44 protein-coding genes and 2 pseudogenes (2 of these 46 cut by a window edge) are annotated in these 57671 nt (G+C 58.4%); 32 read left to right on the plus strand and 14 right to left on the minus strand.

The genetic code is table 11. The features are described 5' to 3' along the window. Together G9C82_RS19775 and G9C82_RS19780 are read left to right on the plus strand one after the other, a co-directional pair. A protein-coding gene (locus G9C82_RS19775; protein ID WP_127015126.1) for a UPF0175 family protein crosses the window boundary here: on the plus strand, positions 1-275 show its 3' portion. Its footprint begins 52 nt before the window's first position; 275 of the gene's 327 nt are visible here — the last part of the coding sequence; its start codon lies off the left edge, out of view; it ends in the stop codon at positions 273-275. Beyond that, positions 272-778: a twitching motility protein PilT gene (locus G9C82_RS19780; RefSeq protein WP_127015127.1), complete on the plus strand. Its 507-nt coding sequence runs from the start codon at positions 272-274 to the stop codon at positions 776-778. Before G9C82_RS19775 ends, G9C82_RS19780 begins: the two co-directional genes overlap by 4 nt. 2 nt (positions 779-780) lie before the next feature. Here the strand turns inward: G9C82_RS19780 and G9C82_RS19785 are convergent, their stop codons facing one another. Continuing rightward, positions 781-1092 carry a hypothetical protein gene (locus tag G9C82_RS19785; protein WP_241244170.1) on the minus strand — a complete coding sequence of 104 codons (312 nt, stop codon included), beginning with the start codon at positions 1090-1092 and terminating at the stop codon, positions 781-783. A 235-nt stretch (positions 1093-1327) separates the two neighbouring features. Here G9C82_RS19785 and G9C82_RS19790 point away from each other — a divergent pair, with 235 nt between their 5' ends. From G9C82_RS19790 to G9C82_RS19805, 4 genes are all read left to right on the plus strand, one after another. After that, positions 1328-2200 carry a ParA family protein gene (locus G9C82_RS19790; protein ID WP_127015128.1) on the plus strand — a complete coding sequence of 291 codons (873 nt, stop codon included), beginning with the start codon at positions 1328-1330 and terminating at the stop codon, positions 2198-2200. Beyond that, positions 2197-2592 (plus strand): hypothetical protein, encoded by a 396-nt coding sequence (locus tag G9C82_RS19795; RefSeq protein WP_004965280.1) that lies wholly within the window; start codon positions 2197-2199, stop codon positions 2590-2592. Before G9C82_RS19790 ends, G9C82_RS19795 begins: the two co-directional genes overlap by 4 nt. A gap of 185 nt (positions 2593-2777) precedes the next feature. Next, a complete protein-coding gene (locus G9C82_RS19800) occupies positions 2778-4088 on the plus strand; it encodes a site-specific integrase (protein WP_127015129.1) in 1311 nt (436 codons plus the stop codon). 331 nt (positions 4089-4419) lie between these two features. After that, positions 4420-5811 carry an ATP-binding protein gene (locus G9C82_RS19805; protein WP_127015130.1) on the plus strand — a complete coding sequence of 464 codons (1392 nt, stop codon included), beginning with the start codon at positions 4420-4422 and terminating at the stop codon, positions 5809-5811. A 222-nt stretch (positions 5812-6033) separates the two neighbouring features. On the opposite strand, the gene G9C82_RS19810 is transcribed toward G9C82_RS19805, so the two are convergent. Beyond that, entirely contained in the window at positions 6034-6597 is a 564-nt protein-coding gene (locus tag G9C82_RS19810; protein ID WP_127015131.1) for an HTH domain-containing protein, read from the minus strand. A gap of 148 nt (positions 6598-6745) precedes the next feature. Here G9C82_RS19810 and G9C82_RS19815 point away from each other — a divergent pair, with 148 nt between their 5' ends. The 3 genes from G9C82_RS19815 (at position 6746) to G9C82_RS19825 (ending at position 8413) form a co-directional block, all read left to right on the plus strand. Beyond that, positions 6746-7012: a hypothetical protein gene (locus G9C82_RS19815; RefSeq protein ID WP_127015132.1), complete on the plus strand. Its 267-nt coding sequence runs from the start codon at positions 6746-6748 to the stop codon at positions 7010-7012. Positions 7013-7303: 291 nt separating this feature from the next. Continuing rightward, a complete protein-coding gene (locus G9C82_RS19820; protein ID WP_127015133.1) occupies positions 7304-8032 on the plus strand; it encodes a rhomboid family intramembrane serine protease in 729 nt (242 codons plus the stop codon). 234 nt (positions 8033-8266) lie between these two features. After that, the gene (locus G9C82_RS19825) at positions 8267-8413 is read left to right on the plus strand and encodes a hypothetical protein (RefSeq protein WP_164734798.1); all 147 of its coding nucleotides are present in this window, start codon (positions 8267-8269) and stop codon (positions 8411-8413) included. A gap of 26 nt (positions 8414-8439) precedes the next feature. Here G9C82_RS19825 and G9C82_RS19830 read toward each other — a convergent pair. Beyond that, positions 8440-9234: pseudogene (locus tag G9C82_RS19830) on the minus strand (hypothetical protein); the annotation flags it as partial. Positions 9235-9671: 437 nt separating this feature from the next. Between G9C82_RS19830 and G9C82_RS19835 the strand changes: the two are divergent. The 13 genes and pseudogenes from G9C82_RS19835 (at position 9672) to G9C82_RS19895 (ending at position 30532) form a co-directional block, all read left to right on the plus strand. Next, positions 9672-10538, plus strand: a complete 867-nt coding sequence (locus tag G9C82_RS19835) for a hypothetical protein (RefSeq protein ID WP_127015134.1) — start codon at positions 9672-9674, stop codon at positions 10536-10538. 627 nt (positions 10539-11165) lie between these two features. Beyond that, positions 11166-12908 (plus strand): hypothetical protein, encoded by a 1743-nt coding sequence (locus G9C82_RS19840; protein ID WP_127015135.1) that lies wholly within the window; start codon positions 11166-11168, stop codon positions 12906-12908. Further along, positions 12905-16378, plus strand: a complete 3474-nt coding sequence (locus tag G9C82_RS19845; RefSeq protein WP_127015136.1) for a UvrD-helicase domain-containing protein — start codon at positions 12905-12907, stop codon at positions 16376-16378. The genes G9C82_RS19840 and G9C82_RS19845 overlap by 4 nt, the downstream gene beginning before the upstream one ends. A gap of 22 nt (positions 16379-16400) precedes the next feature. After that, positions 16401-16676: pseudogene (locus G9C82_RS21070) on the plus strand (hypothetical protein); the annotation flags it as partial. A 138-nt stretch (positions 16677-16814) separates the two neighbouring features. Then, on the plus strand, positions 16815-17003 hold the full coding sequence (locus G9C82_RS19855) for a hypothetical protein (RefSeq protein ID WP_127015137.1): 189 nt from the start codon (positions 16815-16817) through the stop codon (positions 17001-17003). A 645-nt stretch (positions 17004-17648) separates the two neighbouring features. Continuing rightward, the gene (locus tag G9C82_RS19860) at positions 17649-22925 is read left to right on the plus strand and encodes a hypothetical protein (RefSeq protein WP_127015138.1); all 5277 of its coding nucleotides are present in this window, start codon (positions 17649-17651) and stop codon (positions 22923-22925) included. Then, positions 22925-23809, plus strand: coding sequence for a hypothetical protein (locus G9C82_RS19865; RefSeq protein WP_127015139.1), 885 nt, complete (start codon positions 22925-22927; stop codon positions 23807-23809). Before G9C82_RS19860 ends, G9C82_RS19865 begins: the two co-directional genes overlap by 1 nt. Positions 23810-23811: 2 nt before the next feature. Then, a complete protein-coding gene (locus tag G9C82_RS19870; RefSeq protein WP_127015140.1) occupies positions 23812-25368 on the plus strand; it encodes a primase-associated protein in 1557 nt (518 codons plus the stop codon). 1881 nt (positions 25369-27249) lie between these two features. After that, a complete protein-coding gene (locus G9C82_RS19875; protein WP_164734797.1) occupies positions 27250-27426 on the plus strand; it encodes a hypothetical protein in 177 nt (58 codons plus the stop codon). An 85-nt stretch (positions 27427-27511) separates the two neighbouring features. Then, positions 27512-27736, plus strand: coding sequence for a hypothetical protein (locus tag G9C82_RS19880; RefSeq protein WP_127015142.1), 225 nt, complete (start codon positions 27512-27514; stop codon positions 27734-27736). 306 nt (positions 27737-28042) lie between these two features. Continuing rightward, positions 28043-28363 carry a hypothetical protein gene (locus G9C82_RS20795; protein ID WP_241244171.1) on the plus strand — a complete coding sequence of 107 codons (321 nt, stop codon included), beginning with the start codon at positions 28043-28045 and terminating at the stop codon, positions 28361-28363. Positions 28364-28830: 467 nt separating this feature from the next. Then, on the plus strand, positions 28831-29634 hold the full coding sequence (locus G9C82_RS19890; RefSeq protein WP_127015143.1) for an aldo/keto reductase: 804 nt from the start codon (positions 28831-28833) through the stop codon (positions 29632-29634). Between the two features lie 82 nt (positions 29635-29716). Further along, positions 29717-30532, plus strand: coding sequence for a sugar phosphate isomerase/epimerase (locus G9C82_RS19895; protein ID WP_127015144.1), 816 nt, complete (start codon positions 29717-29719; stop codon positions 30530-30532). A 237-nt stretch (positions 30533-30769) separates the two neighbouring features. Here the strand turns inward: G9C82_RS19895 and G9C82_RS19900 are convergent, their stop codons facing one another. Next, entirely contained in the window at positions 30770-31966 is a 1197-nt protein-coding gene (locus G9C82_RS19900) for an IS4 family transposase (protein ID WP_127015145.1), read from the minus strand. 278 nt (positions 31967-32244) lie between these two features. Between G9C82_RS19900 and G9C82_RS19905 the strand changes: the two genes are divergently transcribed. Beyond that, positions 32245-33327, plus strand: a complete 1083-nt coding sequence (locus tag G9C82_RS19905) for a Gfo/Idh/MocA family protein (RefSeq protein ID WP_127015146.1) — start codon at positions 32245-32247, stop codon at positions 33325-33327. A 107-nt stretch (positions 33328-33434) separates the two neighbouring features. Continuing rightward, positions 33435-34502 (plus strand): glucose 1-dehydrogenase, encoded by a 1068-nt coding sequence (locus G9C82_RS19910; RefSeq protein WP_127015147.1) that lies wholly within the window; start codon positions 33435-33437, stop codon positions 34500-34502. A 256-nt stretch (positions 34503-34758) separates the two neighbouring features. Here G9C82_RS19910 and G9C82_RS19915 read toward each other — a convergent pair whose 3' ends face one another. From G9C82_RS19915 to G9C82_RS19930, 4 genes are all read right to left on the minus strand, one after another. Beyond that, entirely contained in the window at positions 34759-35898 is a 1140-nt protein-coding gene (locus G9C82_RS19915) for an ABC transporter ATP-binding protein (protein WP_127015148.1), read from the minus strand. Positions 35899-35983: 85 nt separating this feature from the next. Beyond that, positions 35984-36901, minus strand: a complete 918-nt coding sequence (locus tag G9C82_RS19920) for a carbohydrate ABC transporter permease (RefSeq protein ID WP_127015149.1) — start codon at positions 36899-36901, stop codon at positions 35984-35986. Next, positions 36898-37842 (minus strand): carbohydrate ABC transporter permease, encoded by a 945-nt coding sequence (locus tag G9C82_RS19925; protein WP_127015150.1) that lies wholly within the window; start codon positions 37840-37842, stop codon positions 36898-36900. Before G9C82_RS19925 ends, G9C82_RS19920 begins: the two co-directional genes overlap by 4 nt. 93 nt (positions 37843-37935) lie before the next feature. Then, positions 37936-39378, minus strand: a complete 1443-nt coding sequence (locus G9C82_RS19930) for an extracellular solute-binding protein (RefSeq protein ID WP_206508223.1) — start codon at positions 39376-39378, stop codon at positions 37936-37938. 374 nt (positions 39379-39752) lie between these two features. On the opposite strand from G9C82_RS19930, the gene G9C82_RS19935 reads away from it, so the two are divergent. Then, positions 39753-40760 (plus strand): C-terminal binding protein, encoded by a 1008-nt coding sequence (locus tag G9C82_RS19935; RefSeq protein ID WP_164734799.1) that lies wholly within the window; start codon positions 39753-39755, stop codon positions 40758-40760. Between the two features lie 96 nt (positions 40761-40856). Here the strand turns inward: G9C82_RS19935 and G9C82_RS19940 are convergent, their stop codons facing one another. Together G9C82_RS19940 and G9C82_RS19945 are read right to left on the minus strand one after the other, a co-directional pair. Then, positions 40857-42665, minus strand: a complete 1809-nt coding sequence (locus G9C82_RS19940) for a thiamine pyrophosphate-binding protein (RefSeq protein WP_127015152.1) — start codon at positions 42663-42665, stop codon at positions 40857-40859. A gap of 165 nt (positions 42666-42830) precedes the next feature. Then, positions 42831-44066: a mandelate racemase/muconate lactonizing enzyme family protein gene (locus tag G9C82_RS19945; RefSeq protein ID WP_127015168.1), complete on the minus strand. Its 1236-nt coding sequence runs from the start codon at positions 44064-44066 to the stop codon at positions 42831-42833. 349 nt (positions 44067-44415) lie between these two features. On the opposite strand from G9C82_RS19945, the gene G9C82_RS19950 reads away from it, so the two are divergent. Then, positions 44416-45210 carry an HpcH/HpaI aldolase/citrate lyase family protein gene (locus G9C82_RS19950; RefSeq protein ID WP_127015153.1) on the plus strand — a complete coding sequence of 265 codons (795 nt, stop codon included), beginning with the start codon at positions 44416-44418 and terminating at the stop codon, positions 45208-45210. 188 nt (positions 45211-45398) lie between these two features. Here the strand turns inward: G9C82_RS19950 and G9C82_RS19955 are convergent, their stop codons facing one another. Continuing rightward, positions 45399-46904, minus strand: coding sequence for a CoA-acylating methylmalonate-semialdehyde dehydrogenase (locus G9C82_RS19955; RefSeq protein ID WP_127015154.1), 1506 nt, complete (start codon positions 46902-46904; stop codon positions 45399-45401). 91 nt (positions 46905-46995) lie between these two features. Here G9C82_RS19955 and G9C82_RS19960 point away from each other — a divergent pair, with 91 nt between their 5' ends. Continuing rightward, the gene (locus tag G9C82_RS19960) at positions 46996-47781 is read left to right on the plus strand and encodes an SDR family NAD(P)-dependent oxidoreductase (protein ID WP_127015155.1); all 786 of its coding nucleotides are present in this window, start codon (positions 46996-46998) and stop codon (positions 47779-47781) included. 74 nt (positions 47782-47855) lie between these two features. After that, entirely contained in the window at positions 47856-49010 is a 1155-nt protein-coding gene (iolM, locus tag G9C82_RS19965) for a scyllo-inosose 3-dehydrogenase (protein ID WP_127015156.1), read from the plus strand. A gap of 179 nt (positions 49011-49189) precedes the next feature. Here the strand turns inward: iolM and G9C82_RS19970 are convergent, their stop codons facing one another. Together G9C82_RS19970 and G9C82_RS19975 are read right to left on the minus strand one after the other, a co-directional pair. After that, positions 49190-50929, minus strand: coding sequence for a thiamine pyrophosphate-binding protein (locus G9C82_RS19970; protein WP_127015157.1), 1740 nt, complete (start codon positions 50927-50929; stop codon positions 49190-49192). 59 nt (positions 50930-50988) lie between these two features. Next, positions 50989-51966, minus strand: coding sequence for a TIGR03557 family F420-dependent LLM class oxidoreductase (locus G9C82_RS19975; protein ID WP_127015158.1), 978 nt, complete (start codon positions 51964-51966; stop codon positions 50989-50991). Positions 51967-52220: 254 nt separating this feature from the next. Between G9C82_RS19975 and G9C82_RS19980 the strand changes: the two genes are divergently transcribed. From G9C82_RS19980 to G9C82_RS19990, 3 genes are all read left to right on the plus strand, one after another. After that, complete coding sequence (locus G9C82_RS19980) at positions 52221-52985, plus strand: IclR family transcriptional regulator (protein WP_127015159.1); 765 nt, start codon at positions 52221-52223, stop codon at positions 52983-52985. Between the two features lie 729 nt (positions 52986-53714). Next, positions 53715-54866, plus strand: coding sequence for a mandelate racemase/muconate lactonizing enzyme family protein (locus G9C82_RS19985; RefSeq protein WP_127015160.1), 1152 nt, complete (start codon positions 53715-53717; stop codon positions 54864-54866). A gap of 338 nt (positions 54867-55204) precedes the next feature. Continuing rightward, positions 55205-56443, plus strand: coding sequence for a hypothetical protein (locus tag G9C82_RS19990; RefSeq protein ID WP_127015161.1), 1239 nt, complete (start codon positions 55205-55207; stop codon positions 56441-56443). Between the two features lie 194 nt (positions 56444-56637). Here G9C82_RS19990 and G9C82_RS19995 read toward each other — a convergent pair whose 3' ends face one another. Further along, positions 56638-57111 (minus strand): SHOCT domain-containing protein, encoded by a 474-nt coding sequence (locus tag G9C82_RS19995; RefSeq protein ID WP_127015162.1) that lies wholly within the window; start codon positions 57109-57111, stop codon positions 56638-56640. Between the two features lie 406 nt (positions 57112-57517). Between G9C82_RS19995 and G9C82_RS20000 the strand changes: the two genes are divergently transcribed. Then, positions 57518-57671: the 5' portion of a hypothetical protein gene (locus G9C82_RS20000; RefSeq protein WP_127015163.1), read on the plus strand. The gene runs 56 nt beyond the window's last position; the window shows 154 of its 210 coding nt (coding positions 1-154); it begins with the start codon at positions 57518-57520; its stop codon lies off the right edge, out of view.

The raw sequence follows: 57671 nt of genomic DNA on the forward strand, positions 1-57671 counted from the left end.
GGGCGGTCAAAGCGGGCATCTTCGAAAATAAGAGCGACGCAATCCGCCATGTACTCCGTGAATACTTCGAAGAACACGAGAATGCACGGGTTGCGGCTGCTGTCTCATTGTATGAAGAGGAGCGAATTACGCTCGGGACTGCTGCTCGGCTTGCTGGGTTTAACCGCTTCGAGATGCGAGACATCCTTCTCGAGGAGGGCGTTGAACTTCGATTTGGACCGGAGGACATGGACGCCGCACGCGATGAAATAGACGTGGCTCGGAATCTCGAATGACAGGTGCGCCTGCTAACGCGACCGTTCTCAATACAACTGTGTTATCGAACTTCGCCCAGGTGGATCATATCGAACTAATAGTGGATCTGCCACGACTCGTCACGGTTCCTGCTGTCCAGATGGAACTCACCGAAGGAGTTGAAACACATCGCTATCTCGAACACGCAGTAACTGCGCTTGAAGAAAATATTCCTGTCGTTGAGCCATCAGCGGAGGCACACCAAATCGAGCAGTCTCTCTTGGAAACGCTTGACCCGGGTGAGGCTCAAGAACTGGCAGTTGCAGATGACGTTGCTGGAACGGTGATCACCGATGATGGTGATGCACGTGCGACTGCGAATCAACGGGGCATCGAACTAACTGGCTCGATTGGGTTGCTTGTCCGTTCTGTTGAGGCTGATCGCATTACAGCAACGACCGCAGACACGTATCTTAAACGCTGGATCGACGAGGCTGGGTTTCACTCACCCGCTAGGGATCTCGATGGGTTCCTCGACGAATAGCGTCAGGATGAACGACTGATATCCTGTTCACGCTTAGTGCAGATCTGGACGGTGGCTGGGTTCGGGTTGCGGTGGTTATTCTCTCGATCATCTATAGTCTTCACTGTCAGTGTGCCCTTCGAGCGCGGAATCTCGGCCTGTTCGTAGGGTACCTCGATCTTCTCATCCCACTCCCCCGCGTCGTCGGCCCATTCTTCGGGCGTGTCGACGGCGACCGCGTCGTCGTGGACCTCACGAGTGTTCTGGTCAAGCGCCTCGACGTCGATACGCTCCAACGCCGACAGGGCTTGGTGGGTGCAGTCTTCGTCGCTCATACGCTAACCAACACAATCGGCAAAATAGGGCTTTTGGCGGGCTATTAGCGGTTTGTGTTGGTTAGCCAGACGCCCTGTGATCAATGTGTTCACACCCCATCACTTCCAAGCAGTACTACCAAGTGCTAATAACGTATATTACTAACACTAATTGCTACTATTACTAATATACACTACTAACAAGCATTAGTAACTCACGGTAATTATTAGTAATAGCAACACACAGGTATAACACATGCTGGCATATACGGTGTATAGCGAGGCTGGCGGCGTCGGCAAAACGACGACCGCAGCGAATCTCGCACACGCCCACGCGTCTAACGGACTCAAGACACTGGTTATCGACCTTGACCCACAGGAGGCCTCACTCTCCTACGTCTTCGGCGTCGATGGCGATCGCGATGACGGCGAAGCTGACAACATCGTCCGGCATATGGTCGGACGAGCGAAAGGCCCCTTCAAGGACCTCATTCGAGAGGACACGGGCGTCGACAATCTGGATATCATCCCAGCCCACAATATGCTCTCGGGCTTGGACACGGCGATGCGTCGCGCCAAAGAGACCGAGGAGCAAATGAATCCTGATGTCGAGTGGGTCGAAGAGGAGCAACTCTACCAGCTACTCGGCCGCAACGGCATCCACGAAGAGTACGACGCGATAATCTGCGACCCGCAGGCCTCCGAGGGCCAGGGACTGTACAACGCGGTCATGGTCACGCAAACGGTCCTGATACCAGTCGAACTTTCGGGTAAGGGCTCGCTCAGTATCGACGGCCTAGAGCAACTCGTCGACGGCTTGGAGAACAATCTCGACATCGAAGTTGGCGTACTGGGAGTGGTTCCGGTCGCGTTCGGCGACACGACAGGTCAGCAGCAACATCTCGAAACGCTGCAAGAGGATGTCAAATACGACGTTCCGGCGGTGTTCCGGAAGCGTGAGTCGCTGATGCAGGAGATGTGGGACGCACAGGCCACTGCCTATCAGGTCGTTGAAAATGCGTACAAGGACGGCGAGGAGGGCGTTCGTCGTGTTCCTGACCGGGAGCATGAAACGCTCGAAAAGTACGACGAACTCGCCGCGGAGATCGAGGAGGCGTTCGACGCATGAAGTCCGGTGCTGGCTCTCCGTTTGAGGACGACTTCGACGAAGAAGAGGACACTGAGGGATCCGAATCGTCTGAAGTCGAAGCCGAAACTGAATCCATCGCGACGGATACGAAGACGGAATCCGACACGAGTTCGGAGACAAGCCAACCCAGCGATTCACTCCCGTACAAGTACCGCCGCGATGGCGTCCAAGACGGCCGCAGTCATGCTAATCTCTTCTTACGGGAGGAAGCCGAAGAGCACGTCGAGGACGTCGTGGATGCGATGGAGGAAACCTTCGAGACTGAGTCGGTCTACAAAATCGACGTACTCGAAGCCATTGTTCTGGCTGCCAACGAAGACTCTCGGACAGTTGCAGACGAGTTGCGGAAGATGGGCTACGGGATGAAATAGCGAACCGATTGTTTTCGAACGCCTGACTATCTCTAGAGGCGATTCCTGTCAGAAAGAATCTATGGACATTCCATACAGCGATATGCAGTTTAAAGCAATATTTGCCAGACCACCGTAGAGCTGTAAGTCTGTCTTGGGTCTGCTGTGGCAACAGAACTATCAGTTTTTAGTGTGTTTAGCTCTGTATGCCGAAATCGGCTGATTCAGATTCAGAACCCGGAAAGCACGAGGGTTCCCCCGGGATTGAGCGGACGAAGCCGTGGCACTCCGCGGACGACGTGCCCTGGACGCTGCTCACCGAGGCCCAGCTCGCCGACGCGTACGAGGCCGTCGTCGTGCCGGCGCTGCGGCGGGACGGGTACGACCCCGAAACCGACAGGCCATCCTACGAGTGGCTCTCGAACAACGGCTTCCGCGGGCTCACGTACGCGCTGAAAGAGTACCACGACACGACCTTCGCTACGTTCTGGGAGAACACACTCGAGTACGACACTGAATCCAGCGGGTACGACTGGGATATCGAACACGACGAAACACGCGAGTCCTTTCAGGAGTATCTCGATGCCAAGCAATCGGCCGCAGATGACTGGACCGATAGCACCCGCGAGACCATCCGGTATCGGCTCGCTCGCTACGCTCGGTCCTACCGAGAACGCCACGGAACCGATGATCTCCTCTCGCCCGTCGACGCCGACAGCGACATCACGGAGACCGAAGCCGTCGACCGCTGCCGGGACACCTTCGCCTACATGTCCGGCGAGTACGCTGAGTCCACCATCGCGCGTGTCCACGATGCAATCCGGACGTGGTATGGCTGGCTCGTGGAGCGCCGAGTGGCGACAGTCAACCCCACCAACGGCGCGGGGGACTGGTTTTCATGGTCCCGCTCGTCGGACACGGACCCTGTCGCTCTCGATCCAGAGCACGTCCGGGCGATGTTCGACGTGGCAATCACCAGCCGCGACCGGATGCTCGTCGTCGCACTCGCCGGTTGGGGCCTACGGGCCGGCGAGGTAGCGGCGCTGCACCAGGACCAGCTCCATCTCGACGCGGATGACCCGTACATCCAGTTCGACGAGCGAAAGAACGGGCCGGGCACCGTCGCCATCGTCTTCGGCGAGGACGTGGCCCGTCGACATCTCTCCCGCGTCGATGGCTACCTGTTTCCGTCAGAGCGTTCGAACACCGGCCACGTCGACGGGACGACGATCGCGGGTTGGTTCCACGACCTCGCCGACAGGGCCGGCGTGCCCGAGGAGATCGACGGCGTCGCCCGGAAGCCACACATGGGTCGGCGGTTCTGGTACGACGCCTACTCACGAACCACTGAGGACCTGCTGGGCCACGTCCAAGATATCGCGGACGAACAGGGGAGTGCAAGCGCGAAGGTGGTCTTCGAGGACTATCTGACCGACGAGCGAAAGCGAGAACTCCGCCGGGAGTTCATGCGGGACAAACTAAGTGCGGCCTTCGACACGAGTAATCAGAGGGTGTAGCGGAGCATTCCATAACTTTCCAGTAAACCCACTCAAAAATTCCCAGAACGCTCTTCGGAAGCAGGTCATTGGCCACGTAGAGCTGTTGTTCTAGAGTAGCGGGCAAAGTGACGCGAGAATCGTCCTCGTCTGGCCTCTCGAAACCGTGGTCGCAGAAGCTATGCCGAGGACAAGCTACCGGTGTTTACACTCGTGGTCGTAGTAGTGGTGGACAATATGTTGCGCCGACGAAATCTGCTGCCGAATCGACTGTGTGACCCTTTAGGGACATACAATTGAAGCGTCGCGCCAAAACACGTAAGTCATTATCGTAGTAATCATTATTCAAAGTATGACTTTCTATGACCGGAGAGAGGAGCTTGATGCGCTTTCAGCTGCGTTTGACTCGCCTGGCTCGGACATATTCGTCGTCTACGGGCGTCGACGTGTCGGCAAGACGGAGTTGCTGAAGGAGTTCTGTACTGATCGGCCGCATATTTACTTTCTCGCGGCGCAGGAAGCCGAGCATCGGCAGCGCGAGAAGTTCATCGACCAGATTGCAGCGTTCTTCGACGATCGGACTCCACGGATCGACGGGTGGGACGAGGCCTTCGACTACCTCGGGGAGAAACTCCGTTCTGAGGAGGTAGTGGTTGTGATCGACGAGTTCCCGTATCTTGTCTCGGAGAACGACTCAGTCCCATCCTACGTACAGGGATTTGTCGACGAACAACTACAAGAGACCGATTCGATGCTGGTTCTCTGTGGGTCTAGTGTGAGTACGATGGAATCTGAGGTACTCGGCCATGAGAGCCCATTGTATGGTCGTCGTACGGGGCAACTCGACGTGCAGCCGTTCTCATTTCAGCAGGCTCGTGAGGTCATCGACTACGAGATCGCGGACGCGATTCGATCGTACGCGATTACCGGTGGGACGCCGATGTATCTCACGCTGTTCGATTACGGACGGTCGCTCGCGGAGAACGTCCGGTCACAGGTGCTATCGCCGTCAGCAGTACTGTACAACGAGCCGGAGTTTTTGCTTCGGACGGAACTCCGGAATCCCGCGCGGTACATGAGTATTCTCGAAGCGGTGGCGCTGGGGCACACGACGCCGAACGAGATATCAGGAGCGACGGGAATCGATGCCGGTCCGTTATCGAAGTATCTACAGACGTTGCGGCAACTCCGACTGATCGATCGGGAAGTCCCTGTGACAGCGTCCGGAAAGAAGTCGAAGCGGTCACGGTACCGCGTCGCTGACGAGTTCCTTCGGTTCTGGTTTCGGTACGTTGAGCCGAACCGCTCCAGTATCGAAGAAGCACCGGATATCGTCTACGACGGTACGATCGCCCCTGATCTTCCAATGCACGTCGCCACTGCATTCGAGGACGTGTGTCAGGAAGCCGTGTGGGAGGGGATTCGACGCGGTGAATTCGAACCGTACTCAGAGGTCGGGCGGTGGTGGTACGGGGAAGACGAAGTCAATATTGTGGGGCTCGCACCGAACGATAACCGAATCTTGTTCGCCGAGTGCAAGTGGACATCGGAGCCAGTCGGGACGGAGCTCGTCAATGACCTGCAGGCAAAAGCAGAGACCGTTAGATGGGGGCCAGATGATCGGGAGGAGTGCTTCGCACTGTTCTCAAAGAGTGGGTTCGTTGAAGGACTTGAAGACCAACTCGACGAGCACTGGTCGCTATGGAATCTCGCAAAGATGGATGATCTCCTCACACCGTCCTAAAGGGTAGTCTGCGTTGAACCAACGTATATACGACGGGAAAGAGACTGGTTGAGTATATCGTTGTCAGTCTTGGATAATCTCTCTGAACTCGACGGCGTAATAGAGGATGTCACTGAGGTCTTATATACTGCTTTCCATTCGTATGAGAGTCTGATACCGACGAGCCCGGCCAGGACTAATCAAGCGGAGTGACTGGGTTTTGACAGTCCGTAATGACTATCATCATTTGTCCTTCCCAAACGGGACCTCAGGCAGCCGTGGCCACAGGAATCCGCTTACCCAGGCCATATACGGTGAGCAGAGTGTCACAATGATGCCGGTGAGTACACACCCGATGGCAATACCCAGATAGGCCCTTTCCGGGAGCGCCGACTCTGAAAGGAGACCGACTGTGAACGCTCCATACACGGAGAATACGACGCTACCGGTGAGAAGCATTATGAACCCAAAAAGGGCGAACGCCCCTGGGCCAGTCCGAGAGTGTTTTTTCAGGAGACTCCAGAGGTCGGCATAGAACCGTTGGACAGCCATAGTGGTCTCCGTGTGGCCTGGATCGTGGACGTCGACGTCCCAGGCGTAGGTGGTCTGGCTGTCCCGACGGTCGAGCCACTCACTCATTTCACCGGTGTGATTACTGATCGTCGTCGTTGAGCAGTCGAATCGCTCGGCGAGTTCCTGCTGGGTGTATTGCCGGTCGGGGTTGGCGTACAGCAACTCGGCAATCGCGAAAAACCGGTCTCCTTTGGCGTCGAATTCATCAGCGAACGCCGACGGGACTCGCGCCATACGCTTCGGTTAGACAACCTGGGTAATAAAGGCAAGAAGTATGGGTTGACGCTGATACAGGGCCCTCTTGATAGCCATAAAACCACGGTAGAAGACCTAAAACGGTTGTCCCGGTTTTTATCCCCTGCCATTGTCGGCAAAGGTGTCGATGGAAGCTACCGAAGATAGTGCAGACCGCTGCACACCGATTGCGAGGGTATCGTATACTGACCAGAACCGGCAGCGCGGGCAGATTGATAGGCAGTACGTACTTGGGGCGTTCATTGCAGTCATCCTTGCCAGCCCACTGGCGACAGCGGTAGTTGAGATGCAGTATCATCTATCCGCAGTAACCGGCTTCTCGTGGCTGTCAGCTACGTTTCTCGCAGGGCTGATTATCACTGTGATGGTGGCCGCGGCACTGGAGGGAGTGTAGCCATGACTGGACACAATCCTTGGGACACACTCTGTGAGTGTCTCAAAGCGAAACCTCGCCGCCGGGTCTTGACGGGCTTAGCTGCCACGGAACCGACGGAGACAGTCCACTTCACAGAAGTCCGAACCGATGAGTCAAACACTGGGGTGCCGATCCACGCCGAATATATCCATCTCCACCTCCCAAAATTGGCCGACGCTGGCTACATCGTGTTGGATGAGCAGACCTATGAGATTAGTCAAGGGCCTCGGTTCGCTGAGATCGAACCGTTCCTCGAGTTAGTCCAGAGCCATGGAGAGCGACTGCCGGATGGCTGGGTGTAACGTCTCGATGAAGCATCTTGGGGCGCTACCGAAGCTGCCGCTCGCTGACGAGCTCTACCGCCGACTCACGTTCAGGAAGCGGCGTGCCACGCAGTCACTGATACTGACTATCCTGCTGTGGTACGGCCTCCAGATCGGGACACTCTATCTCGGCTGGACAGTCGAGCAGTGGCAGTGGCTGTTCACGACGGCCTCGTTCCCAGCGCTATCGCCGGGGCTCGTTTTGGCAATTATATCACATGATCTCCCACCCAACGTGACGCATCTACTTGGAAACGTTGCCTTCCTCTGGCTGTTCGCCGGCGAGAGCGAGCAGCATATGAGTTGCATCGAGGTGCTGTGGTTCTTCGTCGCGGCGGCGCTGGTGGCAGTGACGGTCAGTTCAGCTGTGACCGGACAGAGTACGTTAGGTGCTAGTGGCGGCGCACTCGCGTTCGTGGGCTTCTACGGGGCACACCTGTCTCTCGCACATCGAGAGGGACTGGAACTGGATACGAGCGAATATGGGCCTGTTCAGTACGAGGCACTGCGCGCGTATTGGCAGGGTGCGGCACTCCTGTTCCCGCTCGGCTTTGGTATGTACCTGCTCGGTCAGTCTGTTGGATTCTTTCCCACTGGAAACGCAGATGTCATCGGACACCTCGTTGGTCTCGCGTTGGGTGCTGGGTATGCGGTAGGCCGAAAGTGGGTGCGGTAAGGACACTCGCGAAACTCCAGTGTATTGCACTGGTCTGCACTCTGTCTGGCAGTAGGGGCGCGGACATTAGCTCTCAGCTTCGACAGCCGACAGGCTGGGTCCTCTCAGTCCCGAACCGCTCGCGCTCTGTGTCACTGAATGGGCTGGCTCTCGTGTCCGGGCACGTCTCGCAAAGCAAATTTCAACCGAAAGGGACCCTAGAGATTTTTGTGATCGATGGTTGATTGATAATGCATGGGAGTGACAGGCAGAGTGAAAGAAGCGATCAAACAGACCCGACTTGCCAAGCAGGAAGCGGACGACGCCGACGTTTCCGAGGAGTTGGAGGACGCGATAGAAGCGCTAGAGGACGCGTCGGAGACACTCGCAGACGACGATTGATATAACCGTTGTAGGCGGTGGTCACTCTACCCGCCGGCTGATGATTCGTGAAATGACCGACCCGATCGAAATTCGGTCAGTTCAGCGATCCGGTCTTCGAGCGCTTCGATTTCGTTACGGAGTTCGTCAGCTTCGTCGCCCTCGGTCGCCTCAAGTTGGTCTTTCAGTCCTTGCAGGCGCGTTTCTTTCTCTTGCTCGTCCACATCGGCCTTGCGAACGTACTCGCTCGGTTCGATATCGTAGACATCGGACTCAGAAAGGTCGGTCACCGCAAGTGCGTCGTCGACTTTGCTGGAGTCGACCGTAGTCAACCGTTCGCGTTCGATGCCGGCGGCCTCGAACGCGTTCAACACCAGCTCGTCGTCTTTGAGCGACCGGTTCCGACGCGTAGTCCGCTGGACGGAGCCAAACTGTCCAGAAACCGGCTGGTCGTGATGTAGTCGGTCAAGCAAGACGCTCCGAACGTCTGTCCGGAGGTCGTTTGCATTGCGCTGGACGTCCGATAGCAGGGTGTAAATGCTCACGAGTGCGGGCGTGTCGACAGCTTCGAGCGTCGTCAGGTCGTGACGTTCGAGGGCGTCAATCAGCAGTAATGCGTCTGCATACACGTCCAGATCCGGCTCTTCGCGCTCGGTCTCATCGAGTTCCTCACTCCCACTTTGGGCTTCTACTAGCGGCGACCCCGTTGACTGATCGCTTTCAGTCAATGTCCCAGCCCGGCCGTCAACCTCGAAGCGTGGATGGAGAGACAAGACAGTCGCGTACGGTTCCGCGTCCGGCGGCAGGCGGTCAACATCGAATTCGCCACGAGCCCCAGATACCGTTCGTTTGGCTGCAGCGAATGGACAAATTCTAGCCGGCTAAAGGCTCTCTGTGTTGGGTTGCGTCGAATTGTATTCGTGCATCCGAGCAAGACCGAGGAGAGTCAGCAGTGAGCACGCCGGCGTCGGTCCCGAGTACAATGCTTGCTGGTGCCAGCTCTTCTCACACACAGTATGACACGAACTAAATCACCACCAGTAGATCGCCCCGAACAGAACCTAAACACCGTTCTGGTCCTTTCGTTTGAGCAGGACGCCAACGACCAGCCGCGGCGTATTCGATATCTCGCTTGTCGTGGGAAGGAGACAATGTGGCGGGTTGACTAGCGTCGCTGCGGCGTTGGCTGGCAGACCATCGACACTGAGCCTATCGAGAATCTGCAACTGAGCCAGCCAGATCAGACACCGAAGACAGAGCGACAGACGGACGTAGGCGTATGACCCAGACCACATCGACAACTGATCTGGACGACCTCTTCGACGGGACGACCCTTACGCGTTCGACTGAGCAACCGTATGGCGACCGTGCCCAGGTGTTGTCTCAAGCCGACGAGCAGTCCCCGCTGTTGGATGTTCCCGTCGCAATCTGTTGTCCGAACTGTAGTGAGGCAGTCACACTGTATGAACGAGGCCTCCCAGGTGTCGTCCCGTACTTCGATACTGCATGCACACAGTGTGACATCGACTTACGGACGTGGTGTGCTGTTGGCGTTGACGCAGCTTATCTCCAGATTGTCGAACCCGCGACCCTCACGACGATGATTCAGCACTTCTGGGACGACTGGCTCTGGAGCGGGATCACCAACAGCAAGGGCGAACCACGCACCGACGAGTATACCGAACGGTTCGCGACGAAAACTGCAGCCTTCGGGTGGGACTGGGAGGTTACCTGTCCGCTGTGTCGACGTACGCGGACTAATCTTGAACGCGACTCAGCACTCGTCGGCGGGAATCTAGACTATCACCACTGGTCACATGACCCTGATCAGGGGGTCTGTCTCTGTCGGGAGTGTCACAATATCATCGGCTTCGACACCTACGATACCGAACTCGAAGAGCGAGCGGCAGCGTGGGGCTTTGACTCTCGCCACGACCTGCAGGTCATTCGCCTCGCGCTTCGCGATGCGGCAGTCACGGACCGGCCAGTTGGAACACGACCTGCAACTGCCCTTGTCAACCGATATAATCTCTTGCAGTCACCCGACCGCGTTCGACAACTCCTCGGAAGTATCAGCAACGACAGGACACTCCGAGAACGGTTCCTTGACAAGCGGCTAGTGGCTGGCATTGAAGCGAACTGCTGACGAATATCAGAGAATAGTAAGTCAATCAGGGTCGCAACCTCTGAAAGTGTCGTAAACAAGCGTTTGAGATTGCAATTGTACTAGCGGCTCTGCGTAGCGAGGTGGCTACTGGATGAGTAAGCGTGCGTCCCAAAAGAGATGGCGTGGAGCGCCAGTGTTGTGTGCACACAATAGTAGCCGGCTTGCTGATAAAAAGGTATGTACTCACACCAGTTTCTATACCATGCGCGCTTGTACTGAGTTACGTTCACAAAACTAGAGAGTATGAGTAGCCACCTCCATTCAAAGTCGCCCGTTGACGTAGAAAATATCCATATTTGTGGAGAAGAGGAGTTGATAAACCGCGCTCGCCGTGCCCAGCAGCCGACAGATATTGTTCTTGCCCCTGAACAGTTTCATCGGCGAAACCTGAAACGAGTGATTGCCGATAAAAATCAGCCGCGAAGTTCACTTGCATTGCTCACGCCAGCAGCCGTGGCGACCGAGCTTCTTTCATCACCGGAGGAATCAGATCCGGCGGTTCTTGATCGAATGGATCGCCTTCGGGTGCTCAAAGATCTGTTGGAGTCTCCGTCTGGAGATGTGTCTCGATTATCTCGTGTCTTTGGAACGTCACTTACAACCCAGTTGGATCGGATCGAAGCAGCGCGAGAAGAGCTGTCGCTACTCACAGGCCATCATTCAACACGCCGTTCCGCACTTGAGACGGTCTGTGCTGAGCTTGACGGCGTTGCTCGTCTGGATGCACTTGACCTTCTGACGGGCATCAGCAGTCTCGAGGAGCAACTTCGCGACCGCGTCGAGGAATACATCTCCACAGAGGCGGTGTTAGAGGCGGGCACTGAAGTCGTAACAAACACAGGAGGGGATGCTTGGCAGAAAGAGTACGCTGGGATTGAGCGGGTCAACGTCGTCGGAATTAGTACGTTGGGGACGCCGCTGCTCGCGTTTCTGACAGCGATCGGTCGCGAGACGTCGAGTACCGTCCATCTCTATCTCCGTGCACGCACTGGCCCGCGGATTGCCAGCCGACTTCAGTCGCGACTGGACGGTAGTAGTACTCCGAGTTCGTCAGATTCGATTGAGCGCTTGCAGATCGATGAGTTCCGGACTACGCCAGCAACGGAGATCGTGGCCGCAACACGGGCTGAGGAGGCGAGGGCTGCACTCGCGGTTTGTGAGGGGCTGCTTCGAGAGGGCGTCTCCGTGAGTGATATCGCGATCGTTGCTCGTGATATCGACAAGTACGAACGTGATTTGACCCGTGCGTCGAACACATACGGACGTCATCTCTCGTTTTGGACGCAACTAGAGCTGAAGCGATCGCTCCCGTATCGAGTCGTGGCTGAGACCTGTTCAGTGCTTGCCGCTGCGTCTGCCGGCACTATCGATGCCGAGACCATGTTCCGGCCACTGGAATGTCAGTGGCTCGTCACGGAGGATAACGCGGAGGGAGATGAGAGCGTTACACCGCTTACACCTGCTGAGCTTAGTGAAATCCGGCAGGGCGTCGGCACGGACTATTCCGGAACGCTGGATCAGTGGCGTGACACTATTGCCATGACGACGTCGATTAGTCAAAAGGTCCAGCGTCGCTTCGAGAGCTATCTTGATTGGTGCCAGCGCCATCGATCTGCGCCGGAACCAGATGATATTCTCGCTACGCTTGGCCCAGTTCTGGATGGGTTTGAGACTGTTGTTCTTCCACACATCGAGGAAAACGATACAGTAGCATATACTGAGACGTCACGTGCTGCCCGGGCCATACAGCGCGTCGCCGGGGATACTGATTCTGATCACTTGCTACGCGAGGCTCGTGCAAAATACGCCGACTGGCGTGACCGACACCAGATCGAGTCGTCATGGTCGTCAGTTCTGGAGGTGATCGAGACGATCGCAACAGCTCGCCCAGGCCGCCGGGAACACGAGAACGCTGAGCGACTCGATGTACTCGATGCAACTGATACGTGGTTACGGTCGTATCCATTCGTCATCGCACTCGGGTTCGTCGACGGTGAATGGCCGCAGCAACCCCACGGCGAATTCCCGGTGGAAGTCCAGACGGCCGTCACAGACGGCGAGTCACCCGAGGCACGCACCCTTGGTGTCAGAGGTGCGTGGACTGAAGAACGCGAGTACGACCACGCAGTCGACGCAGTTCGGACGGCGACGAATCACATGATCGTGACTCGGTTTACCGAAGATGTGAAAGGGGTCAGCTATCAGCGGTCACCACTGCTGGAGAACCTCTCGACAACGACACTCAGTGAAGACGCGTATCGCGAGCTGTTGGGGCAAGATGTCATCTTACCTGACCGGATTCGGAAGTCGATTCCAGAGAACGTCAGCACAGACGGGGGAAATGAATGAGTAAGACTGTTCCCCCGATGAAGGGGAAACAGGCTGCTGTCCGTGAGGACTATTTTCAGCACGACGCTGGCTTCTTCGCTCTGGATTGCAATCCAGGATTTGGGAAATCCACGACGCTCAACCAGATCGCCGCAGAGGCCCTTGTTCGGGCTGATGCTGCCGGCGACCGGTGTCCCGAACAACAACTCTGTGTGATCTCGTTTTCACGTGAGGATGCAGCGAGCATCGAACCAGGCATCAGAGACGCGCTTGATGCGTTTGCTGAGGATACGGATGGAACGTATCCTGTCCAGATATCGCCCGAGACGGCAGACCGGCTCAAACGTCGCCTTCAGATGACAGACCACATCGGGACGATAGACAGCGTACTCCGTGGGATATTCGAGGATATTGCGTCTGAACTTGGCTTTGATGGCATGCCGAGCGTCGGGAACGCGTCGCAGCTCTCGCTCCTTCGACAGAACTGCATAGCGTCGGTCCGTCAAGATGATGCCTATTCTGACCAGTGTACACGGCTCGATACTGCGTATCCGACTGCTGCCGATTCGGACGACGAGTCGGACGACCGCCTTCATACCCTTCTCGAGGACGCGAGAGCGAAAAAGCGCGATCGGCGGCTCTCGATCGACGACTTCGAAGCCCGGCTTCGAGACACCGTCACCGATGTGTATCCAAGTGGGCCACCAGAGACGCTTGCAGACCTCCTTGGAGACATACGCACATTCTACGACGACGACGTTGCCACCGACTTTGCAGCCCAACAACCGCCTGAAACAGATGAGGAAACGAACGAGGCTGTCAAGGACGACCAAGAGTGCTATGAAGAGTGGCTCACCTGTATCGAAGAGTTTTGCACTGTTCTCGAAGGGTACGAGCGTGCGTACGATGCTGCGTGTCGTGATCAGGGTGTTGTTTCGCACGCTGACATCGCTTACTGGATCGCTGAATACTTCGACAACCCGCTGGAGGACATAGCCGGCGCCGACGAGAGTGCGTCGGAAGAATACCGAGCCCGCGTAAAAGCGCGATATACTGCCAAGTTCCAATCGCTGCTCATCGACGAAGCGCAAGATATCTCGATTGCACAGCACGATGCGCTAGCGCCGTTTGTTACCGACGAGACACGGGTGCTGATGGCTGGCGATGTCGATCAGTGCATCTACGTCTGGCGGAATGCACGGCCAGAGCAGTTTGTGACGGGCTTCAAGCGTGGTGAATACTTCGAGACGGAATGGACAGAGCATCGGTCCTACTCTGGGTCTCGCACCTACCGGATGCGCCCGGACATCGCAGCAGCTGTGGATACGATCTTCGGAGACGTGTTCACAGACCCAGCCCGTGGAGGCGGTGTCGACGCTGTCTCGGCGAACACCGACTATTCCTCGCTCGAGCCGACGCGAAGTGGGACAGCAGACCCTGCAGTCCATATTGCGGGATACACACAGCCAGAAGGGGCGCCTGGTACTCCAGACTGGTTCAAGACAGAAAAGACGCCAGTGGCGAATTATCTCGCTGGCGGACTTACAGATGGTACATTCGGACATGACACCGTGACAGTCCTGTTCGCCACTCGCTCGAATATGGATGAGCTGGCGGAGCAGCTGACAAACCAGGGGTTCTCTGTCGTCAATGCGAGTACTCACCTCTTCGAGAACCCGCTGATCAAACTCATCTGTCGAGTCGTCTGGTGGCTGGTTGAGCCATATGACCCCGAACGCACCCGTCGCCTCGTTGAGTCCGAGTGTCTCCCGCTTTCGTCCGAGAGCACTGCGTTATTCGAGGATGCCGGGTATCAAATCGATGCCGTGGCAGAACGTGGTGATTCTGATCGACAAGCAGCCACTGAAGACGGATTCCTAGCCGGGCTCGTGGCTCTTGCGCGGCGGCGTGCTCGGCACACGAGTGATCCAGGGTCGCTCGTTGCCGAAGAGATCATCGAGATGCTTGGCTTGCGTGCAGACCCATTTGGTCAAGTACCAGATCCTGAACGACGTCTGGCAGCCTGCGATGCACTTCTCTACTCGATCGAAGACTGGGAAGGCGATGAAAGATATTCACTCAGTGAACTCGCTCAGATTCTGAACAGCTATGTTGCGGAGCCAAAAGACGGCCTCGTCCACCCCGTGCCAAATCAAGACGAGTACGACATCGTGTTTCGGACGATCCACAATATGAAAGGCGACGAAGACAGCGTTGTCTGTCTCGCAGATGCGAGCGGCTCCGTGAATTTTCGGGGCCCGCATACTGACACGTTTCTTGCACTCGGCGATACACTGGCGCTTGCGCCGCCAGAGACAGTCTCTCGAACACCGCTCACACAGTCAGATGACCAAGGGCCTGCGACGACGGACTATGGATCACTTCGGTGGGCGAGTGACTACTGGAGTGACGGTCGCATTGCTGGCCCTCCATCGCTCAGTAGGATCAGTCAGCGATACTGTGCAGAACAGTGGCGAGTCCTGTACGTTGCTCTCACGAGAGCACGCGACCATCTCGTCCTCTCACTACCCTATGAACGCCGACATAACGGTGTTGAAACGTCGTGGATAGCAACGCTGGCTGACGCACTCTCGTTTGAAGAGAACTCATCAGCAGGTATATACGAGGCCCCAGTGTCCAACGCTGAGAAAGAAGCGGCACTCACTGTCGGTGTGAACGACGTCGCGTTGCCAGAGCGAAAATCGAGCGAGGGCCAACAGCCAACGCCCCGGAGTGCTCACGTCCCAGCTAAAACCAAGACCGGATGGACAAGCCGATATGTGAACGGAACATCAGTGTACCAACTCACCGCTAACGCGATTGGTTCAAAGGCGCAATATATCCTAGATGAGAGAGGAGAGAGCGTCTCTACTCGAAGTGAGTCAATAGACGCAGGCCTTCCGGATGGGATCGAGCGAGAACAACTTGGAGAAATCACACATCAGGTACTCACACGTGCTGTCTCGCAGAACGTGTCTACCGCGAGCCTCCGGTCGTTTGATCGACCGCTCCCAGAGATTCTAGCTCGGAGCGTTACGGCCTCGGATTCTCGGATTACGCCTGCAATGCGGGCTTCGATTCAGACGTATCTCAGTGATCGTATTTGTCCACAGTTTGCTACCAGCGATACGTGGAAGGAGATCCAGCAAGCCCAGACCCAGTACGTCGAGGAACCGATTCATACCGTGCTTGAGATAGATGGTATCGAGATAGAAACCCAAAATCGAGCAGACATCGTCTCTGTTCAGTCCGATGGACAGTGGGTTGTTGACGAGCTAAAACTCACACACAGTTCAATTGAGCAGGAAACTAGGAAACAGCATCGGCTGCAGGTAGCGTTCTATGCGTGGCTGCTTGAGCAGCAACTCCCAACAGAGAGTTCAGTGACTGCACGACTCACATATCTGGGCAAGTCGGCTGAATCAGCAGTTGTGTCGTCTCCCATTGTTCCAGTTCCTGAGTGGCTTGCAGGTCTCGTCGATTCTGAGTGATTGATATCTGCAGGTTCCGTTCTGCCGGTCTGCCAGTACTCGTCGACCAGCAGCGGAGACGTATCGGCTCGCAAGCGTCATCTTCTGGTCGGTGACAATCAACGGCTTCGACGGAGCGACACACTCTTGCGTTGAGTGTAGCCCCATCGTGACGTTCGGCTGTGTAAAACGCCCCAACCGGACATACGATGACGGAGTGCCGCGTCTCGTTGAACGGCCGTTTGACTCCGCTCCGAAGACAGCAGACAATGCTCCGGCAGACAGTGAGGAGGGCGAGATCGGCGGGTGGATTGGGTAGCTGACGATAGTTCCCCGAAACTGGTGAGTCTGATCCGCCAATGAGCAGTACAGGTAGTGCAAGGAGTAAAATTGTCAGAGAACAGCCGCCAGACAGATTAGAAAAATATTTATTCGGATTATTTGAAATGAGATTAATATGAGTATTCTTAAGCGCGACTTGTCCGGGCTTTTGCCACGAGGAGAGGTCATCGGGGCAATGCTTGGGATGATAGTAATGGGCCTCTCAGCCGCTGTCCTGACCGGTACTTTCCCATTCATTCCCGGGGTGGTCATCAGCACATTGTTGGTAGGGCTATCTTTTGCCGCCGCAGCCCAAACGGCGTGAAATAGGCTTAGGCAGCGCAGATAAGGTTAAATTGAGTACTTGCAGTGTAATTCCTATATTATCAGATGTATGCCAAGGTCAGATGCAGTCACCGACACATCGTTTCAGAGGATACCGGCAGGCGGTAGAACCGTTCTGTCTCTTGGTTCCAACCGGTCAGCGGACTACATATCTAATGCAGTTGATACGTAGATCTGCCCCCAGTCAAGGCTCAAAGAGTACGGACGTACATCTGTTTTCGGTGTGGCCTCGGTACCGTTTTAGTCTATATTTTAGGGAGCCATAGGCCAGTTCCCAAGATAATTGCGTTCAGGACTGCTAAATATGAATTATCTACTCAGTGGGCACACTTACTGAGCAGACGTTCCAACTCATTCTGATCGAAAATAAGACTTGTGAAGAGTTGTATGACACCCTCAGGACAGCGAATGTTGATGCTGGATTTTACTCTCGTCCAGCAGAATATTATCTATTCTAATAATCAGTGGCAGCTATGTCGAGGATGAATAAAATGGCTTTTAAGAGTCTCTGAAGTGTATTTTCTGCATTATTATTTTTCATTTTAGCTAAATATTCGCTACTTAGTAGACAAATATCGAATATGATAAAAATCACCGATGCTCATATGTAACTACTTGAATTACCATGAGCGATACGCCCTCAGATGACGGCGGTCCCACCCTCAGAGAATACTACAAGGTTACGCCGTCGACAGACAGCGAAACAAATGCAGATATCGACGCGCACCTGACCAGCCTCACCGACCTCCGGAAATCCCTCTCCCAAGACGAAGAGAACGACGGCCTCTTTTCGATCTTCTTCGAGGACAAAAGCGGTGACAAGGTAAAATTCACCTTTCTCCCGCTGTCTACCGGGGAAGACGAGCCTGTTGAACTTTACTACACCGCTGACGGGAAGATGAAGACGCTGGGCAGCCGCCTCCATGCGATCTATCCTGAGTCCTTCGACATCGAGAAAGTCCATCTCGATATCGGCAAGAAACTCATCCGCCCCATCAGAATGGACAAAGAAGAATTCGTTGCACGGCTCTTTGCTGGCCAACTACACGTCAGCCCCGAAGAGGTCTCAGAAGAACTCCAGTGGGGTGGCGAACTTGACGGCGCTGTTGCAGGACAAGAGCCGATCAAGGCACTCGACCCCACAGAAGCCAAACCTGTCGAAGACGCCGAAAACTGGGACCGATACCACCCGCTGGTCAAAGACTTCGCCCTCGGCAAGATAGAGGTAATCAAACCCGTTGGACAGGAAAGGCACAGGAAATCCAACGCCGATGGTGCCGGAGTTGCCAGTCAACCACGAGGGACAGAACAGACAGCGGACGGTGGAACCACTAGCGATGAGAAAAAAGCCAACCTTCGATCGGAGGGGGCAGAGCCAGCTGTATCCAACGACAACAGCCCTGTGACTGCCGGCCAACCAGTAAGCTCCGAAGACGCGAAAGAACCACTCTTTCCCTTTGACCCGCACCGGATGGTTCCTAAAACCGAAAGCGAAAATGAAGATGGCAAAAATGAAGATGGCGAACCGGACAGCACAGGGAAGGGCGGACACGGACTGTTCAACCGTGACAATGACGAGTCCGGCGACGACGAGGACGACGACCACTCTACTCGCGATCAGAAGGTTCCCCTCGAGGTCGATAACGACGAAGTGTCGGGGACGATCCTCGTCAACCCTGCAACAGACGCCGGCCCCCACGTCATCGAAACCGACCACAAAAAGAACCAAGTTGCCGATGTCACCCTCGACGGCCCGACCCTGACACCGGACGGCAACGACGTATTTGCCCGTCCAGCAGTGGACTACACCCACCCCAAGGCAACGCGGTGGTACGGACAAGAAGAAACCATCAAAGACTGGATGACCACCCTCAAGACCGCGACTGAATCCAATCCAGAATACGAATCCGAAAACAACGAAGAAAACGACGTCGAGTCACCGGAAACCATCGAAACCCTGTTCGAGCATCTTGAAGACGCCGAAGTGCCGACCGCATTCCAAGTCGTCTTCCAGGCCCGACGCGACTGGAGCGATGAAGCACAGGACCGAAAACAGAGCATTCGGAGTGGCGACTTTAGCCAGCCTTGGCTCGAAAAGTACGTCCTCGGTGGCTACGAAACCGACGAAGACAGGGACCTGAAAGCGTACGAGTACCGCCGGATCAAACTCATCGAAAACAAGCGCCCGAAAAAAACGTTCAACGCGAACGTCCGTGCGGTTTCGTTTACCCCCTACGAGGAGTTCACCCCTGACCCGGACACAGCCACTCCGCTGAAGGATGGCAGTATGGCTGCTGCAGACGAAGCCCTTGGGTCACTCAAACCGCTGTTCGACCCGCTCGATGGCGTGTACTACCATGTCGTTGGCGAGACAGCGCCCCGAAACGAGGCGACGGGAACGGACCTCACGGCCAGCGAGGTCGCCCAGAACTTCATGAATCACGATCTCGTCACCCGCGAAGACCGCCGCAGTTGGGTCACTCCCATGAACCTCTGGAACGACCCCAAAAAGCGGCCAGAACTCATCCTGAACGCTGACGAACTCAGCGATTTCATCATCATCCCTAGCGGTGAAGACATGGACGGCGATGCCTTCCGATCCGCCGGGACCACCGACGCCGATGCCAATCATCTGCGCCGGCCACGCCCACAGATTCACAATCAACTCACTGGGGGCATGGATATCGGCTATGCGTTCGACGAAGACGGCATCCCCGAAGAAGAGCCAACCAGCGTCCCCGAAAACGTCCTGACAAACCACTGGTTGAAGGTCGGTGCATCGGGGGCAGGGAAGACCATCAACACCATCGGAATGTTGCTCTCCCTGCACGAGAACGTCGACGGCCCCACAATCCTCGTTGACCCCAAAAGCGGGGACATGGTCGAAAACTACGCGAAATCCCATGCCGCAACCTTCGACGAATTACGGAACGTTCAGATATTCGACGTTCCCGAAGTCCTGCCTGCAATCCCGTTTTTCGACATTCGGCCCTACCTGCACGAGGGGATGAATCGCGACGACGCGATTCAACAGAAGGCCGACGAGTTCCACCTCATTATGGAAATGGTGGATGAAAACTACGGGACTGCCTACGTTGCCCAAACCGTTCTTGGAGCGCTCATCAAGTCACAGTTCGACAGAGAACACGGGGCAGACAGCTACACACTCGATGAACTGTACGACACCGCTGTCGAGATGTATGCAGACCAGACCGTTCCCCGTGTCTCGCACCAGCCCCAAGTTCGGCGAATCCTGAGCAACCAACTCAACAACGCCGAGCAAGACTTCAAGAACACGATGCAGGCCGTCATCAACCGGCTCGACGACCTGCAGGAGGACATCAACCTCTTCCGGCTGTTCAACCAGAATCCTGACTGGGACGAAGAAACTGGGACCTACGAGATCAACGACACCACCCGAGAGGGGTACAAAAAGGCACAAGAGAACGACAACGTCGACGACGACGAGATCGACCCGCCGAAAAGCGCCCTTGATTTCCGGGAGGTCCTCGAATCTGACAAGGTTATTCTCTTCGACACGGGTGATTTCGTTCGCGACCAATCCCAGCAAGCGTTCTCGATGTATATCCTGTCGGCACTCTGGGGGGCAGTCCGGTCCCGATACAACGATCGGAAATCCCACGAAAGCATCGACAACACGGTGAACCTCGTCATCGAGGAAGCCGCGCCCATCGTCTCTACAGAACTCGTCACGAACACGCTGATTCCCGAAGCCCGAGAGTTCGGGCTGTCACTGGGGATGGTGATGCAGTTCCCCGAGCAGGTCCGGAAACACTCTGATAGCGATACGTACAACGAGCTCATCACGAACGTTCAGACGAAAATCATCGGCCAACTCGAACCGGACCAGCGGATCGTCGAATCCCTCGTTCACGGCGATAAGGACAGTCAAGAAATCCGGAACAAGATTCGACAGTTGAGTGGCGGCGAATGGATTGCCGACCTGCCAGCACCACAGTTCGGGGCCGACGTGCCGCCGCCATTTTCGATCAAGTCTCTCGGGATTCCCGATGGGCACCCCGAAAGCGATGAAGCGTTCGACGAACAAGAGCGAACGAAATTCTACCGGATGTACGAACAGCGCCAGAATTACGTTGCGAACCGGCATGGGTACGTTCGGCCGTCCGCCAAGGAGATCGCAAAGCGAGAATCTGCCGGTGATGCTATCGGGTTCCAAGCCGGCGACGACGAAGACGAGGAGGAGTCGTCCCCCAGCCCAGGTGTTCCAGCGACAGACAGTGACTCAGCGGAGACTGAGAGCAAGTCAGATGTCGACGCCGGAGGCCTCATGTCGCCTTCCGGCGACAGTGGCAGTAGCGGTAGGGTTTCTCTTGGGACTTCGCCAGACGGAGACCCCGACGCAGGCGACACCTCCCCCAACGAGACAGAACCAGCGGCTGAATCGGACCCAGCCTTTACAGAACAAGAACAGGCCACAGACACAGCCGAGGCTTCCACAGCGGCGGACACGGATAGTGACACCCCGAATTTTGGAGCGTATGCACCGTTATCCAGAGACGACATTGAGGATGTCTGTGGGGGTATCGCCGTTGACGGACCTTCCGATCTCGCCAACATCGCCCGAGACCTGCTGACGAACCTTCCAGACGAAGAGTATTACGGGTCATTGCTGACACTGTCCCAGATCGCCGCCGCGGAAGGCATAGAAATGAAGCCGGTCGAACTCCACAACAGCGCGAAAAATCAGGCGTCTGGCGACGAGGCCGACGCAGAGACGATGGAGCAAGTCAGTGCGCCGACCGGGGAGAGCACACCCCACGCTTCCGACGTTGACGACAGCTCTGCAGACGCCGCAGCGCCGGACACTGACACAGTAGATGTCGATGAAGGTGATGCAGACAGCGAAAAGAGCGAGGCTGGACACGACGGCGAGGAGACACCCAACCAGACTCCGAAGACGCCCGAGAGCAACAGCAGTGACGATCCTGAAGAGCGCGACCAGAGTGTTTCCGACGACTCTCTGAAGCAGGGATTCGAAGACGAGGACGCCACCGAAGAAACCCAAGATACGAGTGAAGACGAAGGCACGCTGGCCGAAGAACTGCTAGACGAGGACAGTGCTGACGAAGAAGAAACGGATGGAGAAGTAGCGGCCAGCACACCATCGAAGCATCCAGCGAATGTGTCTCTGGAAACCCCACTCCAAGGAGCGTACGGAGAGTTCAATCTTGATCGCCACGACGACCACGAGTTCTCGAAAGACGACAAAGAGTTCATAGCCCTCATCGCCGCCGCGTTCCGAGACGAGTTAGACTGGTATTCGCTGACCGACTCGATGACCACAGTCCGGGACCATGCTGGGGACCCAGGCATTGACAGTCTAGTTGAGTGTGGATATATCGATAGTTCCAGACTCCGAAATAAGCGATACTACTCGCTCACGCGCAAAGGATGGAGAGTAGTCAGTGACAGTGTTCCTGGGAACGACTTCGGAGACCATATGGAAAAGATGGAACACCGGGTTGGCGTCCATCTTCTGACAGAGTATGTTTCCGGGCGAGAAGACGTGGAATCAGTCGAACCATACGCGCGGTTTGACGGTGAAACGTACGATGTTATCGGGTGCGACGGGGATGAAAATATCGTCGTCACTGGCGAAGTAGAAACAGAGAGCAACAATCCAGACGCCGTCGTTGAAGACTACAAAAAACTCTCCCACGCACCCGGAGATATGATCTGGGCGCACCCAAGCGAACGGGTTTTCTCAGAAGTGTGGGGCATGATCAACGAGCACGCGCTTGATGAAGCCCTCCCTAAGCAGGCCGCGCATAGAACTCACGAGTTAGAGGAATTCCTTGAGAGAAACGAGATATCCGACGTCGCCGCAAAGACATACGGAAATCTTGAACACGACAACTAATGACCTGGAGACAAGCCACCACTGACGAGATTGCACAGTTCTATCAGAATGAGTTTGACAACCAGTTCGACGAGATACCGTCGTTCATCCGAGACTGTCAGCCCAAGGAGATCGGGATTGCATTCCGAGAAGCGTACCCGGTCCAAGGCGACTCTGTGCCACCGAAGCAATTCGTTCGGAGGCAAGCATTCGGCGACAGTAGTAGCGACTTCACACAGTGGACCGGCGACGGAGGTATCAAGCAGTTCATCAAAGCCCCGCCAGCGAATGACCCCATAACCGGGAAGCACGCCCTCGTCTCGCCGGACCTCGTCGACGTTCCCGCCGTCCCAAAAGCCGTCTACTACGCCACCGATTTCCACGACCGGAACTGGGTACTCGTCGTCGACATCGACGCTAAAGACGTCGCGCTGGAATATGCGAAAGACACCGTCGACGGCGATGATGAAGACACTGACGACGACCTCAAGCGGCGCGCCGGCGTCCTCGACGCGCCACCGGAGGGTTTCCCGTACCGCTTCGAAGACCTCGATCAGGCGCTGGAATACGGCTTTGAGGTGAAAGACTACTTCGAGAGTAGCCTCGATACTGGCGCCACACAGGTCGTCTACTCCGGGCAGGGCTGTCACGTCTACATGTACGACCCAGCGCCGGAGTACCGCTACAGCGAGGTCCCACGGCGGCACATCGCCACCATACTCGAAGAGAAGAAAAACATCCCCATCGACACGCCCGTGACGACCGACGAATCGCGGGTTATCAGGCTTCCATATTCGCTCCATGCCGGCGTCTCTCGCGTCGTCACACCAATCGAGAGCCCGGACTTTGACTACCGCTCAGACGCCGTCCCAGCGGTTTGCAACAGCGCCGAAGCGTCCCAGTAACCATGCAAGTCGATACTGACCGGAAAGCCATCGAAGCCGCACTGTTTGCTGACCACCACTCCGACGACGAGATTATCCAACTGCTCGATAGGGGCTTCGACTGGTACGACGACGACGCAGAAGCCCTCGTTGCCGACGTGGCCTACTTCTTCGAGCAGTCGATGGACCCCTCTACTCGGGGCCAGCGTATCACGGACCCGCCGATTATGGACCCGGCGCGGACCACTGTCATCGCCGCTGTAACTGCCTGTGCAATCCGGATGCACCCCAAAGTCGAGAACGCCCCACCGGAGAAGATACAGCTCGTCCAGTACGTCCGCCAGTATCATACCGAGATGCTACTGGGCATCGTCACTCAGGTGAGTCCACAGACCACAGGGGAACTTCTCGATGAACTCTACAAGGCGGAGATCGACCACGAACGACCCCGCCCAATGAAGGGGGCCAGTGCGCTTGAGAACCGTCCCGACAAGCACCCCGAGTTCGACTGGTTCGTGGAAATCCCACTCGCCGCAGCGAGCGAAATCTGCCAAGCTCGTTTCCACAATGGGAGCTGGGGCGGTGACTACAATCCCGACACAAACGAAGTGGTTGGCGAGCCGAACTACCACATCGAGAACAATTGTATCTACGTCCCGATGAAGCACGGGCAGGCACTCCTTGCCGAGCGTCAGAAGGAAGTCTTCGAGCGGATCGTCGACGTGGCCTGGGACTCGGTTCCCGAAGAGCAATTCCAGTACACCTACAACGAAGCCGAAGTCATCAAGGCCACTATTGAGGATCTGATACGTCACGGGGAACAGGAGGACCTCTGGACCGACTGGGACCCCCAAGCAAATCTCCTTCGACTCGTCCGGAACGCCGCCAAGGAGGCCGACGATCTAGACGCCACTGAGTTCAATCAGGCCGAGGACTACCACGAGGCCATCCAAAATTATGACGCCGATGGGTTTGGAGAGGAGCGAGCAGAGCGGAAGATATCTAGTGTTAGATCGCTTGCCAATAGCCTAGTAGAGATAGCACGATCCGACGAGTACCGAGCGGTCGAATACCGCACATATGATGACCGTCGGAACTCGGAATATTCAGTCGGTCGTGGGAGTGGAAATTATAAGCAAATTACAGTCGATGACCTTGATGATATATTCGAATTGCCGTGCTTCCAGAATATGGTTGAGGCCCTAAAATTAGATAACGGTGGGCCAGTACGAAAAGACCTCTATAATTTCGTTCGGATGGTGTTCTGGCTCGAAGGCTACCACGATCTGCCCGAGGCTGAACGCGAAGACGCGGTGGTTGATGACATCCATGAACTCTTCGAAAGTAAGTGGGATTGGTACGACAAGGATACCACAGATTATCAGGCTCGTTATGAATTGCGACATGGCGAGATCAACGGTAATGCCCCACTGCCGATGCACTGTGACAACCACGATATGCAGCGTCACTGCATCGGCAAATCGTTCTGTCCATACAACATCTATCAAAGTCTCCCCTTCCCCGATGCGATGTACGACCAGCTCGACGACACCGAAAGTACGGGCCAGTATCAAGCGTAACCTCGGATAGATAGCACCTGTTTTCTCTAGCAATTGCCCATGTTCTCACAGTCATTACTTTGTCGTGCATGGAGCAGGACGCTATCTCGGTGAAGCTATTGAACAAGACTTGTTAGACTTTAGGCTATTTTTTACTGTGAAACTAATTCAGGAGTCTAAGCGTGAAAACTGGCGAGTGGCACCCCCATAGAGGTAGTATCAGCAGGTACGCCGGTATTTGGAGCCCAAAATAAGATTGTACTGCCTGAAATCACGCGAGTGCCACCTTCACAAAGCAATATTTGGGATGCAGACGAATTTCTGCTGACACTGAGTGGCTAAAGTGCTGAAATCGGACGAGTGCCACCTTCATGAGGCGGTTCCACCATGAAACCGCACCAATCCGAAGTGCTAGAACAGCTAAAGTGCCGAAATCGGACGAGTGCCACCTTCACGAGGCGGTTCCACCATGAAAGGGCGTTGCGCTTGGAACGATAGCACCACATATACGACGGTTTACAGTACTTTTAGATACCTCAAACAATATATCTCAATATTTGGCTAGCGAAAATAATTGTTCCACCATGGGTTACGGGCTTAAAATTAATTAGAGAGCTTTTAGTCGATTCTGCATCTCCTGCCACCAATGTTTACCCGGGGGGTAGCGTCCAAAGAGAAAGGGGGGTAAACGGGTAAACAGAGGTGAAGCCGTAGGCGACCGAGAGTGGGCTTCAGACGAGCGCCAAGGGGGCGACCCCCAGGAGGGGTGAACTATCAGGATGACTAGACAGGCGTGACAGTGGGACCGACAGGCTGACGACACAGCAACGGGCCGCCGGCAGTGCCGAACCGAGTGGGACAGTCGACGTCGTCGACGGTGGGACAGTCGGCTAGGCCAGAGCCAGAGTGACAGTGAGATCGCGACGACTGGGTGGGCGGCCACCATGGCGACAGTGAGGGAAGACTGACTCGAGGACCAGTGGGGGAAGTCATCTTGCACACGGGGTGGTGGGCCCTGGAGACAGTAGGAGACACAGTGGGACAGACAGTGTAGGACCCATGGGGACGGACGCAGTCCTATCAGGTTCACAACACAGCCGATTGTGCGCGTTGTCGGGCTGGGTCATCGTCGTCAGGCCGACCCACAACAACACTCGAAACGGGGGGCGTTCTTTCAGTGGAAACAGTGGGGTGTCCGCCCTCGATGCAACCACCGGGAACACGACCGCGACGACCGTGGCCGAGATGGTGCAGTCCTCGAAAGCCCGCGGGTGCTCGACCGACCGTTCCGGGACCGCCGCTGCGCTCCTCGCGAGCTGCGGTGCTTGCGGGGTCCGGGACGGATCGACCACCCGCCCCCTTTCAGTCCACCCGAAGGGTGGCTGCGGCGAGTGTGACACGCAGGGTGGATGCCCAGTGAGACGTATATCAGAAAGCCGAGACAATGTCGACAAGCGTGGCCCCGAACGGAGCGCCAGCACACCTGCTCCACGGGCGGCGACGAAAGCCCCGAAACACACCAACAGCACAGCTCTGTAGTGCAAGCATTTCGGAACCGTTGAACGAACAACAGAAAAGACAAAATTTGGTGGAGCCACCAGCAACACGGAGTGCGGAAATACTCATACGGAACCTGATAGAAAGCCGGAGAGCAACGAGTCCCGGGACAGGACGCAAACGTGATTCCAGCCACCAAGCGACGGTGGGTCGTACCCCGGGGACCAGCGTGCAAACAGCCGGCGGTCCAGACGGACGAACGGCCAGCGTAACAGCGCCGGTGCTGGGGCACTCGATACCCGAATGTATCAGCCGGCGTATGCACCCGATTCGGGGCCGAGCAGACGGCAATCCGGGTGAACGGTTATACACTCCCGCAAGGGGAGTGCCGGAGTTCGAAGAGAGATGACTGCCAACACCACCGACGCGACCGACGATGAATCAAGCGACACGACTGACCGCTGTTGCGATGACCCCAACGTGACCCAGGTTCCAACCCGGAGCGCCAAGCTCCCGGGGCGGCGCCATCGCGAGACGTACGCCGAGTGCGCCAACTGCGGGGCAAGTGGGGAGGAGCTATGAGTCCGCTTACCAAGTACGCGATGGTAGGGTGTATTGCCCTCTTGTACGTCGTCTTCTCCGGGGCTGTTCTGGGAGGGCTGCTGGCATGACGCTGGCTTCCCCGCTCCGCAAACTCCAGGGCTACATCGTCATCAGCTGTGGGCCGGGCGGTATAATCGGTCTCGGTGGCTACTCTGAAGATGCCGACAGCCTCAGTGACCACTCCAGTGGAGCCGTCACCAACATGAAGCGTGCCCGCGACATCGCTCGTCGGTACCACGACCTCCCCATCCCGAGTGAGGAGGAACTGCAACTCAAAGCGATGCGGTGACCCGCCAGCCCCTTTTTTTGGTAGCCGATACACGCCGGCGTCCCGATTGGCACTCACCCGCGCGGTTCCCGAGCGCAAGCGCTCGGGGATACGCTCCACCTTGGGCTGGCGTCGCCAGCCCGGCGGTCCCGTCTCTGGGTCCCCTGCTGACACTCGCTGTCGGTGAAACTGGACGACCCGCAGCGATATTCGAGTATGCAGGCCGGAGTGAGCCATGTTCAGCCTGTACACCAAGGCAGCAGTGGTCAGTTGCATCGCACTCATCTGGGTCTCGTTCGTTGGCGCTCTCTTCGGAGGGCTCCTCCTATGAGTCGAGCCGCCGTCAACACGGCGGACACGCCCCGCCCGGGGGCAGTCAGCGTGACGTGCGACAACTGCGGTGGTCGGTTTACCACTGACGAAACGACGGCCTACACCGCAGACCAGAACGACGAGGACCTCCTGTGCAAGCCCTGCAAGAACGGCCAGCCGGCCCCGCCGTCGAAGGGCCTGGTGACCCACCGGATGTCGGAGACGGCGGTCCCCCATCAAGAGAACCGAGATGGGCCCGCCCATTATCTGAGACCGAACTACTCGGGGCCGATTCGCCTAGACACGCCACGAATATGCGCCGGATACAAATTGTAATCGCAAGCCGTGGTCCAGCGTTCGTGCCTTCCGAACAAAACGTATCACTGAAACATGGTAACATACGTATCAGTAGCAGACATAACAGATGTACTTATGTTATAATTCTGGGCGTCACCGTTCGGCCAACACGAACAGTACGTGCAGGTATCCGAGTTGTAGTAGGGTATAGACGACCACTGTCTTGGATACAGCACTAATCTCATCGGGAGCCGTGTGTCTGGTTCGGACAGGCCGAACAAGCGAAGAAAGCCATCAAACACTGTGTCATAGCGTGATAAGAGACAACGTCTGTGAGCACTCGGCAGTCTGGCCCGCCGGAACACTGGGACCACTCGAGTACCGGGGAGAGATCTGAACGACAGAGAGCTGTGGGCGTTACCATTCGCGAGGGAGCGGTCGAGAAATCCGCTGCCCCCGGCAAGGAAGCCGATAGGAACTTAGGTATCGCTCGAGTACACGCTGCTATGTTCGACAGCCGAACACAGCTCGGACTCGGAACGTACTCGCTCACTGGGACTGCTGGCACGGAGACCATACAGGCCGCCATCGAACACGGCTACCGGCACATCGATACTGCACGGCTCTACGGGAACGAGGAGGAAGTCGGCACGGCCATCGCGAACGCGGATGTCGACCGCGACGACCTCTTCGTCGCGACGAAAGTTGCCCACTTCGAGGAACCCGAAAAGACCAGGGAGTATGTCGAGCGGGCGATCAGTGAGAGCTTCGACCGACTCGGATTGGACCGCATCGACCTCCTGTATCACCACTGGCCGCGCAGCCGAGACGAGATGGAGACTGTGTTGCCAGTCATCGAAGACCACGTTGCGGACGGGCAGGTGGACAATCTCGGAGTCAGCAACTACACAGTTGCCGACCTCGAGCTTGTGAGGGACCTTATCGACGTCCCGGTCGACGCGTTACAGGTCGAGATGCACCCGCTTCTCCCACAGCACGAACTCCGTGAGTTCCTCTCGGACAGTGACACGTGGGTAGTCGCGTACTCGCCGCTGGCACAGGGCGAAGTGTTCGACGTGGACGCGATCTCGGCGGTTGCCGAGAAACACGGCGTGTCGGAGGCGGTCGTGAGCCTCGCCTGGCTCCGCTCGAAAGACGGCGTGGCCGCGATCCCGAGAACGAGTTCGGTCGACCACCTTCGAGAAAACTTCCGGGCTCGGTCGGTCGACCTCGACGCGGAAGACATCGCACGCATCGACACCATCGACCGGACCCACCGCTGTGAGGACCCACGCTGGATGACCTGGTAGCGCCGCGTTCTATAGGGGTAGTCTGATGTCTGTGCGTGTTCCGACCCGAATCTATTTATTATCACACGTTCCCTGGTGATGTATGGGCGTTGGATACACGACTATCATGTACGACGCGACCGATATCGACCGGGCCCTCCGTGACATCGCGGCCTGTCGATACGACGGCGCGGAAATCGGACTCGAGAAGGTGCGAGCCACAGGGTTCGACACCGTCGGACAGCTGTTAGAACAGAACGGACTGGACCTCTACTGCGTGATGAGCGAGTGGCTCGAAACAGAAGCGGCCGTCGACAGAGTCATCGCTGACGTGCCGGACGTCGCCGACCTGGGTGCCGAGTATCTCGGTCTCCTGCCACCGCAACGTGGCCGAGTGGCCGACGAAACCGTCCAGCGATGGTTCACGCGGCTCACCGAGGCGGCAATCGACGCTGGCGTGACGCCGCTGGTCCACCACCACGGCGCGACTCACATCGAGAACGCGGCAGAAACCCGCGAGCTGTTGGACGCAGTCGACGGCCTCGAACTGCTCTGGGACACCGCGCACTACTATCCCTATGGCGAGCACTTCCCGGAAGGTGACGTGACCGACGGCATCGAACGGTTCAGCGAGGACATCGCGTACGTCCACCTCAAGGACGTGGCCCCGCCAACGGGCTTTGCCGAGGTCCGAGACAGCCTCACCGAGGGGGACTTCCACCTGGACCACGTCATCAACTACTTCCGTTCGTTCACCGACCTAGGGGAGGGTATCCTCGATTTCGCGGCGGTCCACGACGCGCTTGCGGACATCGGGTACGACGGCCACTGCACCATCGAGATAGAGAACCAGACGGAGAAAGCGCTTGTCCACGCGATGGAAAACTACGAGCACTGGCAACAGATAACCGCCGAGTGAGCGACGGAAAGGAGGGGCGTCCCTGTCCCATTTCGACTTGATAAAGTTCCTGCTTGAATTGCGCCGAAGGAAAAAATGCCCAGCGGCGTGGTGAACTGCTCACTGCCGCTAACCGCCGAAGCAGCTTCAATTAAATCGACGGTATCCGCGATATATCCGTCCAAATTCGGTCGGAACAGCCAGGTACGGGAGAGCCGCCGCTCATCGTGGCGGCTCTCCCATCGGATCGTACTCCATTCAGCCGTACGAGGGCAACGACTGGTTCCACCGTGTCCGAATTTTTTGGATGGCTTCCGGCACGCCACCCCGAAGTGGGTGGCGCTGCCGGAACCACTGCACTAACACGTATCCAATCAGCGTACAGAACAACTCGAACAGCACGCCGTTGAGCGATTGTGAGTGGAAATTTTCAACGTTCGTATACTGCTTCAACTCCCGAAAAAGAATCTCAATCACTGTCCGAAGCGTGTAGATACTAATCACCTCGACAGGATCGAATTCGCCCGGTGATAACGTCGTGATGTACTGCATTTCTTCGCCGTCCACGTCCTCAAATACAATCCGCCGGAACTGTTCGCCGGTCTCAGCCAGTTCAATTCGCTGGTCAGACACGCTTCTTGTCCCTGCTTCGTCGGTGATGTCGATGTCTTGGAGTGTCTCCAAGACATCGGCTTGAGCGTTCGACTGCAGCAACGTGACGAAATCCTCACCCCGCTGCTTCATCGAACAGAAGCGGTCATAATCGAGGTAGCCACGGTCAAAGACCTGAATGAGCGAGTCGAGGTCTGCAAAGACCTCGACATCGCTCTGGAGATGTTCGAACTGTGTGGGTTCACGAGTATCACCGCCTGTGACAGTCATGCCAAGCGGGTGGCTGTGGTCACCATCCACGCGCGCGGCAAGATTAAGCTTGAGTCCACCGTCGGTTGGCTGGATTTCGTGAACAACCGTCTCTTCGTCGAGTTCACCAGCTACAGCGACAGATCTGGTGAGTGCGAGGTTTGTTGCATCAAGTGCCACGATAGGGCGATTGAGCCACTCAAGTCGCTTGCGTTGAACGGCACGCTGATGGTACAGCTGTGGCGTGTGAAGTAGCTCGAAAAGGAGACGAACGACCGCGCGGTAGTCGCGGTCGTTCGTCCGCCGAGAGAACGTTGACCCAGCCATGTAGTCTAACTGGTCGTGTGTCGCCGTTCTCTCGGCCAGCTCAGCAAGTGAGTCAGATGGGTTAATCCCCTCGAAAATGCTGATCTTGAGGTGGTTGTCGAAGTCATGCTTCTTGCAGTGTTTACCAATCCCGAACTCCTCAGCGATGGACTCGCTGTCGACTTCGTCGAGCAGCGAGTATAGTTCTTCAGCAACCGAATGGGTAGGATTGAATTGACTCGATACCGATTCTTCTGATGACGGCCCACTTTCAGCATCAACAACCATCAGGCCGTCACTACCGGGCTCTACCCGGTTTAAATACTCGAAACGGGACAGGGGCGTCCCTCTTCGGGTACCGGGTTCGAGCCTCGTGGCTACGACAGTAGTTTCACACCGGCCGTGACCTGTTACGCCGGAAAGAGCGCGCTTCGAAGTCAGACTCTATCGCGAGACCGTGTGGGGGTGAAAAGCGAACATAGCGACTGTCAGCGGTAGGACCGAAGCACCGGTCGCAGCCGGAACCCACCCGAAGGTATAAAAACTGCGACGCGGAAGTGTCGGTAATGCGATTTGGAATCATCGGTTGCGGCCTCGTCGCACAGGTCATGCACATCCCCTACCTCGCCGAGCTACAGGAGGCTGAACTCCACGCGTTCGTCGACCCTGCAGAAGACAGAGCGGAGACTCTCGCGGACCGATACAACGTCCCGCACGTATACGCTGGGCACGAGGAACTCCTCGCCGATGTCGGTGACGAACTCGACGCCGTCGTCGTACTCACACCCTCACATGCACACGCAGACGTCGCCGTCGATACACTCGCCTCGGACGTGAACACACTGGTCGAGAAGCCAATCGCCGCGACGCTCGAAGACGCAGACCGGCTCGTTGCGGCGGCCGAGGAGAGCGATGCAACGGCGATGGTCGCCTACATGAAGCGCTACGACCCGTCCTACGAGCGCGCCCAGGAAGTCGTCGGCGAGTTAGACCAGATCGACCTCGTGACTGCCTACGACGTCGACCCCGACCACTTCCGGATCATCGAGGAGGTGTACGACCTAGTCCCGGGGTCGCCACCCGAATCAGTCATCGAAGAGAGCAGCGCAAAGCGGCGGGCTGATATCGAGCAGGCCATCGGAACGGACGACGAGACGCTCGTCGAGGCCTACGACTTCCAGCTCGAACACGTCTGTCACGACGTGAACGCACTCCGGGGGCTGTTCGGCGATGTAGAACGCATCGACCACGTCAACGTGCTTGCAAACGGCCGCTACGCGACGGCCCACATGACCTACGAGGACGGTGTCGAGTGTATCCTGGAGACCGGCGACAGCGACCGGAAGTGGTTCGAGGAGTCCATTCGCGTCGATTCTCCGGACGGGATGGTCTCCGTCGATTTCTCGAACCCGTTCATCAAGAACACGCCGACTGAACTCCGAATCAGACAGGGGACCGAAGAACTGACAGATACTGTGGAGACGCCATCGTACGAGGAACCGTTCAAGCGGGAACTACAGCGGTTCGTCCGATGCGTAGAGGGCGATGCACCGGTCCGGACGACGTTCGCTGAAGCGCGTGAGGACCTGCGAGTAATCGTCGACCTGTTCCGGACCTATCGTGGAGAGACGCCGCGGACCGGCGAATGACGCAGTCGTAGTCCGTCTCAGCCGCGACTCGGACTTTATTTACTCCTCTCGTGCGGGCGCGAGCGAAGTGTTGATTACATATGCGAACTGTAGGTGCTGTTGTTGCAATGCAAGCCGTAGCACTCTATCCGGAGGGACCAGACCTGCGCGTCATCGAGAAACCGGAACCCGAACCGACCGAGGACGAAGTGCTCGTTCGGACGCTCCACGTCGGTGTCGACGGCTCCGACAGGCGGATCGCCGCCGGCGAAATCGGTGGCGACTGTCCCGAGGGGGACGACCACCTCGTCATCGGACACGAAGCCGTCGGCGTCGTCGAGGAACCCAACGGCAGTCGGTTCGAACCTGGCGACGTCGTCACAGCGCTGGTTCGACGGCCGAAAGACCCGGAGTCGCGCTTCGCCGAGAACGCGGAACTCGACATGGCGCCGCCTGGGACCGTCCACGAGTGCGGTATCACGGGTGAACACGGGTACATGGCTGAGTACTTCACTGCAGAGCCGAAGTACCTCGTCTCCCTACCGGAGAGCCGGAGGGACTACGGCTTCTTCGCCGAACCGGCTAGCATCGTCGAGAAAGCCCTGGAGCAGGCGTTCGCCGCTCGTTCCGGATTCGACTGGCGACCGGAGAACGCGTTCGTCCTCGGCAACGGGAACCTCGGCTTGCTGGCGCTCGCCCGCCTCTCGACGGGCCGGGAGTTCGACCGAACGTACTGTCTGGGTCGGCGCGACCGGCCAGACCCCACGATCGCGTTCATCGAATCTGTCGGCGCCACGTACGTCGACTCACGCGAGACCGCGCTGAGCGAGTTCCCGGACGTCCACTGCCCTGCGGACTTCGTCTTCGAGACCACCGGCTCCCCCCGTCACGCCGTCGAGGTCGTGAGCGCGCTCGGCCCCAACGGCATCGCGACACTACAGGGGATACCGGGCGAGAGCGCGTTCGAAATCGACGGTGGCGAGTTTCACTCGGAGCTCGTCGTGAACAACAAGGGCATCCTCGGCGTGGTCAACTCCCGGAAGCCCCACTTTCGAGCCGCGGTAGACTGGCTGAGTGAAGCCCCCGAATCACTTCTCGATGAACTCGTCAGCGGTGTCTACGCTGTCGACGAAGTCGAGGCAGCGCTGGACGACTCCGAGGACATGATAAAAACGGTCGTGTCTTTCGAGCGGTGAACAGGGACATCCGAGCGAGGCTGGCGGTACACACCGCTCGCCAGCAAACTAATCGCGGTGGCGATGTTCGGCACAGTGTGGGCTGGTAGCACCCTTTCGGAAGTTTACCGAGCGTTCGGTGCGTTCGGGACACTGTCGTGTCGAGCCACCGCTGCGTCGGTACGCCGCATCTCACTGGAGCGGCTATCGGCCCGCCGGACGATAACGGACTGATCGGAAGCGCTCGGGAGAACCGGTAGTGGCGGAGCGATCGCAGCTACGACTGCGACCCGGTCGAAGAGGAGGCGCGCGTCGCAGCAACTATCTCTTCGGGGTCACCGATCCGTTCCCCGGTTTCGGTATCGAAGCCGTGGACAAGTTCGTCTTCCAGCGTCAGCCACACGGTGTCGCCCCGTGTGGCATCGATAGTGCTCGGTGCGACGACGGTCAGACTCACGTCCTCGGCCTCCAGTTCGACGATCTGTTCGTCACCCTGTGGTTCGGTCACGTTCACGACAGCCTCGATAGCGTTTGGAGTGTCCGCCGTGTGGATGGTGAAGTACTGCGGTCGGACTCCGAGCGTCATCCGCTCGGTCCCGGTGTATCGACTCGCAGCGGTGTCGTCGAGCGACACGTCGAAGGCGTCTGGGGCATCGACGGCCTGAATCCGTCCCTCCGAGTGGGTGACTTCGACGAAGTTCATCGACGGGGACCCGATGAAGCCAGCGACGAACCGGTTTACCGGCTGGTGGTACACTTCGTCGGGAGTCCCGATCTGCTGGATACTGCCCTTGTCCATCACGACGAGTTTGTCACCGAGCGACATCGCCTCCTCCTGATCGTGGGTGACGTACAGCGTGGTGATGTCCATCTCCCGCTGGAGGACCTTGATCCGACTTCGCATGCTGATCTTGAGCTTCGCGTCGAGGTTCGCCAGTGGCTCGTCCATCAGGAATACCGCCGGCCGGCGGATGATTGCTCGACCCAGTGCGACACGCTGTTGTTGCCCGCCGCTCAGATTGGCGATGTCTCGGTCGAGCAGTTCCGGAATCTCCAGGGTCTCTGCGACCTGCTCGATCCGGTTTTGCCGTTCGCTCTTGTCAACGCCGGCGACTTTCAGCGGGTAGCCGATGTTTTCTCGCACGGTCATATGGGGGTACAGCGCGAAGTTCTGGAACACCATCGCGATGTTCCGGTTCTTCGGGTGTACATCGGTCACGTCATGCCCGTCGAGCGTTATCGTCCCCGAGGTCGGTTCCGTGAGTCCAGCCAGACACCTGAGCGTGGTCGTCTTTCCGCACCCGCTCGGGCCTAGCAGAATCGTGAATTCGCCGTCGTTGACCTCGAGGTCGATGTCCTCGATGGCTATCGTTTCGCCATACGCCTTCTTGACTGAGTCGTATTCGACAGTTACCATTGCTTGGAAACCCCCGTTGTCGTAGTGAATCGATTCGGTGCCGACTGTCCGGCACGAACGACCGACAGTGGACGGCAGTCGGCGTTCATTTGCCGACCGCCCCCATGCTGAACCCGCGGACGAGTTGCTGGCGCGCCATGAACGCGAACACCAAGACTGGCACGAGGGCGATTGTCGCCGCGACACTCATGTTGATCCACTGCACCGAGAACTTCGTCACGAACGAAGCGAGCCCCACAGGCACGGTAATCGCCTGCGAGCTCTGTGCGAGGATCACCGCGAACAGCAGTTCGTTCCACGTGATAATCGTCGTGAAGATCGCCGAGGCGATGAGCCCTGGTTTCACGAGCGGTAGCACGATCTTGAAGAACGCACCCAGGTGGGTGTGGCCGTCGATCATCGCGGACTCGATGAGGCTCTCCGGGACCTCCTCGAAGAACCCCTTCATCATCCACACGGCGAACGGGATGTTGAACATCGTATAGACGAGGATGAGCCCGCGGAGCGTGTTCACCAGTCCGAACCCACGGAAGATGACGAACAGGGGGATGATCGTGACGATCGGCGGCATGAACCGCGTCGACAGGATGTAGAACGGCAGGTGGAAATCCAGGTTGTAGGGGTACTCGAACGTGACGAACGCGTAGGCGGCCATCGCCCCGATCGTCGTCGCGACGATTGTCGTGACGACAGTGATGATGACGCTGTTCGTGATGAACGTCACGAACTCCGGCCGCTCTGCGAACAGTCGCGCGAAGTTCCCGAACTGCGCGTCGACCGGTATCCACTGCGGCGGGAACGACAACAGGGTCTCCCTGGTCTTCAGGGTCGCCGTCACCAGCCAGTAGACCGGGAACAGCGTCCAGACGAGGAAGACGGCGAGAGCGCTGTAGACGCCGAGCTTCGTCAGTCCCAGTTCCGTGAGGCGTTCGTGTAGCTTCTCCAGCCCTGACGGTTCCGTGTAGGGCATCGTTTCGACCGGGGTGTCCTGTTTCGTAGTCATGATCCGAACTCCACGTTAGCGATCTTGACGAAGCTCATGGCCAGTATCAACACCAACACGAGTAGCGACACGGCCATCGCGGACGCTTCGCCGAAGTTGTTGAACCGGAACGCGGTCCGGTACATCTCCATGCTGATGACGTTCGTCGCGTCGGACGGACCGCCGCGGGTGAGGATGAACACCTTCGCGAACACGCGGAGAGCGTCCACCAGTCGAATGATCAGGATCAGCACTATCAGCGACTTGAGATACGGCATCGTGATGTGCATGAACCGCTGCCGTCGGGAAGCGCCGTCCATGATCGCCGCCTCACTGACATCGTCCGGGACCGACTGCAGCCCTGCAAACAGCACCAGCACGACGAACGGCGTCCACTGCCAGATGTCGGTGAGGATAACCGAGTACAGCGCGATGCTCGTCTCGCTGATCCAGCCGACGTTCGCCCCCCCGGTTAACGGGGCAGCGATGAAGTCCAACAGTCCGTTGGGCGCGTACATCAGTCGCCAGATCAGGCCGATGACAGTCGGAGAGAGGATCATCGGAATGAGTATCAACGTCTGCCAGAGCCCACGGACCTTTATTTTCTTGTTCAGCACCAGCGCCATGGCGAACCCGAGCACGAACTCGACGCCGACGGCGACGCCGACGAACTTCGCCGTCACGACCAGCGAATTGATGAACGCCCCGTCGCTGAGTAGCTGGACGTAGTTCTCGATGCCCACGGGCTCTGTCCCGGTCGGTAGGTACGACTGCGTCGAGAACTGGAGTGCGCGAAGCAACGGGTAAAACGTCAGCAAAAACAGGATCAGCACCGCTGGAAGCGTCATCAACCACTTCAGGTGGTCGTCGACCCACAGCAGCGCGTCCTCGCGACTGGACGTGTCCGTACTGAACTGCGCGACCTCCGTGCTCGTTGTCGCGCTATCGGTGTCAGTCGCCATCGGTATCCTCTCCGAATAGCCCTGGAAGTGCTCCGTACCGATCGGAGAAACACGTCAAGGCTGTTGATAAGTCGCGTTCCATAGGGTTCTGTTTCACTCGTAGTAATTGGCGTTGGCGAGGATGCCTTCGACCTGGCTTTTCGCCTCTTTGGTCATCTCGCTCGGGGAGAGGTCGCCAGCGAGTGCGGTGTTGAGCAGTTCGCCGTGCCCGATACCGAACTCGGAGTATAGCGGCGTCCGAGGCCGGTACTGTGCGGTCTGCAGGCTCTCGTACAGCGCAGGGAACCACGGCTGGGCGTCCATGTTATCCTCGAAGGTGTCGTGCCGGAACGGGACGCCGCCGAGTTCGACATACGTGTCCTGTGCTTCCTTCGAGATAGCCGAACGGATGACCTCGCCGGCCGCCCGCTTTTTCGAATCGTCGACGTAGCTGTTAATTCCCATGATCCAGTTCCCCTGGGTCGGCGCTCGTCGCTCCGCGCCGGTGTGGCCTTTCGGGATCGGAGTGAACGAGATATTGTCGGCTTGCTCGGACTCTTCGGAGTCCAGCAGGAGCGAGGCGGCAGAGGGCCACGCTGGGGCCTGAGCGGCAGACCCGCTCGACAGGCCGTTGAGCACGGCGTCGCTGTCGAACGAGGTGACGCCGTCAGGACTGATGGATTTGAGGTCTTCGGTGTAGAACCGCACCGCTTCCGTCCCGTTCTCGCCGGACCAGTTGTATCGCCAGTCGTCGTCGAACATCGTTCCGCCAATGGCGTTACCGAGGGCGAAGAAGTTCGCCATCACTGGGTTACCGCGCTTCCCGCGGATGATGTACCCGTTCGCGCCATCGATCTGGTCGGAGATCTGCTGTCCGGCCTCGTAGACATCACCCCAGGTTTCGGGCGCATCTGCGCCGACCTGGTCATAATACCCGCTGTTGTAGGCGAATAGTTGCGTATTCCCGACGATGACCTGTCCGCGGACCTTCTGATCCATCCCCTCTGCAGATGGGATGTCCGGCGCGCCCGGGGTGGGCCACGTCGAGATGTCCACGGTGGTGTCGATGAGTTGGTCCGTCGGCAGGTCTTCCGGGAGCCACTGCTGGATGGGGTCGACGTCCCCGGCGAACTGCGGGAACCACGGGTCGTCCATGAACGCGATGTCGTACGCATCACCCTGCGTCGAGAGGACGCTGTTCGTCTTCTCGAAGAGGTTTGCGTACGGGAACAGTTCGACGCTGACCGAGATGCCGGTATCGTCGGACACGTACTCGTCTACGAGACGTTTGAAGAGTCGACCAGAGCCCTCGACCGCCGCAATCGAGAGTTCGTCTGCAGTCTCGTTCGACCCGGAACCGGTCGAGCCGCCGTCGCCGCCACCGTCACCACCGTCGCCACCGGAGCCGTCCCCTCCACCCCCGCAACCAGCGAGACCGGAGAGGGCTACGATACTCGCGGTTGTGCCGATGAATTTTCGGCGTGACGTGGCTGACCTCCCAGTCGAGTCGTCCGTTCTAGTACCACTATCAGTCTCTGCCTTGCTAGTTGGAGTCACATCTTGACTCTGACTTTCCTACGTAATAAATCATGCTGTTGAGTTCAACTGTTTATTCTGAAACTAACGTCTGATGGCTTCGTACTAGATAGTCGGATTTGACCGGTGCAATGACCGGATCGACATATTCGAATCCGTACTGTCTGCTCTCGTTACGCACCGTTGCAGATACCATCTCAGATAGGACGGTATCTTTGCGGCCAGGTCACCCGTATGCTGGTCCAGTTAATTGACGCCGTGGGAGGCTAAGCTGTCGGATCCCTTCAGGCCGACCCGCGCCGTCCCGCGGTCGCTGCCGCACCTCGGCGCCTGCGGACGACGTCGGTCGCATGGAAAACTACTTTTGGATAGGTCAAGGAGATGAACGCAGCCATATGACTGACCAATCCAGGGAGAGAACTGTCGGCGTCACTGCGGGGAGTGCGTTCGACCTGAGCGTGGAAGAGACAGTGTTCGACGGCCTCGACGTGACGCTCCGACCGGTAGATATCGAAACCACGGACGACCTGATTCGTGAACTCGCCGACGTAGATGCCGTGATCGACAGGCTCCTGGCCGCCCCCTACACGGCGGAGGTGATCGACGCGCTCGACCGGTGTGAGGTCATCGCCCGCTGTGGTATCGGTGTCGACGGTATCGAAACCGAACGCGCCGCGGCACGCGGGATGTACGTCGTCAATGTCCCCGTCTACTGTCAGGACGAGGTGTCAGAGCACACCATCATGCTCCTGCTCGCGCTCGAACGCAACCTCTCGACGTACGATAGCGCCATGCACGACGGGGTGTGGGCTCAGGACGTGACGACGAAGCAGATTCACCGGCTCCGCGGACAGACACTCGGAATCGTCGGGTTCGGGACGATTGCGCAACTCGTTGCCGAGAAGGCACAGGCCTTCGGGATGGACATCATCGCGGCAGACCCGTATATAGACGAAGCGGAGATGTCCCAGGCGGGAGTCCGGAAGGCCACCTTCGAGGAAGTGCTGGACGCCGCCGACGCGGTTTCGCTGCACGCACCGCTCATCGAAGAGACGAGAGGAAAGATGGACGCTACCGCATTCGAACGGATGCAAGACACCGCGTATCTCATCAACGTCGCACGCGGGGGCCTCGTGGTCGAAGACGACCTCGTCGACGCACTGCATGCAGACGAAATCGCCGGTGCCGGGCTGGACGTATTCGAAACAGAGCCACCCAGTCAGGGTGACGCCTTCCCACAGTTCGAGAGCCCCCTTCGGGACCTCGAATCGGTCATACTCACTCCCCACGTCGCGTGGTTCTCTCAGGAGGCGAACGAGGAACGGCGACGTACAGCTGCCCGGGATGTGCGCCGCGTCCTCGACGGGTCGACTCCCGAGAATCCGGTCAACGAACCGCAGTAGTCGTCCGACGACACCGCCCGGGAACTGCTTCGAAACGCTTCATCGATATCGTGTGCGCAGCGACGGCGACAGCCGGACGTGAATCCAGTGGGAGTCTCAGTCGTCGCCGGTCGCTTCCGTCTCCTCGGTACCGGGCTCCGCATCGGGCCGTTCCGCGGACTCGTACCCTTCGCCGAGTCCCGGGAGGTGCCACGCGCCAGTCATGATGCCGCCCGTCTCCGTCGTCTCTCGCTGGACGACCGCTTCGACGAGCGCCGGTCCGTCGTGTTCGACCATCCCGGAGAGCGCCTCGTCGAGCTGGCCCGGCTCGTAGACCCGCTCTGCGTACTCGACGCCCATCGTCTCGGCCATGCCGACCGCGTCGTAGTCGTGTTCCGCGTCGAACTCGGTCGCCAGTACGCGGTCCCATCCGGACTGGGTGACCTGGAGGTTCCGAATCGAAAGCCACGCGTGGTTATTGAGAACGACGACGTTCACGTCGACGTCTCCCTGGACGGCGGCGATGAGTTCTTGATTGCAGTGCAGGAAGCTCCCGTCGCCCTGGACGGAGACGACCTGCCGGTCGGGAGCACCGAGCTTCGCACCGATTGCGGCCGGCAGCGCGAAGCCCATCGTGGAGAACCCGCCCGCGGAAATGTTCGATCCGGGTTCGTACACCGGGAACTCCGGGTTTGTGATATCCTGCGAGTGGCCGGCACCGGTCGTGACGATTCCGTCCCGGTCCAGCGCGTCTCGAAGCGAACCGAGGACCCGGGCCATACTCAGGGGAACCGAGTCATCGGTGTGGCGCTCCTGGATACGTGCTTCCCACTCGTTCCAGCGTCTCTGGACTTCTTCGTAGTACTCGTTGTTGTCGGTATCGACCGGGTCGGTTCGCTCGGCGATCTCGTGGCGAATCTGTCGCGTCACGACCTTCGCGTCGCCCTGCACGCCCACCTCAACCGGGTAGTTCTTTCCTATCTCGTGGGGGTCGATGTCGACGTGAACGAGCTTCGTCGGTGGAATCTCGAAGCTGACGCCGGGGTCGAACGACGACGTGTGGAGGTCGGAGAACCGGACCCCGATGGCGAGAACCACGTCAGCACTACTGCAGAGCTCGTTGGCTGCAGTCGTCCCCCAGGCCCCCGCGTACCCGATGAAGAGGTCGTGGTCTTCGGGAATCACCCCTTTCCCCTGGAACGTCGGGCTGACGGGTGCCTGCAGGTACTCGGCGAGCTCCTGCACTTCCTCGGATGCCTCTCCGAGCAGACAGCCACCGCCAGCGACGATGACCGGCCGGTCCGCGTCTTCGAGGAGGTCCGCGGCCTCGGACACCGACCGGGGGTCGCCGGCGGGCCGGTGCTGAGTGCGTGACTGTTCCGGTTCCGGAATCTCTACGTCCGCCTCCGCGTGCTGGACGTCCATCGGTATCTCGACGTGTACCGGTCCTGGGCGCCCCGTCACGGCTTCTTGGAACGCACGCCGCATCGTCCGCGGCAGTTGCTCGACGTCGTGGACCTGGAATGTCTGCTTGGTCACCGGTTCCATGACGTTCGGAAAGTCACCCGGCTTCTGGCGCTCGATTTCCTGCAGGATGCCCTGCCCGTATTCGTGGGTCTGTGGCCCGCCGGTGAGAATGATCATCGGGATGGAGTCGACGAAGGCAGTCGCAGCCCCTGTTACGGTGTTGGTTGCGCCCGGTCCGATAGAAGTGTACACCACGGGGGGGTCACCGTTTGCGCGTGCATATCCGTCCGCGATATGGGTCGCTCCCTGCTCGTGTCGGGGCTGGAACACCTCGACGTCGGAGTCGTTGAACGCATCGATCATCAGCGTGCTCCCGTGGCCTGGAATCCCCACAAGGTATTCGACGTCTTCTTTTTCGAGGTACTGTGCGATGATTTCACTGCCGTTCAGCCGGGGCATACCTATGCGTTCAGACAGCACTGTAATCAATGTTCGGGTCAGGTGCCGATGCACGGTGTCTGAGGCGCTCGAAACCTGAATTTAGGGGGTGAAGAGCTTTTCGACGAGACCGAACAGAGTGGTGCGATTTCGTTCCGTCTGGTGACTTCGAGGCGAAGTGCGATGCTACGCTTTCCGATGCTGTTCGACGACGTCCCAGTCCAGTTCGATGCCGAGCCCCGGGCTGTCGGGAATCCGGATCCGGCCGTCCTGAATGAAGTCGTCCTCGCGGGCGAGTAAGTCCTCCCACCATGGGACTTCACGAGCGTGGTACTCCAGTGCGATGAAGTTCGGCACAGTAGCGCCGACGTGGGCTGTCGCCGCTGTCGCGACGGGACTCCCGATGTTGTGTGGGACGAGGGCCTGATAGTACGATTCGGCCATATCTGCGATCTTCTTCGTCTCGGCGATACCACCCGTTTTCGGCACGTCCGGCGCGAGAAAGTCGACGGCCTGCTCTTCGATGAGGTCACGGAAGCCGTGGCGGCCGTAGCGGTTCTCGCCTGTCAGGATGGTCGCGTCGACGCGTCGTTTGAGCTCCCGCATCGCGTCTGTGTTTTCCGGGGGCAGCGGGTCCTCAATCCACGCGAGCCCGTACGGTTCGAGTGCCCGACAGAGTCGCTCTGCCGTCTCGGGGCTGAAGTTCCAGTGGAGGTCGACTGCCACCTCCGCGTCGGTGCCGATCTCTTCCATGACGGCTTCGACGACCCGTTGCTTGTGCGCTATCTCTGGCGGGTCGAAGTGTCGGGAGAGCGTATCTATCTCACGCCCCGAGGGGACATCGAGGTCGAACTTCACGATATCGAACCCGTCGTCGACAGCCGCACGCGCGGCCTGCGCGTACGCTTCTGGTTGGTAGGTTGACTCTTGTTGTCCCTCTTCGGCGGACCCGACCATGGCCTCGCCGGCGTGACAGTCCGCGTATACCGCCACCTCCTCGCGCATCTTCCCCCCCAGCAACTGGTACACCGGCTGGTCGAGCAACTTCCCGGCAGCGTCCCACAGGGCGAGTTCGACACCGCTGATGGCGATTGTGCCGACCCCTTCCTGCGAGCCACGCCCGGACAGGCTCCCGCGCATGAGGTTGTAGAGTCGTTCGACATCGGTCGGGTTCTCGCCGACCAGTATCGGTCGAAGGTAGTCCGTGATGATCTCGTGAACGCCGGGCGAGGGGTATGCTTCGCCGATACCGGTGACCCCGTCGCTCGTCTCGACGGTGACAATCGTCCACGGGAAGTTCCCGTCGACCACCACGGTATCGAGGTCGGTTATCTCTGCTGGGGGGCCGTCAGCACGCCGGGGCGTTTCATCGAAGTCTTCCCACATGGTCACTGCGAGCTTGGAAGCGAAGTCCTCGTACATGGTTGAATCAATCTCAGTAATCGGCCGGCGGTGTCGGGTCGCACAGTTGGACGCCGACAGGTCACCAGCCAACGATTCGGCAGTTCCCGCGTAGCGGACAGGACACCGCAGCAGGTGACACCGAATCGCATCATCTGCCGTTTCACCGGTTGCCATGTTATAATTTCCGGTGGGGGCATCGCGCGTTCACCGGCTTCGTTGGTGTCGGGATGCCGACCGCAGTGTCTCTTCTCGGCGGTTCGCAAAAGCCTGTATATTTTTGTACCTCCACGTATAGGTAAGAGACAGGAAGCTAGTGGTCGCCAAGACAGCGGTCGGTCTGGGCGATACTGGTCAAAGGAAAACAGCTATGACTAACACCAAGGATCTGATCGATTCAGACGGCCAACCGTTCGGCACATGGCTCTCCATTGGTCACCCGAAGGTCGCAGAGGGCGTCGCACAGCTCGATCTGGACTTCGTTCTGGTCGATATGGAACACACGACGATGACGCTGGAGACGGTCGAGACGATGGCCCGCAGCGTCGACGCCGCGAACAACGGGACAGACACGATCGTTCGGGTGCCCTGGAACGATCCGGTCCGTCTGAAACGGGTCGTGGACATCGGTGTCGCAGGCGTCATGGTCCCGATGATAGACTCGGCTGAGGAAGCACGGACCCTCGTCGAATCGATCCGATATCCGCCGGAAGGTATCAGAGGGATCGCGGGAAGTCGGGCGACGGGCTACGGTCAAAACTTCGAGGAGTACGTGACGAACGCCAACGGCACTATCCTGACCATCGCACAGATAGAGACCGAAGCGGGGCTTGAGAACGTCGAGGAGATCGCCAACGTCGACGGCATCGACGCCCTGTTTGTCGGTCCGGCGGACCTTTCCAGTGCGCTCGGGATGTTTGCCGAGTGGGACTCCCAGGAGTTCGCCGATGCCATCCAGCCGATCATCGACGCGAGCGAGACGACTGGCGTCCCGGTCGGGACGCTCACCGTCGATATCGACGCGATCGACGAACGCTTGGCACAGGGCTTTGACTTCCTCATCGCCGGGAAAGACATCTCGCTGCTGATGGAGTCCGTCGACAGGGCGATAGGCGATTACTCGGCTGCCCTGGAAAAACAGACACCCCCCTCATCGTTCGACTGATTGAGTCACCGCTTTCGCTCGGTGAACCGACACTCGGGAAGAGCATCGCCTGAGAGAACCCCTGTATCGCTCTCGCTGACTTCTGCCCACGGCTCGCCACGAGCGCTACACAGGCCACTGCCAGGTTAGCGTACGAACGAGGAAAACCGCCGACAGCGGGCGTGTAACGGGGCTGGGGCCGCAGGGGTTCAGTTGTTGCTGTACCAGCGCTGGATCTCGATTGTCTTGTCGGTGTAGAAGCTCACCGCGTCCTCGCCCTGGGCGTGCAGGTCGCCGAAGAACGACCCCTTCCGGCCGCCGAAGTGGAAAAAGCCCATGGGGGCACAGACGCCGATGTTGATGCCGATGTTGCCGGCGTCGACTTCGTAGCGGTACTTGCGGGCCTCGGCGCCGTTCTCGGTGTACAGCGAGGAGGCGTTACCGTACTCAGTGCTGTTTACCATCTCGATCGCCGCGTCGAGGTCCTCGGCCCGGGCCATGGCCATCACGGGGCCGAATATCTCGGTCTGGGTGATATCCATGTCTGTCGTGACGTTCTCCAGAAGCGTCGGGCCGAGGAAGTTCCCGTCGGGATAGTCCGGATGCTCGAAGTCACGTCCGTCCACCACTAGGTCAGCGCCTTCCTCGACTGCGGCCTCGACCATCTGGCTGACTCGCTCCGCGGACTCGCCCGTGATGAGCGGGCCGACGTCGGTGTCCTCGTCGAGGCCGTTGCCGACCGTCAGGTCGTCAACGTCGTCTAGAAGTTCTTCGCGCAGGTCGTCGTAGACGTCGCCGACGCCGACGACGACGTCGTTGGCGAGACAGCGCTGGCCGGCGTTACCGTACACCGAGCCGATGATGTTGGGCACGGCCTCCTCGAGTTCGGCGTCCGGCGTGACGACGGCGTAGTTCTTCGCGCCACCCTGCGCCTGGACGCGCTTGCCGTGCTTCGCGGCCGTCTCGTAGATGTGCTGGGCGACCGGGGTCGAGCCGACGAAGGAGACGCCGGCGATGTCCTCGTGTTCCAGCAGCGTGTTGACCGTATCGGCGCCGCCGTTGACGAGGTTGACGACGCCGTCGGGGAAGCCGGCGGCGTCGACGGCCTCGAAGATGAGCTGTGAGCTGAGCGGTACCTTCTCGCTGGGTTTGAGGATAAACGTGTTGCCAGTCGCGACAGCGTAGGGCAGGAACCACAGCGGAATCATCGCCGGGAAGTTGAACGGCGTTATGGCGGTGAATACCCCGAGCGGTTGCCGAACGGCGTGTTCGTCCGTGTTCGTCGCGACACCCTCAACGTTGCCGCTCCCCTCCCGGAGCATGTTCGGGATACCGGCCGCGACTTCGACGTTTTCGATTCCGCGACGAATCTCCCCGCGGGCCTCGCCGAGCGTCTTGCCGTGTTCACGAGTGAGGGCCTGCGCGATGTCCTCCTGTCTGTCTTCGAGTTCCCGTTTGAGGTCGAACACGTACTGGACGCGGTCGACGGGCGAGGTGGCTCTCCACTCTTCGAACGCCTCGCCGGCTGTCTGCACAGCCTCCTCGACGGTTGTCTGGTCCGAGAACGTTGTCTCCGCTAGCGTCTCGTTCGTTGCTGGGTTGATGACTGGCTGGCCGTCGTCACCCTCGACTGTAACCCACTCGCCGCCGACGTAGTTCCGTACGGTGTCGGGCACTGCAGTCGCCGCTGGCGACTGCTCTTGCTTGCTTGTCATACATGGACACTGTCTACACCGAGCTACATAGATGTTGCGCACGCAGTCGGTGAATCGGCCGATTTATGTGTTGTGAATCAAATGAATTGCTATGGGACGCACCAGTTTCGAGTACGACGAGGAGACTGTCATCGTCACCGGCGGCAGTTCCGGTATCGGTCGCGCAATCGCGTTGGCGTTCGGCGACGCTGGAGCGACAGTGCTGAACGCCGACATCGACCCCGAGCCGAAAGACACCGACGCCGACCGGCCGACGCACGACGCCATCGAAGCCGCGGGCGGGACGGCCGAGTACGTCGAGACGGACGTCTCGGACCCGGACGCGATCAGGGCAGTCGTCGAGGCCGCTCGCGATTATGGCGGCGTCGATGTCATGGTGAACAACGCCGGGTGGTTCACCCGTGGTGACCTCCTCTCCGTGGACCTGGATACTCTTGAGACCATCCACGGCGTCAACACGAACGGCGTGTTCTTCGGCACACAGGCGGCCGCCGCCGATATGCGCGACAGGGGCGACGGCGGCGTGATTGTCAACACGGCCTCGATCAGTTCGACGCACGCACAGACGGACCAGGTTCCCTACGATTCTACGAAAGGTGCCATTCTCATGATAACCCGAGGCGCGGCACTCGAACTCGCTGACCACGACATCCGGGTCAACGCCGTCGCACCGGGCCACATCGCCACGGAGTTCGGTTCCGGTGCCGAAAAGAAGGAAGCGTCCATCGCATCCGGAGACCTGATGAAGCAGATTCCGCTTGACCGAGCGGGATACCCGGAGGACATCGCGCCGACGGTCCTCTTCCTGGCGAGCGAACAGGCAGACTACGTGACCGGGGAGATGGTGTACGTCGACGGTGGCTGGCAGACGTTCTAGAACTGTAACAGCCCACGAGCGGGCCCCGTGGGAACCCCCTACAATTATTACGCGGTGGACACTCCGTATCAACAATGCGAGCACTTGAACTCGACGCGGAGTGGAGTCCGCGCTCTGACTACGACCTGTCTGACGACGAGCGGGAGCGGCACCGAGCGATGAACTCGTCCCAGGTCTGGAAGAACCCGGAACTGCGTATCGAGGACCGCGAGCGACCCGAGCCGGCGGCAGACGAGGTTCTCGTTCGCGTGAAGTACGCCGGTGTCTGTGGTAGCGACGTCTCGATGATCGAGACAGACGACGACGGGTACATGCATTACTCGGCGTACACACGGTTCCCGACGGTCACCGGTCACGAGTTCTCCGGAGAGGTCGTCGAGACGGGCGCGGACGCCACTCTCTTCGACGTGGGCGAACCGGTCACCGCCGAGGTAACTGACTACTGCGGCCGCTGCCAGATGTGCCGGCAGGGGTTCCACGGCCACTGTGAGAACTTCGAGCAGATCGGGTTCACGATGGACGGTGCGTTCGCGGAGTACGTCGCTGTCCCCGAGAAGATCTGCTGGAGTGTCGCCTCACTCGAACAGGCGTACGACGATGCGGACGAACTCTACCGGGCGGCGGCGACTGTCGAACCGAGCACGATCTGCTACTACGGCCTCTTCGGTCGGGCTGACGGCATCTGGCCCGGGGACTACCACGTCTATCACGGCGCTGGCCCCATCGGACTCACCGGCATGAACGTGTCTCGCGCGGCCGGTGCGGGGAAGGTGATCGCCTTCGAACCGTCGGATCAGCGCCGTAAGATCGCCCACGACCTCGGGTTCGAACAAGTCTACAATCCCATCGAGGTCGACCCGGTCGAGACGGTCCAACAGGTCACCCGCGGCGAGGGCGCCGACGTTCACGTCGAGACGAGCGGTGCCGTCTCTCAGACGTATCCGGTCATCGAGGACACCTTAGCCGAACGCGCGAACGTGGTCCACATCAGTAATGCCGGCTCCGACCCGGAGATAGCGCTCCGCAAGTACCAGGGGAGCAGTGCCCAGCTGTACGGGTCTGAGGGGCACACCGGACAACAGGTGTTCCCGAGAGTCATCCGTATGATGGCAAGTGGCCAGCTCGACAACCGGGCAATGGTGACGTCGGTCTTCTCGCTCGACAACGCCGACGACGCCGTCAGACAGGCCGCAAAGCGAGTCGACGGCAAAGTCCTGATCAAGATGTAAGACGTCCCGGTTTTCAGTCCGTAGCGTTCCCGGTGGCGCTCATCGACGGTCCCACCGGTTCTCGGCCTCGCTTGTCTCGCTTTCGGCTCTCGAACCGCTGTCCGCGATTGTGGCTCTGTCGACTCTGTTAGCCCCTCCGATGACATCCGCGTGGATAGAGACTCGCGGAGATGGTGTCTTTATTTTTCGAGGTCAGCGAGGTCCCACTCGCCGGTGATGATGGCTCCGGAGTCGGGATTGTCGGGTTCGACGACGGCCTCGACGATTGCTGGGCCGTCGTGGGCGATGGCGTCCTCCAGGACGCCGTCGAGGTTTTCCGGCTTGATGACGCGTTCGGCGAACTCGACGCTGAAACCCTCGGCCATGGACATGAAGTCGATATCTGTCTCCTCGTCGAATTCCGTGTTCAGCACGCGGTCCCAGCCGTACTTGTCGACCTGCAGGTTTCGGATGGACTTCCAGCCGTGATTGTTGACGATGAGGAAGGTGACGTCGATGTCGTGTTCCACCGCACACGCAACTTCCTGGTTGCACATCATGAAGCTCCCGTCGCCCTCGACGTCGACGACCGGGCTATCGGGCTTGGCGAGCTTGGCACCGATGGCCGCCGAGACGCCGAATCCCATCGTCGAGAACCCGCCACAAGAGATGTTGGTTCTTGGCTCGTAGACGGGGAACTCCGGGTTGACCGTCTCCTGTGGCTGTCCGGCGCTCGAGACGACTACCCCATCGCGCGGGAGCACCTCACGGAGACTGGCGACGGCTCGAGATATGCTCATCGGGACATCGTCGTCCGTCCACCGCTCTTCGACCATCGTCTCCCACTCCTCCCACAGGTCCTGCATCTCCTCGTAGTACTCGTTGTCCTCGACCGAGACAGGGTCCATACGTTCCCGTAGTTCTTCGGTAATCTGGCGTGTGACGACTTTCGCATCGCCCTGGATACCCACTTCGACCGGGAAGTTCTTCCCGATCTCCTGTGGGTCGATGTCGACGTGAATCAGCTTGCTCGGCGGGATATCGAAGCTGACACCCTCTTCGAACGAGGACGTGTGCATATCGGTGAACCGACAGCCGACAGCGAGAATCACGTCGGCGTTCGAGACTAGTTCGTTCCCGGCAGTCGACCCGATCCAGCCAGCGAAGCCGACGTACAGTGGGTGGTCCTCGGGAATGATACCTTTCGCCTGGAACGTCGGACTCACCGGTGCTTGGAGATGTTCGGCGAGTGCCTGCACCTCGTCCCAGGCCTCCGCGAGCATCGTCCCACCACCGGGTACGATTACCGGTCGCTCTGCCTCTTCCAGGAGTGCCGCCGCGTCCGAGACGGTCTTCGGGTCCCCGCCTGGGCGACTGTGTGGCCGCGACTGGGTCGGTTCGGGCAGGTCCACGTCGGCGACCGCGCCCTGGACGTCCATTGGCACGTCGACGTGGACGGGACCGGGGCGACCGGATAGTGCGGTCTGGAACGCACGCCGAAGGACACGCGGTAGGTGCTCGATGTCGCGGACCTCGAAGCTCTGTTTCGTGACCGGTTCCATCACGCTCGGGAAGTCACCCGGCTTCTGGCGCTCGATTTCCTGTAAGATACCTTGCCCGTATTCGTGGGTCTGGGGCGCCCCGGTGAAGATTATCATCGGAATCGAGTCGACGTACGCCGTCGCCGCTCCGGTGACAGTGTTTGTCGCACCTGGGCCGATAGAAGTGAACACCGCGAGCGGTTCACCACTGGCGCGAGCGTAGCCGTCCGCCAGGTGCGTCGCACCCTGCTCGTGGCGTGGTTGGATCACATCTACATCGGAGTCGTTGAACGCGTCGAGGAGGTTCGTGCTCCCGTGACCCGGGATTCCGACGAGGTACTCGACGCCCTCCTTTTCCAGATACTTGGCGATCATCTCGCCACCAGTCAGTTTTGTCATCTCGTTCAGATTGATGTATGCGCGGTTTGTTAAATATTCCCCCCGCACGTGTCCACCGATCAAAGCGACGGGATGACCTCGTCACCCATCAGCGCAAACAGTTTCTTTGGATCAGGACTCGTATTGCCCAGCGCGATGCGGTCGAATCCCATTTCGGCGTACTCCTCGAGTTGCGCAGCTATTTCGCTTGGGTCGTCGGCGATTAGGAACTTCTCTTCGACCTGCTCGGTGGTCGCCTTCTCCCCCTCTTTCTCGATTTCTTTGGGATTCGCCATCGCCCGGTCGAACACGTTCTGTGTCGTTGCCCACCACGGCCGTGTCGCCTCGCGAGCACGCTCTCGGTCTTCGTCGTAGGACGCGATCACGAGCAACGTCGTTTCGATACTCTCGGGGTCTCGTCCCTCCTTCTCGGCATAGCGACGGATTGCGGGGTACATCCGCTCAGTGTACTCCTCGCCCGTCTTGACAGTGATGAACCCGTCCCCGTACGCACCCGTGAGTGACGCCGTACTCGGTCCGTTAGCGGCGATCTGAACCTCTGGTCGCTCATCCGGCATCGTGTAGAGACGAGCGTCGTCGACCTCATAGTGTTCGCCTTCGTAACTGTAGAAGCCCTCGTTCTCCCAGAGGCCGTGGATTATCTCGAGTGTCTCTTCTAACCGGTCGCGGCGAACCGGATAGTCGGGCCATTCGTGACCCATCGGCTTCTCGTTCATCGCTTCACCGGTAGACAGACCGAGAATCACGCGCTCGTCGTGCATCTCTTGGAGTGTGGCAAACGCTTGTGCCATAAGGGCCGGGTGGTAGTGTTCGCCTGCAGGCGTGACACAGGTCCCGATCGGGACGTCGATACGCTCGGTCGCTGCACCGAGCCACGACCAGGCGAACCCTGCCTCTGCGTTCGTATGGAACCACGGGTGAAAATGATCCGATGTCCATACGAGGTCGTAGCCGTTCGCGGCCGCGACCTCGGAATATTCGAGCAGCTGGGACGGGCTGTACTGCTCCTGGTGGGCCATGTGATCAATGCTGACCATCGTAGGTACGATATGTAGAGTCCACCTCTTAGCGTTTTCCCCGCCAGCAACGCACATCGGTGGCGTTCGTCTTTCGCGAACGATGGGAATCGCCTCGATACGGATGTGCCTCTCAAATCCGAGGTGACCTTCTATCGGCGCGTACTTCGGTGTTCCGTGGGGGCATAGAGTGAGATGCGTTCGTTTCTCGCGAACCACGCCCCATGTTCGGTGATTACGAACACACTTATTACAGTTGCCCAGCATGATAGACTATGGCACAAAAGACCGAATCTCGAACCGTGGAGGCAGTCCAGACATCCCTGGACATTATTGACCTCCTGAAAGAGAGGGAGGGAGCAGGCGTCACGGAGATCGCTGAGGAGCTGGGCCTCTCCAAGGGGACGGTCCACGGACACATTGCCACGCTAGCAGAGAACGAGTACATCGTCAAAAACGACAGCACGTATCGTCTCAGCCTCCGGCATCTAGAACTCGGGGAGACAGTCAAAGACAGGCTAGAGATATACGACGTTGTCTCAGAAGAGCTGGACGACCTGGCTGAGGAGTGTGGCGAATTGGCTCAGTTCGCGATGGAGGAGCACGGGAAAGCCGTCTACATCTACAAGGCCAGCGGTAACAACGCTGTCCAGACCGCATCCTCGGCGGGTCGGCGAGAGTACATGCACTGTATCTCGCTCGGGAAGGCGATGATGGCGAACATGAACCAGGAGCGAGTCGAATCAATCTTAGACAGACATGGCCTTCCAGGATACACCGAGAATACGATCACGTCTCGTGAGGAGCTATTCGATGAACTGGAGGCCGTCGAAGAGCGAGGATACGCCTTCGACAGGGAGGAGAAGATCATGGGACTGCGTTGCGTGGCTGCGCCTGTCACGACGAACGGAGAGGTCGTTGGAGCAGTAAGTATCTCCGGTCCAGCTAGCCGATTCGAGGGAGAACGATACGAGGAGGATCTCCCATCGATGATTACGCGGTCGGCGAACGTCATAGAAATCAATTCACAGTTCTCGTAACACGCTCGGGAAATTCCGTTCGTTTCTACCGAACGCGCCGGTTCACACAGATCGGCCTTGTGCTGATGGGGGGGGGGCCATCAGATAACAGTAGTACGCTCGTTATTCCAATCGCAGTAAAACTGAGTTCTCACCAAGAGAGACGGTCGTTCTGTATAGAGTTCATCAATAGAGACAGTTTTCGCTAATTCTGGAAAAGTATGACTAAATGTGTCCACCGTGGATAGATGTCTTGAAATTCGGATTTCTATATATATTAGAATATTTGGCTCCAAATTTGGCGTATATGGCGGCATAATACTTTTATATCTAAATTTTCTGCTATTTTTTGTCTTTATTTCCGGGCAGCTGCTATTATATATGCCTAAGATGTGTATATTTATGAGTCGCTGGGCTGAGTGTAGCCCTCGGAGCGGATTATATTACGGACTCCTGCCAGCGGGTGAGTCATCGTGGTGAATCGGTCGTCTCAAGAGCGGTCCCTGGTACCGACCATGGAGCGGAGAACGCATCCACCTGCTCCACCGAGCTATCAAAGTAGCAAGCATCGGCTGCGAGCAACGCGGGCCTCTCTGGAGCCGAACGACGTGATTGCCTGTCGCTGGTGCTGCCAGCTATCGGGACCGGGACTGCTGGATTCGAATGCAAAGACGGTGCGAATATCTGAGCTGTCGGATAATCAACCGGTGTTTCTTTATCCATAGCTCGGACAGGTATCTAGGTATTTCTATGGAGATAACCAATGTCGAGACATTCGTTGTTGACGCAGACTGGCGCAACTGGTTCTTTGTCCGGGTCGAGACTGACGAGGGGATTACTGGCGTCGGCGAGGCCCTGAGCGGTGAGGGACTCACAGCCGCCCTCGAAGAGACAGCGAAGGCACACCAGCATTATCTCATCGGCGAGGACCCGCTGAATCGCAAGAATATCAACCGGCGATTGACCCGAGACCCGTTCGCATGGCGGGCGGGGAAGCTCATCAACGCCGTCGCAGCAGCGTTCGACATCGCCCTGTGGGACATCGCTGGCAAGTACTACGACGAGCCTGTCTGGAAGCTCCTCGGTGGGAAGGTCCACGACGAAATTCCAGTTTATGCGAACGGCTGGCACATCGGTGAGCGGACGCCTGAGAACTACGCCCACCACGCGAAAAGAGCCGTCGAAGAGCAGGGGTATCCCGCGCTGAAATGTGACCCGTTCGCCCACTACGAGCACTCTCTGACTGACGATCAGCTCGAAGAAGTCGCCGATCTCCTCGAGGCCGTTCGGGAAGCCGTCGGCTACGATGTCGGTATCGCGCTGGACTGTCACGGCCGGTTCACTCGTCGTGGTGCCATCGAGGTCGCAGACGCCCTCAAAGAGTACGACATCATGTTCCTCGAAGAGCCGGTCGAGCTCGAAGACCGCGAAGTGATGGCCGACGTCACGCAGCACGTCGACATGCCCGTTGCGACGGGTGAACGCATCTACAACAACGAGACGATGGAGGACCGCGTCCGCAAGCAAGCCTGTGACATCATCCAGCCGGACGTGACCAACTACGGGAGCCTTCAGGCGGTCCAGCACGCCGCCGCGATAGCCAAATCGCGGTACATGACGATTGCGCCGCACAACCCGAACGCCGGTGTCAGTACTGCCGCTTCGCTGCATCTCTGTGCGGCCCTCGAAAACCTCGAAGTGCTGGAACACATGAGCCGAGACGTCGACTGGGGTGAGGAGGTCGTCGACTACAACTGGGAAGTCGAAGACGGTGCAATCGAAGTGCCCGACAAACCCGGTCTCGGCGTCGAGTTCAATCCGGAAGCGGCACGGGACCATCCCGGAGAACCAAAAGACAGTCACAGTCTCTTCGACGCTGAAGGCGCGCTCAAGCGCCCCTGACACCGACCTGCTTTTTCGATGCGTCGCTTCCCTTCTCGTCGTGGGCTACTTGCGACGTGGTTCCTCGTCGCGGGCTACTTGGGACGCGAGTCGAGTACAGTAATGATAGATTCGGGCCGAAACGAGAGCCGGTGACGCAACTGTGGGAGCGCTCGTCGGTTGTCATAGAGCGCCAGGGGTGGTGGTTCGGTTCCTGAAACCCCGTTTTCAGACTCAGTACGGTCTGAAACAGTCGGTCGCTGCGGGGTGCGTAATACGACGACGGGTTCTCACAGCGCGGGAACGAGGGTAGCATATTATGTTATTACTCTCACATTTTTCACGTGGAGAGATACCATATGCCAATCGAAGACCTCGCTCGAAGCGATGCCGTGACAGCTGACCCCGGAACCCCCGTCGCTGACCAGTCAGACAAGGAGCCAATCGCGAAGCTCGTTGACCGACGCCCGAAGGAGACGCTTGCGGCCTACGAGCAGCGGGTTGCCGAGGAAGCCGACCACGCTCGGCTGGTCAACGAGGCACGAGCCATCGCGGAACCGACTGACGCCCCCGTGGAGCAGGCAAGCGAGCCGTCCCTGGACGAGCTCCCAGTCGAGAACGTCAAATACGCGACGGGCTGGTTCGACGCCGACGCCGAGGACGACGCCGAGGGTGGCATGTCCCCCACCCGGGAGCGAGCAGCGGCGACCCGACACGGCGCCGCGGCGGTCGCGTCCAAGCCAGCAGTCACCCCGGAGCCCGACCACGACGAGGCAGGCCAGCTGAACCGGGACCTCGCGGACTTCGAGGAACGAGCGAAACTCGCAGCCGGGCTGGAGGCCGACGAGTCGTGGTCCCCAGTCGAGCGCATCGGTGAGGAGATACAGGCGCTCGGCCAGTACGTCGAGCAGGTCGCAGCAAAGACGAACCTGACCGAGCGGCGGGCGCTGCACCTGCTGTGCCACGAGCGACTCCGGACGGGCTGTGCGCGAGACGCCGCGCTGAACGCCGTGCAGAACGCGCCCGACTACTTCAAGGTTGCACCGAGAGCCATCGACAACATCGAGGACTGGCGGCACAACGTGACCGTCCAGGGCGAAGTCGTTCGCCTGTTCGACCCGATGAACGCCAGCGAGCATCAGGTGGCACTTATCGACGATGTCAAAACGGGCAAGCAGTTCCGGTTCATCATCCACGAGAACACGCGGAATTGTCGGAACTGGACCGAGTGGGCCGGTGACATCGTGACGGACCTCCAAGAAGGCGATGTCGTTCGCATCATCGACGCCAAGCCCCACGAGGACTACGGAGCGAAGGGGGCGAGCAAGAAAGTCCACGCCTGCCAGTGGACCTACATCCAGCGCCTCGAACAGGGCAGTGGGGCGTACGTCAGCCGCCACTCGCCCCGGGGCCGGGTCATCGAGGCACCGGAGTTCGACGGCGACGTGGAGGCAGAGGGGCCAGCGCAAAAGCCCCCCAAAGCGTACAACCTGAACGAGTCCACGTTGGACCAGCGCCGAGCGAGCAAGCCCAACGGGGCCAGTCAAGATACGGACTACGAGCTTGGCTGCGCCGCTAATGGGGCAGTATCGGCCTGAAAAACGTGATTGCGCGGAGCATGAACACTGCACCAGCGAACGTACGTCAGTTGGTCTCCACAGCGAGCCGATTTGTGATATGAACAGTACAGTGCGCGTATCGGTTACCGTGGGATGTCGAAGCCAGTGCTGCTCGACTCGGTCGATACAGGGGTTCTATCATACATGACTGCTATCTCCTGTTGAGAATTAGTTCAGCCTTGCTCTTCAGTTAACTCAGACGAAAATGCAGAGTCAGTGTCTATATGTGGCTCGTTATCATTATTTTTCAACAGTGACATCGGCTGATCAACCTGAGAGATGTCCTCAGTTTCGAGCAGCCGTTCTAGTTGACGTTCAAACTCCGCGTGAGAAATATCTCCTGCTGCGTACCGTTGATGGAGGTTCTCGATGGACGTAGACCTGCTGTGCCCTTCAGAACCAACTGTATCTGCGTTGGCGGCCTCGGATTGGCGGTTGAGCGTGTGAACGAAGTATACCGATATTATAAGAGCAGAAATGCCCAGAGCCAACCAGAGAAGTCCGTTTATTGGGACAATTCGCGGATCAGGTATTCTAGTATATTGTGGAGTACGTAAAAAAGTGTATATGAGCCATCCACCGAACACTGCACTAATTGAGGCGGCAGCCGCCTGGAGTTGAGGGCTCTCGGGGACTAAATCGCGCATCAATTACACCCAAGTACAGCCAATTAAAATAATTTGTGAGCAGGGAGAATGGCTACACCGTCGGCGGGTAATCAGTGCCATACGCCAAGTGTGACCGACAATTCGCTTGCTTCCCTTCGTCTGCTTCATACGCGGGTCTACTGAGCAGCCGTTTCACTCTTTTTCACGGGCAAAGAATCTGTATTGACAACGGCCGAGAAGCTCTGACTCGATAAGTCCGATCTGACGGGATACATCGCGACTAGTATTCAGCGCTGAAGCAGTACTGCACCGTCTACATCCAATACAGCAGTGCTAACTGCAATCAGACGGTGCCAAATTGGATTTATGTGGTATGTATTCTCTCTCGTTTCCTGCCGTCTAAACGCGACTGAACGCGGTTTCTGTCTATTCTTGTAACCCACCAATGACTGATCCAGACAACTCGACGGACAGTCATACCGTATCGCTGACCGACGCGAAAGGGTTCGTCTACGAACCAGTTCGTGGTCCGAAGCGCAAAATTCAATTCAACCCGCGACCTGACGGCCGCTTCGAGCGCGTTGAGGCCGTCTGGAACG

This window comes from Haloarcula sp. R1-2 (assembly GCF_011627385.1).
GTDB classification, from domain to species: Archaea; Halobacteriota; Halobacteria; order Halobacteriales; family Haloarculaceae; genus Haloarcula; species Haloarcula marismortui.

What these genes read in the sequence shown, in the direction of transcription:
- G9C82_RS19935 (WP_164734799.1), top strand. Translation starts at nt 39,753, where the DNA reads ATGACTGACCAATCCAGGGAGAGAACTGTCGGCGTCACTGCGGGGAGT.
- G9C82_RS19890 (WP_127015143.1), top strand. Translation starts at nt 28,831, where the DNA reads ATGTTCGACAGCCGAACACAGCTCGGACTCGGAACGTACTCGCTCACT.
- G9C82_RS19945 (WP_127015168.1), bottom strand. Translation starts at nt 44,066, where the DNA reads ATGTACGAGGACTTCGCTTCCAAGCTCGCAGTGACCATGTGGGAAGAC.
- G9C82_RS19900 (WP_127015145.1), bottom strand. Translation starts at nt 31,966, where the DNA reads ATGGTTGTTGATGCTGAAAGTGGGCCGTCATCAGAAGAATCGGTATCG.
- G9C82_RS19870 (WP_127015140.1), top strand. Translation starts at nt 23,812, where the DNA reads ATGCAAGTCGATACTGACCGGAAAGCCATCGAAGCCGCACTGTTTGCT.
- G9C82_RS19790 (WP_127015128.1), top strand. Translation starts at nt 1,328, where the DNA reads ATGCTGGCATATACGGTGTATAGCGAGGCTGGCGGCGTCGGCAAAACG.
- G9C82_RS19985 (WP_127015160.1), top strand. Translation starts at nt 53,715, where the DNA reads ATGGAGATAACCAATGTCGAGACATTCGTTGTTGACGCAGACTGGCGC.
- G9C82_RS19845 (WP_127015136.1), top strand. Translation starts at nt 12,905, where the DNA reads ATGAGTAAGACTGTTCCCCCGATGAAGGGGAAACAGGCTGCTGTCCGT.
- G9C82_RS19950 (WP_127015153.1), top strand. Translation starts at nt 44,416, where the DNA reads ATGACTAACACCAAGGATCTGATCGATTCAGACGGCCAACCGTTCGGC.
- G9C82_RS19960 (WP_127015155.1), top strand. Translation starts at nt 46,996, where the DNA reads ATGGGACGCACCAGTTTCGAGTACGACGAGGAGACTGTCATCGTCACC.
- G9C82_RS19780 (WP_127015127.1), top strand. Translation starts at nt 272, where the DNA reads ATGACAGGTGCGCCTGCTAACGCGACCGTTCTCAATACAACTGTGTTA.
- G9C82_RS19805 (WP_127015130.1), top strand. Translation starts at nt 4,420, where the DNA reads ATGACTTTCTATGACCGGAGAGAGGAGCTTGATGCGCTTTCAGCTGCG.
- G9C82_RS19920 (WP_127015149.1), bottom strand. Translation starts at nt 36,901, where the DNA reads ATGACTACGAAACAGGACACCCCGGTCGAAACGATGCCCTACACGGAA.
- G9C82_RS19955 (WP_127015154.1), bottom strand. Translation starts at nt 46,904, where the DNA reads ATGACAAGCAAGCAAGAGCAGTCGCCAGCGGCGACTGCAGTGCCCGAC.
- G9C82_RS19810 (WP_127015131.1), bottom strand. Translation starts at nt 6,597, where the DNA reads ATGGCGCGAGTCCCGTCGGCGTTCGCTGATGAATTCGACGCCAAAGGA.
- G9C82_RS19895 (WP_127015144.1), top strand. Translation starts at nt 29,717, where the DNA reads ATGGGCGTTGGATACACGACTATCATGTACGACGCGACCGATATCGAC.
- G9C82_RS19825 (WP_164734798.1), top strand. Translation starts at nt 8,267, where the DNA reads ATGGGAGTGACAGGCAGAGTGAAAGAAGCGATCAAACAGACCCGACTT.
- G9C82_RS19815 (WP_127015132.1), top strand. Translation starts at nt 6,746, where the DNA reads ATGGAAGCTACCGAAGATAGTGCAGACCGCTGCACACCGATTGCGAGG.
- G9C82_RS19975 (WP_127015158.1), bottom strand. Translation starts at nt 51,966, where the DNA reads ATGGTCAGCATTGATCACATGGCCCACCAGGAGCAGTACAGCCCGTCC.
- G9C82_RS19855 (WP_127015137.1), top strand. Translation starts at nt 16,815, where the DNA reads ATGAGTATTCTTAAGCGCGACTTGTCCGGGCTTTTGCCACGAGGAGAG.
- G9C82_RS19865 (WP_127015139.1), top strand. Translation starts at nt 22,925, where the DNA reads ATGACCTGGAGACAAGCCACCACTGACGAGATTGCACAGTTCTATCAG.
- G9C82_RS19940 (WP_127015152.1), bottom strand. Translation starts at nt 42,665, where the DNA reads ATGCCCCGGCTGAACGGCAGTGAAATCATCGCACAGTACCTCGAAAAA.
- G9C82_RS19860 (WP_127015138.1), top strand. Translation starts at nt 17,649, where the DNA reads ATGAGCGATACGCCCTCAGATGACGGCGGTCCCACCCTCAGAGAATAC.
- G9C82_RS19820 (WP_127015133.1), top strand. Translation starts at nt 7,304, where the DNA reads ATGGAGAGCGACTGCCGGATGGCTGGGTGTAACGTCTCGATGAAGCAT.
- G9C82_RS19880 (WP_127015142.1), top strand. Translation starts at nt 27,512, where the DNA reads ATGACGCTGGCTTCCCCGCTCCGCAAACTCCAGGGCTACATCGTCATC.
- G9C82_RS19875 (WP_164734797.1), top strand. Translation starts at nt 27,250, where the DNA reads ATGACTGCCAACACCACCGACGCGACCGACGATGAATCAAGCGACACG.
- iolM (WP_127015156.1), top strand. Translation starts at nt 47,856, where the DNA reads ATGCGAGCACTTGAACTCGACGCGGAGTGGAGTCCGCGCTCTGACTAC.
- G9C82_RS19970 (WP_127015157.1), bottom strand. Translation starts at nt 50,929, where the DNA reads ATGACAAAACTGACTGGTGGCGAGATGATCGCCAAGTATCTGGAAAAG.
- G9C82_RS19995 (WP_127015162.1), bottom strand. Translation starts at nt 57,111, where the DNA reads ATGCGCGATTTAGTCCCCGAGAGCCCTCAACTCCAGGCGGCTGCCGCC.
- G9C82_RS19795 (WP_004965280.1), top strand. Translation starts at nt 2,197, where the DNA reads ATGAAGTCCGGTGCTGGCTCTCCGTTTGAGGACGACTTCGACGAAGAA.
- G9C82_RS19980 (WP_127015159.1), top strand. Translation starts at nt 52,221, where the DNA reads ATGGCACAAAAGACCGAATCTCGAACCGTGGAGGCAGTCCAGACATCC.
- G9C82_RS20795 (WP_241244171.1), top strand. Translation starts at nt 28,043, where the DNA reads ATGAGTCGAGCCGCCGTCAACACGGCGGACACGCCCCGCCCGGGGGCA.
- G9C82_RS19990 (WP_127015161.1), top strand. Translation starts at nt 55,205, where the DNA reads ATGCCAATCGAAGACCTCGCTCGAAGCGATGCCGTGACAGCTGACCCC.
- G9C82_RS19905 (WP_127015146.1), top strand. Translation starts at nt 32,245, where the DNA reads ATGCGATTTGGAATCATCGGTTGCGGCCTCGTCGCACAGGTCATGCAC.
- G9C82_RS19800 (WP_127015129.1), top strand. Translation starts at nt 2,778, where the DNA reads ATGCCGAAATCGGCTGATTCAGATTCAGAACCCGGAAAGCACGAGGGT.
- G9C82_RS19910 (WP_127015147.1), top strand. Translation starts at nt 33,435, where the DNA reads ATGCAAGCCGTAGCACTCTATCCGGAGGGACCAGACCTGCGCGTCATC.
- G9C82_RS19835 (WP_127015134.1), top strand. Translation starts at nt 9,672, where the DNA reads ATGACCCAGACCACATCGACAACTGATCTGGACGACCTCTTCGACGGG.
- G9C82_RS19925 (WP_127015150.1), bottom strand. Translation starts at nt 37,842, where the DNA reads ATGGCGACTGACACCGATAGCGCGACAACGAGCACGGAGGTCGCGCAG.
- G9C82_RS19915 (WP_127015148.1), bottom strand. Translation starts at nt 35,898, where the DNA reads ATGGTAACTGTCGAATACGACTCAGTCAAGAAGGCGTATGGCGAAACG.
- G9C82_RS19785 (WP_241244170.1), bottom strand. Translation starts at nt 1,092, where the DNA reads ATGAGCGACGAAGACTGCACCCACCAAGCCCTGTCGGCGTTGGAGCGT.